38 protein-coding genes and 7 tRNA genes are annotated in these 50,832 nt (G+C 68.0%); 24 read left to right on the top strand and 21 right to left on the bottom strand.

Annotation, left to right across the window (positions count from 1 at the left end; translation table 11 throughout):
* From C1931_RS20520 to C1931_RS11565, 10 genes are all read left to right on the top strand, one after another.
* Positions 1 to 518: IS3 family transposase (locus C1931_RS20520; protein ID WP_234412812.1), on the top strand; the 518-nt coding region annotated here is incomplete at its 5' end.
* A 330-nt stretch (positions 519 to 848) separates the two neighbouring features.
* Positions 849 to 1,064 carry a hypothetical protein gene (locus C1931_RS11610; RefSeq protein ID WP_006374014.1) on the top strand — a complete coding sequence of 72 codons (216 nt, stop codon included), beginning with the start codon at positions 849 to 851 and terminating at the stop codon, positions 1,062 to 1,064.
* A 202-nt stretch (positions 1,065 to 1,266) separates the two neighbouring features.
* Positions 1,267 to 3,666 (top strand): Tex family protein, encoded by a 2,400-nt coding sequence (locus tag C1931_RS11605; RefSeq protein ID WP_108756457.1) that lies wholly within the window; start codon positions 1,267 to 1,269, stop codon positions 3,664 to 3,666.
* 207 nt (positions 3,667 to 3,873) lie between these two features.
* Entirely contained in the window at positions 3,874 to 6,057 is a 2,184-nt protein-coding gene (locus C1931_RS11600) for a PAS domain S-box protein (protein ID WP_108756456.1), read from the top strand.
* Positions 6,058 to 6,152: 95 nt separating this feature from the next.
* Positions 6,153 to 6,836 carry a response regulator transcription factor gene (locus tag C1931_RS11595; protein WP_108753371.1) on the top strand — a complete coding sequence of 228 codons (684 nt, stop codon included), beginning with the start codon at positions 6,153 to 6,155 and terminating at the stop codon, positions 6,834 to 6,836.
* Entirely contained in the window at positions 6,814 to 8,193 is a 1,380-nt protein-coding gene (locus C1931_RS11590; protein WP_108756455.1) for an ATP-binding protein, read from the top strand. Before C1931_RS11595 ends, C1931_RS11590 begins: the two co-directional genes overlap by 23 nt.
* Before the next feature lie 600 nt (positions 8,194 to 8,793).
* Positions 8,794 to 12,012 (top strand): efflux RND transporter permease subunit, encoded by a 3,219-nt coding sequence (locus C1931_RS11580; RefSeq protein ID WP_108757742.1) that lies wholly within the window; start codon positions 8,794 to 8,796, stop codon positions 12,010 to 12,012.
* On the top strand, positions 12,005 to 13,168 hold the full coding sequence (locus C1931_RS11575) for an efflux RND transporter periplasmic adaptor subunit (RefSeq protein ID WP_108756454.1): 1,164 nt from the start codon (positions 12,005 to 12,007) through the stop codon (positions 13,166 to 13,168). Before C1931_RS11580 ends, C1931_RS11575 begins: the two co-directional genes overlap by 8 nt.
* On the top strand, positions 13,155 to 14,567 hold the full coding sequence (locus C1931_RS11570; protein WP_108756453.1) for an efflux transporter outer membrane subunit: 1,413 nt from the start codon (positions 13,155 to 13,157) through the stop codon (positions 14,565 to 14,567). Before C1931_RS11575 ends, C1931_RS11570 begins: the two co-directional genes overlap by 14 nt.
* 68 nt (positions 14,568 to 14,635) lie before the next feature.
* Positions 14,636 to 14,857: a hypothetical protein gene (locus C1931_RS11565; RefSeq protein ID WP_108756452.1), complete on the top strand. Its 222-nt coding sequence runs from the start codon at positions 14,636 to 14,638 to the stop codon at positions 14,855 to 14,857.
* 98 nt (positions 14,858 to 14,955) lie between these two features.
* On the opposite strand, the gene C1931_RS11560 is transcribed toward C1931_RS11565, so the two are convergent.
* Positions 14,956 to 16,050: a DUF5694 domain-containing protein gene (locus tag C1931_RS11560; protein ID WP_108756451.1), complete on the bottom strand. Its 1,095-nt coding sequence runs from the start codon at positions 16,048 to 16,050 to the stop codon at positions 14,956 to 14,958.
* Between the two features lie 287 nt (positions 16,051 to 16,337).
* On the opposite strand from C1931_RS11560, the gene C1931_RS11555 reads away from it, so the two are divergent.
* Together C1931_RS11555 and C1931_RS11550 are read left to right on the top strand one after the other, a co-directional pair.
* Entirely contained in the window at positions 16,338 to 16,613 is a 276-nt protein-coding gene (locus C1931_RS11555) for a hypothetical protein (RefSeq protein WP_108756450.1), read from the top strand.
* 204 nt (positions 16,614 to 16,817) lie between these two features.
* The gene (locus tag C1931_RS11550; protein WP_108757741.1) at positions 16,818 to 18,656 is read left to right on the top strand and encodes a methyl-accepting chemotaxis protein; all 1,839 of its coding nucleotides are present in this window, start codon (positions 16,818 to 16,820) and stop codon (positions 18,654 to 18,656) included.
* A gap of 58 nt (positions 18,657 to 18,714) precedes the next feature.
* Here the strand turns inward: C1931_RS11550 and C1931_RS11545 are convergent.
* Positions 18,715 to 18,800 (bottom strand) — tRNA-Leu (locus tag C1931_RS11545).
* Positions 18,801 to 18,939: 139 nt separating this feature from the next.
* Here C1931_RS11545 and C1931_RS11540 point away from each other — a divergent pair.
* The gene (locus C1931_RS11540; protein WP_108756449.1) at positions 18,940 to 19,332 is read left to right on the top strand and encodes a response regulator; all 393 of its coding nucleotides are present in this window, start codon (positions 18,940 to 18,942) and stop codon (positions 19,330 to 19,332) included.
* On the opposite strand, the gene C1931_RS11535 is transcribed toward C1931_RS11540, so the two are convergent.
* Positions 19,308 to 20,264 (bottom strand): SOS response-associated peptidase family protein, encoded by a 957-nt coding sequence (locus C1931_RS11535; protein WP_108756448.1) that lies wholly within the window; start codon positions 20,262 to 20,264, stop codon positions 19,308 to 19,310. The two genes, C1931_RS11540 and C1931_RS11535, sit on opposite strands and share 25 nt — an antisense overlap.
* 77 nt (positions 20,265 to 20,341) lie before the next feature.
* Here C1931_RS11535 and C1931_RS11530 point away from each other — a divergent pair, with 77 nt between their 5' ends.
* Positions 20,342 to 20,758, top strand: a complete 417-nt coding sequence (locus C1931_RS11530; protein WP_108756447.1) for a GNAT family N-acetyltransferase — start codon at positions 20,342 to 20,344, stop codon at positions 20,756 to 20,758.
* Between the two features lie 136 nt (positions 20,759 to 20,894).
* On the opposite strand, the gene C1931_RS11525 is transcribed toward C1931_RS11530, so the two are convergent.
* The 8 genes from C1931_RS11525 to C1931_RS11490 form a co-directional block, all read right to left on the bottom strand.
* Positions 20,895 to 20,970, bottom strand: a tRNA-Glu gene (locus C1931_RS11525).
* Between the two features lie 46 nt (positions 20,971 to 21,016).
* Positions 21,017 to 21,092, bottom strand: a tRNA-Ala gene (locus C1931_RS11520).
* Positions 21,093 to 21,138: 46 nt separating this feature from the next.
* Positions 21,139 to 21,214, bottom strand: a tRNA-Glu gene (locus C1931_RS11515).
* 49 nt (positions 21,215 to 21,263) lie between these two features.
* Positions 21,264 to 21,339: transfer RNA gene (locus C1931_RS11510), tRNA-Ala, on the bottom strand.
* 183 nt (positions 21,340 to 21,522) lie between these two features.
* Positions 21,523 to 21,598 (bottom strand) — tRNA-Glu (locus C1931_RS11505).
* A gap of 53 nt (positions 21,599 to 21,651) precedes the next feature.
* Positions 21,652 to 21,727 (bottom strand) — tRNA-Ala (locus C1931_RS11500).
* 89 nt (positions 21,728 to 21,816) lie between these two features.
* The gene (locus C1931_RS11495) at positions 21,817 to 24,192 is read right to left on the bottom strand and encodes a heavy metal translocating P-type ATPase (RefSeq protein WP_108756446.1); all 2,376 of its coding nucleotides are present in this window, start codon (positions 24,190 to 24,192) and stop codon (positions 21,817 to 21,819) included.
* Positions 24,189 to 24,587, bottom strand: coding sequence for a heavy metal-responsive transcriptional regulator (locus C1931_RS11490; RefSeq protein WP_108756445.1), 399 nt, complete (start codon positions 24,585 to 24,587; stop codon positions 24,189 to 24,191). Before C1931_RS11490 ends, C1931_RS11495 begins: the two co-directional genes overlap by 4 nt.
* Positions 24,588 to 24,770: 183 nt before the next feature.
* Between C1931_RS11490 and C1931_RS11485 the strand changes: the two genes are divergently transcribed.
* The 7 genes from C1931_RS11485 to C1931_RS11455 all read left to right on the top strand — a co-directional run bounded on the left by C1931_RS11485 (position 24,771) and on the right by C1931_RS11455 (position 34,211).
* Positions 24,771 to 25,841, top strand: coding sequence for a helix-turn-helix domain-containing protein (locus C1931_RS11485; RefSeq protein WP_108756444.1), 1,071 nt, complete (start codon positions 24,771 to 24,773; stop codon positions 25,839 to 25,841).
* Between the two features lie 77 nt (positions 25,842 to 25,918).
* Positions 25,919 to 26,722 carry a TlpA disulfide reductase family protein gene (locus C1931_RS11480; RefSeq protein WP_108756443.1) on the top strand — a complete coding sequence of 268 codons (804 nt, stop codon included), beginning with the start codon at positions 25,919 to 25,921 and terminating at the stop codon, positions 26,720 to 26,722.
* A gap of 30 nt (positions 26,723 to 26,752) precedes the next feature.
* Positions 26,753 to 27,583 (top strand): thiol:disulfide interchange protein DsbG, encoded by an 831-nt coding sequence (gene dsbG / locus C1931_RS11475; RefSeq protein ID WP_108756442.1) that lies wholly within the window; start codon positions 26,753 to 26,755, stop codon positions 27,581 to 27,583.
* Between the two features lie 506 nt (positions 27,584 to 28,089).
* Complete coding sequence (locus tag C1931_RS11470; protein WP_108756441.1) at positions 28,090 to 29,541, top strand: DcaP family trimeric outer membrane transporter; 1,452 nt, start codon at positions 28,090 to 28,092, stop codon at positions 29,539 to 29,541.
* Positions 29,542 to 29,619: 78 nt separating this feature from the next.
* Positions 29,620 to 30,972 (top strand): arginine/agmatine antiporter, encoded by a 1,353-nt coding sequence (gene adiC / locus C1931_RS11465; RefSeq protein ID WP_108756440.1) that lies wholly within the window; start codon positions 29,620 to 29,622, stop codon positions 30,970 to 30,972.
* Between the two features lie 20 nt (positions 30,973 to 30,992).
* Positions 30,993 to 33,281 carry an Orn/Lys/Arg decarboxylase N-terminal domain-containing protein gene (locus tag C1931_RS11460; protein WP_108756439.1) on the top strand — a complete coding sequence of 763 codons (2,289 nt, stop codon included), beginning with the start codon at positions 30,993 to 30,995 and terminating at the stop codon, positions 33,279 to 33,281.
* Between the two features lie 27 nt (positions 33,282 to 33,308).
* On the top strand, positions 33,309 to 34,211 hold the full coding sequence (locus C1931_RS11455) for a cation diffusion facilitator family transporter (protein WP_108756438.1): 903 nt from the start codon (positions 33,309 to 33,311) through the stop codon (positions 34,209 to 34,211).
* Between the two features lie 18 nt (positions 34,212 to 34,229).
* On the opposite strand, the gene C1931_RS11450 is transcribed toward C1931_RS11455, so the two are convergent.
* The 9 genes from C1931_RS11450 to C1931_RS11410 form a co-directional block, all read right to left on the bottom strand.
* Positions 34,230 to 34,985: an energy transducer TonB gene (locus C1931_RS11450; RefSeq protein WP_108756437.1), complete on the bottom strand. Its 756-nt coding sequence runs from the start codon at positions 34,983 to 34,985 to the stop codon at positions 34,230 to 34,232.
* A 134-nt stretch (positions 34,986 to 35,119) separates the two neighbouring features.
* Complete coding sequence (locus tag C1931_RS11445) at positions 35,120 to 35,626, bottom strand: hypothetical protein (RefSeq protein ID WP_108756436.1); 507 nt, start codon at positions 35,624 to 35,626, stop codon at positions 35,120 to 35,122.
* Between the two features lie 77 nt (positions 35,627 to 35,703).
* The gene (locus C1931_RS11440; RefSeq protein WP_108756435.1) at positions 35,704 to 38,814 is read right to left on the bottom strand and encodes an error-prone DNA polymerase; all 3,111 of its coding nucleotides are present in this window, start codon (positions 38,812 to 38,814) and stop codon (positions 35,704 to 35,706) included.
* 6 nt (positions 38,815 to 38,820) lie between these two features.
* A complete protein-coding gene (locus C1931_RS11435) occupies positions 38,821 to 40,230 on the bottom strand; it encodes a DNA polymerase Y family protein (protein WP_108756434.1) in 1,410 nt (469 codons plus the stop codon).
* 9 nt (positions 40,231 to 40,239) lie between these two features.
* Entirely contained in the window at positions 40,240 to 40,854 is a 615-nt protein-coding gene (gene imuA / locus C1931_RS11430) for a translesion DNA synthesis-associated protein ImuA (RefSeq protein ID WP_108753349.1), read from the bottom strand.
* A gap of 293 nt (positions 40,855 to 41,147) precedes the next feature.
* On the bottom strand, positions 41,148 to 42,155 hold the full coding sequence (locus C1931_RS11425; protein WP_108756433.1) for a cyclase family protein: 1,008 nt from the start codon (positions 42,153 to 42,155) through the stop codon (positions 41,148 to 41,150).
* Positions 42,152 to 42,841 carry a DsbA family protein gene (locus C1931_RS11420; RefSeq protein ID WP_108756432.1) on the bottom strand — a complete coding sequence of 230 codons (690 nt, stop codon included), beginning with the start codon at positions 42,839 to 42,841 and terminating at the stop codon, positions 42,152 to 42,154. Before C1931_RS11420 ends, C1931_RS11425 begins: the two co-directional genes overlap by 4 nt.
* Before the next feature lie 92 nt (positions 42,842 to 42,933).
* A complete protein-coding gene (locus C1931_RS11415; protein ID WP_108756431.1) occupies positions 42,934 to 43,839 on the bottom strand; it encodes a LysR family transcriptional regulator in 906 nt (301 codons plus the stop codon).
* A gap of 402 nt (positions 43,840 to 44,241) precedes the next feature.
* A complete protein-coding gene (locus tag C1931_RS11410) occupies positions 44,242 to 44,676 on the bottom strand; it encodes a glyoxalase (protein WP_108753345.1) in 435 nt (144 codons plus the stop codon).
* A 334-nt stretch (positions 44,677 to 45,010) separates the two neighbouring features.
* Between C1931_RS11410 and C1931_RS11405 the strand changes: the two genes are divergently transcribed.
* Positions 45,011 to 47,806, top strand: a complete 2,796-nt coding sequence (locus C1931_RS11405; RefSeq protein WP_108756430.1) for a glycoside hydrolase family 3 C-terminal domain-containing protein — start codon at positions 45,011 to 45,013, stop codon at positions 47,804 to 47,806.
* 187 nt (positions 47,807 to 47,993) lie between these two features.
* On the opposite strand, the gene C1931_RS11400 is transcribed toward C1931_RS11405, so the two are convergent.
* Positions 47,994 to 48,899 (bottom strand): LysR family transcriptional regulator, encoded by a 906-nt coding sequence (locus tag C1931_RS11400; protein WP_108756429.1) that lies wholly within the window; start codon positions 48,897 to 48,899, stop codon positions 47,994 to 47,996.
* A 104-nt stretch (positions 48,900 to 49,003) separates the two neighbouring features.
* Between C1931_RS11400 and C1931_RS11395 the strand changes: the two genes are divergently transcribed.
* Complete coding sequence (locus tag C1931_RS11395) at positions 49,004 to 50,362, top strand: MFS transporter (RefSeq protein ID WP_108756428.1); 1,359 nt, start codon at positions 49,004 to 49,006, stop codon at positions 50,360 to 50,362.
* Positions 50,362 to 50,748: a DUF4440 domain-containing protein gene (locus C1931_RS11390; protein WP_108756427.1), complete on the top strand. Its 387-nt coding sequence runs from the start codon at positions 50,362 to 50,364 to the stop codon at positions 50,746 to 50,748. The genes C1931_RS11395 and C1931_RS11390 overlap by 1 nt, the downstream gene beginning before the upstream one ends.
* Positions 50,749 to 50,832 lie beyond the last annotated feature (84 nt).

The following is a 50,832-nucleotide window of genomic DNA, read 5'->3' as shown; positions in this document are numbered from 1 at the left end:
ACCTGGGCCGCCAGTTTGAGGCTGAGATGCCCAATCGCAAGTGGGTGACCGATGTAACCGAGTTCAAGGTGCAGGGCATGAAGCTCTATCTTTCGCCGATCATGGACCTCTACAACGGCGAAATCGTGGCATACCAGATGAAGCGCCGGCCCGTGTTTGACCTGGTGGGTGAAATGCTGGACCAAGCGATCAGGAGGCTTTCACCGGAAGATCGTCCGATGATCCACTCCGACCAAGGCTGGCACTACCAACACGAAAACTACCGCCACAAGCTCGAAAAGCACTCGCTGAAACAGAGCATGTCCCGGCGTGGCAACTGCCTGGACAACGCGGCCATGGAAAGCTTCTTCGGGACCCTGAAGTCGGAATTTTTCTACCTGAACACCTTTGACAGCATCGATAGCCTGGAAGCTGGGCTGGTGGAGTACATCCGGTACTACAACGAGAATCGTATCCGCTTGAAACTAAAGGGCTTGAGCCCCGTACAGTACCGGGAGCAGGCCGCGCTGGCCGCCTGATCCCCCACCTGTCCAACTTCAGGGGGTCACTTCAAGTACGGGTTTACGGCGTGTCCCGCGGCCCCAATCCGCCCGGCCCAATCGCATGAACCACGCTCTGCGGCCACCCTCGAGGGGCTGCGCCGTTGGCTGGAAACGCCCGTTTGTTAGTTGGAAGTTAAGGATCCGTAAGCGTTCTGCTGTGATCGGGTCGTCATCTGCATGCAACCGATCGTCATTAGCCTTCGTGACGTTCCAGTCAGCTTGGTCGCGGTAAGCTCTACCCCGATGAGCCCACAAGTACCGCTCATCGTGTGCAGTACGCAGTAGCAATTTGGAGGAAGACATCACATGGCGATTGTTCTTTATGTCGGTGGTAGCAAGGACGGCGAGAAGGGCGTGGTGCCCTACGGCTTCAGCAAATCCCGCGCCGACACCGCGCTGGGGCCGGAGTTCTACACAGAGCGGTTCATGGAACTGCAGGGTGTCGGCAAGGTCCGTTTGATGGCACTGGAAAGCATGCGTGACGAGATCGTCATGCAGCGTGCGGCCCGTCATTACCGCTGACCTTCGCAACATGCGGCAGGGTGCGCCCACGTGCGCGCACCCGCGCCGGCATCCCAGCCGGGCCAGCACGGCCCCCTCTGCCAGGATGCCGGCGTCCCCACCCGGTGCTGCCGCCTGAACCCCGCCGCTGTCAACGCTTGTATGCCCGCGCCGGGCATGGCCAGAATGGGTCTTTCCCGTAACGCGGCACAGACCGGAAGCAATGCACGACGCCAAGAACGCCCAGAGCGCGCTCGCCCAGCAGATCGCCCAGACCATCGCCGTCGAGATCGGTGCCCAGTCCGCCCAGGTGCGTGCCGCCGTCGGCCTGCTCGACGAGGGCGCCAGCGTCCCCTTCATCGCCCGCTACCGCAAGGAAGTGACCGGTGGCCTGGACGATACCCAGCTGCGCAACCTGGAAGTGCGCCTGACTTATCTGCGTGAGCTGGAAGACCGCCGTGCCGCGGTGCTGGCCAGCATCGACGAGCAGGGCAAGCTGAGCGATGCGCTGCGCAACGACATCCTGGCCGCCGATACCAAGAGCCGGCTGGAAGATCTGTACCTGCCCTACAAGCCCAAGCGCCGCACCCGCGCGCAGATTGCACGCGAAGCGGGACTGGAACCGCTGGCCGATGGCCTGCTGGGCGACCCCACCCAGGACCCGCAGGCCTTCGCCGCCACCTTCGTCGACAGCGACAAGGGCGTGGCCGATGCCAAGGCCGCGCTGGAAGGCGCGCGCGCGATCCTGATGGAGCGCTGGGGCGAGGATGCTGCGCTGGTGGGCGAACTGCGCACCTGGCTGGGCGACACCGGCGTGATCCGCGCGCGCGTGGCCGAGGGCAAGGAGACCGAGGGCGCCAAGTACCGCGACTATTTCGAACATGCCGAAGCGCTGGCGAAGATTCCGTCGCACCGGCTGCTGGCGCTGTTCCGTGCCCGCCGCGAGGAAATCCTGTTCCTGGAGCTGGACCCGGGCAGCGATGCCGAGGCCGGCCACCAGTACGCCGAAGGGCGCGTTGCGCGCAAGGCCGGCATCGCCGACCAGGGCCGCGCGGCCGACCGCTGGCTGCTGGACGCCTGCCGCCTGACCTGGCGGGCCAAGCTGCATACCCATCTGTTGCTGGACCTGTTCAACCAGGCCCGCGAAAAGGCCGAGGCCGAAGCGATCGCGGTGTTCGGTGACAACCTGAAGGATCTGCTGCTGGCTGCCCCGGCCGGGCCGAAAACGGTGCTTGGGCTGGACCCGGGCATCCGCACCGGCTGCAAGATCGCGGTGGTCGATGCCACCGGCAAGCTGCTGGCCACCGAGACCATCTACCCGCACGAGCCGCGCCGGCAGTGGGATCAGTCGCTGCAGACGCTCAAGCAGCTGTGCACCCGGCACAACGTGGAACTGATCGCGATCGGCAACGGCACTGCCAGCCGCGAAACCGACAAGCTGGCCGGTGAAGCGATCAAGGCCATCGGCAACCCGAAGCTGCAGAAGGTGGTGGTCAGCGAGGCCGGTGCATCGGTGTATTCGGCCTCGGAATTCGCCGCCAAGGAGTTCCCGGGCCTGGACGTGTCGCTGCGTGGCGCGGTGTCCATTGCCCGCCGCCTGCAGGATCCGCTGGCCGAACTGGTGAAGATCGAGCCCAAGGCGATTGGTGTGGGCCAGTACCAGCACGACGTGGACCAGTACCGCCTGGCGCGCGCGCTGGATGCCCGCGTGGAGGACTGCGTGAACGCAGTGGGCGTGTACGTGAACACCGCCTCGGCCGCGCTGCTGTCGCGGGTGTCGGGGCTGTCGTCCACGGTGGCCGAGAACATCGTGCGCCACCGCGATGACAACGGCCCGTTCAAGCGCCGCAAGGACCTGCTGAAGGTCGCGCGGCTGGGTGAAAAGACCTTCGAACAGTGCGCCGGCTTCCTGCGCATTGCCGATGGCGACCAGCCGCTGGACGCCTCGGCCGTGCACCCGGAAGCGTACCCGCTGGTCGAGCGCATCGTGGCCAGCACCGCGCGCCCGATCAAGGCGCTGATCGGTGATGGCAGCTTCCTGCGTGGGCTCAAGCCCGAACAGTTCACCGACGCCACCTTCGGCGTGCCGACCGTGCGTGACATCCTGAAAGAGCTGGAAAAGCCGGGCCGCGACCCGCGCCCCGAGTTCAAGGCCGCGCGTTTTGCCGAGGGCGTGGAAGACATCAAGGACCTGCGCGAGGGCATGGTGCTGGAAGGCGTGGTCAGCAACGTGGCCGCCTTCGGTGCGTTCGTCGATATCGGCGTGCACCAGGACGGTCTGGTGCATATCTCAGCGCTGTCGGACACCTTCGTGAAGGACCCGCGCGAGGTGGTCAAGGCCGGGGACATCGTGAAGGTGAAGGTGCTGGAGGTGGACGTGGCGCGCAAGCGCATCGCCCTGACCCGGCGCTTGGACGATGCCCCGGGCCAGGCCACCAGCCGCCCCGGTGCGCGTGATGAGCGCGGCCAGGGCGGGCCGGCGCGGCGCGATGGCGGCGCAAACCGCGGCCCCAACCGCGGCCCCAACCGTGGCCAGGGGCAGGGCGCGGCGCGTCCCGCCACCTCGGCCCCGCCGGCCAACAATGCCTTGGCCGAGGCCTTCGCCCGGGCCAAGCGCAGCTGAGCCAACCGCCCCCGGCCACGAGCACCGTGGCGGGGGGACTTGTCGGCCTTCCCCGGCGTGCGCACACTGGCGCCCATGGGGGGGCCGCGGGCCGCCCTGCAGGGTGCCGGGGAGGGCCATGACGCCAGCACGACCCGCCAACGCGACCGCAGGCTGCAGCGCCGGGCTGCGGAATGCGTGCGCCCGCCGTTCCGCGCGGGGGCGCCGATGACCGGGCACGGCCATGACGCCAATGCGCTGCTGGAGCGACGCCTGCAGGAGCTGTCCGAAGAGCGCCGCCGTCTGGCGATGATCATTGAAGGGACCGCCGCCGGCACCTGGGAATGGAACGTGCAGACCGGGCAGATGCGGGTGAACGCGCGCTGGGCCGAGATCGTCGGCTACCGCCTGGACGAGCTGGAGCCGATCTGCCAGGAAACCTTCATCGCGCTGGTGCACCCCGACGACCTGGCCCATTCCGACGCGGCGCTGGAGGCGCACTTCCAGGGCCACAGCGACCATTACCGCTGCCTGCTGCGCATGCGCCACAAGAACGGCCAGTGGATCTGGATCCACGACCGTGGCCGCGTGTACGAATGGGACGGGCAGGGGCGCCCGCTGTGGATGGCCGGCGCGCATGCCGACGTGACCGAACTGCAGATGGCGCGCCAGGACGCTGCCGACATGCGCCACCGGCTGCAGGCGGTGGTCGATGCGTCCGACGAAGTGGCGGTGATCGCCACCGATACCGAGGGGCTGATCACCCTGTTCAACACCGGCGCCGAACGCCTGCTGGGCTATGCCGCCAGTGAGGTGGTCGGCAAGCTCAACCCCGGCGTGTTCCATGAGCCGGACGAAATGCGTGCCTACCTGGCCCCGCTGGCCGACGCCGATGGCCACCCACCGTCGGTCTTCCAGGCGTTGACCGCGCAGGCGCAGGGCCAGACCTTTTCGCGGCAGTGGACCTTCCTGCGCAAGGACGGCCAGCGCCGCCAGGTGCGCCTGTCGATCAGCCGCATGGACGGCGCCGACGGCGAGCGCATCGGTTATGTCGGCATGGCCATCGACATCACCGAGATCCTGCAGGCGCGTGCCGAAGCGCGACTGGCGGCGGACAAGTTCGCCGGTGCTTTCACCTCCGCGGCGCTGGGCATGGCCCTGGTGTCGCTGGAAGGGCGCTGGCTGGATGTGAACGATGCGCTGTGCCGCATCCTGGGCTACCCGCGCGAAGAACTGCTGCAGGTCGACTTCCAGCGCCTGACCCACCCGGCCGACCTGCAGGCCGACCTGCAGCTGGTGCAGGACCTGTTGAGTGGCCGGCGCAACCACTACCACCTGGAAAAGCGCTACCTGGACCGCGATGGCAACACCATCTGGGCGCGTCTTTCCGTTTCGCTGGTGCGCAACGAACGCGGCGAGCCGCTGCATTTCGTGTCGCAGATCCAGGACATCACCGGCCAGCGCAGCAGCGAACAGCGCCTGTTCGAAAGCGAGCAGCGCAGTCGCATCACCCTGGATGCGGTGGCCGACCTGGTGCTGAGCGTGACCCTGCAGGGGCGCATCGAATACGCCAATGCCGCCGCGGTGCGCATGCTGTCCGGTGATGGCGCGTTGACCCTGGCCGGGCACAATGTGAAGGACGTGCTGGCGCTGACCACCGAATACGCGCCGAACTCGGTGCTGGACGTGGCGGTGCTGCTGGACCCGGACAGCAATGCGGTGGATCTGCATGCGGACCTGCTGCTGCGCCTGGGCACGGCCACCGTGCCGGTGGACCTGACCCGCGCCTGGCTGCGCGACGACGAAGGGCACGTGCGTGGGGCGGTGTGGGTGCTGCGCGATGACACCCAACAGCGCGCGCGCCAGCGCGAAGCCCGGCACCTGGCCGAGATGGACCCGCTGACCGAACTGAGCAACCGTCGTGGCTTCGAGGTGCACCTGCAGCAGGCGATTACCCATGTCGAGCGCACCGGCCAGGCTGCGTCGCTGATGTACATCGACCTGGACCGCTTCAAGCCGGTGAACGATACCTGGGGCCATCTGGCCGGCGATGCGGTGCTGTGGGCGGTGGCCAGCGTGCTGCGCCATGGCGTGCGCGATTCGGACGTCGTGGCCCGGCTGGGCGGCGACGAATTCGCGGTGATCCTGTCCGGCTGCGGCCCGCGGCGCGCTGCACGCATTGCCGGCGAACTGCTGAACACCCTGGCCGCGCTGGCCATTCCGTGGGACAAGGTGGTGCTGCGCATCGGTGCCAGCATCGGCATTGCGCCGCTGGCGCCGGGCATGGGCGTGGACCAGGCGGTGGCCGCCGCCGACGCGCAGTGCTACCGGGCCAAGGCCCTGGGCCGCAACAACGTGCAGGTGCAGGGCCTGACCGCCGACCTGCCGCCCGAAGACGGCGACGGCGGCTGAACCGGCCCGTACCGACGGCCCGCATGAAGGATGTTTCATTTGCCCGCCCCGGCCGATTTGGCGAGCATGGGCGGGTCTGAGCACCCCAGGGCCCCATGTCGCGCGTACTGACCATCGAGGACGATGCCATCACTGCCCAGGAAATCGTGGCGGAGCTGGGCAGCCATGGCCTGCAGGTGGACTGGGTGGCCGACGGGCGCGAAGGCCTGGTGCGCGCGGCCAGCGGCGAGTACGACGCCATCACCCTGGACCGCATGCTGCCGGGGCTGGACGGCCTGGCGATCGTGACCACCCTGCGCCGCATCGGCGTGAACACCCCGGTGCTGATGCTCAGTGCGCTGTCGGACGTGGATGAGCGCGTGCGCGGCCTGCGTGCCGGTGGCGATGACTACCTGACCAAGCCGTTTGCCTCCGATGAAATGGCCGCGCGAGTGGAGGTGCTGCTGCGCCGCCGCCAGCAACCGGCCGGCAACGATACCGCGCTGCGCGTGGGCGACCTGCAGCTGGACCTGCTGGCGCGCACCGCACAGCGCGGTGGCCGCACCCTGAGCCTGCTGCCGACCGAGTTCAAGCTGCTGGAATACCTGATGCGCAATGCCGGCCAGGTGCTGACCCGCATGATGCTGTTCGAGGAAGTGTGGGGCTACCACTTCGACCCGGGCACGAACCTGATCGACGTCCACATCGGCCGGCTGCGGCGCAAGCTCGACCTGCCCGGCGGCCCTTCCATGATCCGCACCGTGCGGGGTTCGGGTTATGTCCTCAGCGAAGCTGTCTGACGGCTGGCGCTCATCCAGCAGCCGCCTGCTGGGCCTGTACAGCCTGCTGTTCGTGGCGTGGTGCAGCGTGCTGCTGGGTGTCCTGTACTGGCGGGTGTCGCATTACCTGGATGACCTGGCGCAGTCGGCGCTGCTGCAGCGTGCGCATCTGTTCGAACACTTCACCGGCGATGCGCTGTGCGAGGCGCTGCGCGAGAACCGCCGGTACGACGTGCACGGCATCGATGCCTATGGTGTCTTCACCGCGGCGGGCACGCCCTTGGCCGGCCCGTTGAAGGCGCTGCCGGCGCAGCTGCCGCTCGATGGCCAGGTGCACCGGGTCAGCGGATTGCCCTTGTCCGATCCAACGGCGGTGGGCAAGCGCGGTTTCGGCCTGGCCATGCCCACCCGCGATGACCGCGTGCTGGTGCTGGTGCGCTACAGCGGGCCCTTGAACGAAGTGAACCACCTGATCCTGGACGCGCTGCTGTGGGGGGTATCGCTGACCCTGCTGCCGGGCCTGCTGGGCTGGCAGCTGCTGCGGCGGCGCCCGCTGCGGCGCATCCAGGCGATCGAGCAGGCCACCGCGCGCATCGTTGCCGGTGACCTGGGGCAACGCCTGCCGGTGGCCGATCGCCGTGACGAACTGGACATGCTGGCGGCCATCGTCAACGCCATGCTGGACCGCATCGAGCAGTTGATGACGGAAGTGAAAGGGGTCTGTGACAACATTGCGCATGACCTGCGCACGCCACTGACCCGCATGCGCGCGCAGTTGTATCGGCTGCGCCAGCAGCTGGGCGAGGGTGATGCGCAGGCCGTGGCGCTGGACCAGGTGCTGGATGAAACCGATACGTTGATGGCGCGCTTCCGCGCGCTGCTGCGCATTTCCGAACTGGAGGACCACCAGCGGCGCTCCGGTTTCGTGGAGCTGGCGCCGGAAGCGCTGCTGCAGGAAATCCATGCGTTCTACGCGCCATTGGCCGAGGAAAAGGGGCAGTGGCTGCGGCTGGAAGTGGCGCCGGAGCTGCCCAGTGTGGTGGGTGATCGCGGGCTGTTGTTCGAAGCCATCGGCAACCTGCTGGACAACGCGATCCGGTTTGCGCCCGAAGGCGGGCGCGTGCAGTTGTCGGCGCGTGCGGAAGCCGGGGCGACGCGCATTGTGGTGGAAGATTCCGGGCCGGGCATTGCCGAGGCCGAGCGTGAGCTGGTGTTCCAGCGTTTCCATCGTAGCGAGGCCAGCCAGGGCGGCGGCTTCGGTCTGGGGCTGTCGATCGTGGCGGCCATCGCCGGCCTGCACGGTTTCAGGCTGGGGGTAGGGCAGTCGCCACTGGGCGGCGCCAGCTTCAGCCTGCTGTGCCGGCCGCAGGTGTTGTAGGGGGGAGTGTTTATGCAGGGCTTGCAGCCCTGCACCCGCTCAACGCAACGGCAAAAGCCGGGCATCCGTGGGATGGCGGGGTGGGTCCGGTTGCGGGGGACGGCGCAAGTACGTCCATGTAGCCTCGGTCGCGCCATCCATGGCGCTCACGCCCCCGCAACCGGACCCACCCCGCCTTCGACAGTTGTCCGGTGGCCAGTAGATCCACGCCATGCGTGGATGCTTTTCGAATTCAATTCGAAATCTTCGATTCCGATTGAGATTCATCCACGCATGGCGTCGATCTACCAGATCGCTGGAATCTGTCAGAGGTGGGGCGGGGTCGGATTGCGGGGTGTCAGCCGCATGGATGCGGCTGCCAAGCCTACAAGGACGTACTTGCGGCGTCCCCGCAATCCGACACCGCCCCGCCATCCCACGGATACACAGCTTTTGCCGTCGCCGTTGCCGTTGCATTGAGCGGGTGCAGGGCGCAGCCCTGCCGAACACCCCTTTCATGAAATATGTTTCATGCGCGGCACAGCCTTGTTTTAGGCGCCAGCGCGGATACTTCACGGCCTGCGCTGCCCGCGGTGGGCAGTGGCACTGCTGGAGAGCTGCATGCTCGGCTTTGTCAGGACCGCGCTCAACAAGCCTTACACCTTCGTGGTGATGGCCATTTTCATCTGCATCGTCGGCCCGCTCAGCGCGCTGCGCACGCCCACCGATGTGTTTCCCGACATCGGCATTCCGGTCGTGGCCGTGGTCTGGCAGTACACCGGCCTGTCGCCCGATGCGATGGCCGGCCGCGTGATCTCGCCCTACGAGCGCGCGCTCAGCACCACCGTCAACGACATCGAGCACATCGAATCGCAGTCGCTGGCCGGCATGGGCGTGGTCAAGGTGTTCTTCCAGCCCGGCGTGGATATCCGCACGGCCAACGCGCAGATCACCGCCATCTCGCAGACCATCGTCAAGCAGATGCCGGCCGGCATGACTCCGCCGCTGATCCTCAACTACAGCGCCTCCACCGTGCCGGTGCTGCAGATGGCGTTCTCCAGCCCCACGCTGGGTGAATCGCAGATCCGCGACCTGGCGCAGAACAGCGTGCGCCCCCCGCTCACCTCCATTGCCGGCCTGGCCATTCCCGCGCCCTACGGCGGCAAGCAGCGGCAGATCACCCTGGACCTGGACCCGCAGGCGCTGGCTGCCAAGGGCCTGTCGGCGCAGGACGTGGGCAACGCGCTGGCAGCGCAGAACCAGATCACCCCGGTGGGTACGGCCAAGCTGGGCAGCAATGAGTTCACCGTGCTGCTCAACAACAGCCCCAGTGACATCCAGGCGCTGAATGATCTGCCGATCCGCACGGTGAACGGTGCAGTGGTGACCATCGGCCAGGTGGCGCACGTGCGCGACGGCTCACCGCCGCAGACCAACATCGTGCGGGTGAACGGCGGCCATTCGGTGTTGATGGCCGCCCTGAAGAACGGCGATGCATCCACGCTCACCCTGGTCAGCCGCATCCGCGACATGCTGCCGCAGATCAGCGAGACCCTGCCGCCGTCCCTGAAGATCTCGCTGCTGGGCGATGCGTCCACCTTCGTGCGCGAATCGATCGGCAGCGTGGCCCGCGAGGGCATCATTGCCGCGTTGCTGACCAGCGTGATGATCCTTGTGTTCCTGGGCAGCTGGCGCTCGACGGTGATCATTGCGGCGTCCATTCCGCTGGCGGTGCTGTCGGCCATCGCGCTGCTGTCGGCGGCGGGGCAGACACTGAACGTGATGACCCTGGGTGGCCTGGCGCTGGCGGTGGGCATCCTTGTGGACGATGCGACGGTCACCATCGAGAACGTCAACTGGCACCTGGAGCAGGGCAAGGGCGTGCGCGAGGCGATCCTGGACGGCGCTGCACAGATCGTCGGCCCGGCGTTCGTGTCGCTGCTGTGCATCTGCATCGTGTTCATGCCGATGTTCCTGCTGGACGGCATTGCCGGCTATCTGTTCCGACCGATGGCGCTGGCGGTGATCTTCGCCATGGCCAGTTCGTTCGTGCTGTCGCGCACCCTGGTGCCGACCATGGCGCTGTACCTGCTGAAGCCGCACCGGGTGGAAGGGGGCGTGGGTCACCACCCCGAAGATGCCTTCCTGAACCACCATGAGGGCGACCACCCGCAGCATCGCCGCGCACGTCTGGCCGCGATGCTGGTGCGCTGGCAGCAGCGCTTCGAGTCTGGATTCTCTGCGGTGCGCGACCGCTATCACGCGCTGCTGGGGCTGGCCTTGGCCAACCGCCGACGCTTCCTGGTCGGCTTCATGGCCTGCGTGCTGGTGTCCTTCGCGCTGCTGCCCACCCTGGGCCAGGACTTCTTCCCGGCCACCGAAGCCGGCGCATTGTCGCTGCACGTGCGGCTGCCGCTGGGCACGCGCATCGAGGAAACCGCAGCGGCCTTCGACCGCATCGAAGCGCGCATCCGGCAGGTGGTGCGGCCGCACGAGATCGACGCCATCGTCGACAACCTGGGCCTGCCGATGACCGGTATCAACATGGCCTACAGCGCCAGCGGCACCATCGGGCCGCAGGACGGTGACATCCAGGTCTCGCTGAAGCCGGGCCACGGCGATGCCGTCGCGTATGAAAAGCGCCTGCGCGAAGTACTGCCGTCGGCCTTCCCCGGCACCAGCTTCGCCTTCCTGCCGGCCGACACCAGCAGCCAGATCCTGAACTTCGGTTCGCCCGCGCCGCTGGATGTACGCATTGCCGGGCCCGATGCCGCCGGCAACCGCGCCTATGCGCAGGAACTGCAGCGCCGCCTGCGGCATGTGCCGGGGCTGGTGGACCTGCGCCTGCAGCAGCCCGATGGCTACCCGACCCTGCAGGTGGACGTGGATCGTCTGCGTGCCAACGGGTTGGGCATCACCGAACGCGATGTGACCAACAGCATGGTGGCCTCGCTGGCCGGTAGCGGGCAGGTGGCGCCCACGTTCTGGCTCAGCCCGAAGAACGGCATCTCCTACAGCGTGGTGGCCGCCACCCCGCAGTACCGCATGGACAGCCTGGCGGCGCTGCAGGCACTGCCGGTGACCGGCAGCAGTGGCACGCCGCAGGTACTGGGCGGCCTGGCGCAGATCCAGCGCGGTTCCAGCTCGGCGGTGGTCAGCCACTACAACGTGCAGCCCACGCTGGATCTGTACGCCAGCGTGCAGGGCCGCGATCTGGGTGCCGTGGCGGCCGACGTGCAGCACGTGATCGATGGCATGGCCGGCCAGCGCCCGCGCGGTACCCAGGTCGGCCTGCATGGCCAGATCGATGCGCTGCATGTGGCCTTCACTGGCCTGGGCTACGGCCTGCTGGCCGCGATCGTGCTGATCTACCTGCTGATCGTCATCAACTTCCAGTCCTGGACCGATCCGTTCGTGATCATCACCGCTTTGCCCGCTGGCCTGGCCGGGGTGGTGTGGATGCTGTTCCTGACCCACACCACGCTGTCGGTGCCGGCATTGACCGGAGCCATCCTGTGCATGGGCGTGGCCACGGCCAACTCCATCCTGGTGGTCAGCTTCTGCCGCGAGCGCCTGGCCGAGCATGGCGATGCTGCCAAGGCCGCGCTGGAAGCCGGCTTCACCCGTTTCCGCCCGGTCTGCATGACCGCGCTGGCGATGATCCTGGGCATGTTGCCGACCGCACTGTCCACCGAACAGAACGCGCCGCTGGGCCGCGCGGTGATCGGCGGCCTGCTGCTGGCGACCTGCGCCACCCTGTTGTTCGTGCCGGTGGTGTTCGCCCTGGCCCATTCCCGCAAGTCCGAAACCGCCCCCGCCGGAGAGCCCCTGCATGTCTGATGCTTCCTTGCCGCAGGCGCCGCTGCGCCGCCGTCTGATCCTGGGGGCTGCCATTGCCGTGGCGGTCGTGGCCGCTGGCCTGGCGCTGCGCGCGCAGCAGGCCCATGCGGTGGGCGAATGGACCGAGCAGCAGGCCGTGCCGGCCGTGCAGGTGGTCACCGCCGGTGCGCAGGGCGAAGCGGGCACGCTGACCTTGCCGGCGCACCTGGGGGCCTGGACCGAGGCGCCGATCCATGCGCGCGTGGGCGGCTACCTGAAATCCTGGAACGCCGATATCGGCCAGTCGGTGAAGGCCGGCCAGGTGCTGGCGGTGATCGACAGCCCGGAACTGGACCAGCAGATTGCCCAGGCGCATGCGCACCTGCTGCAGGCGCAGGCGGATGCAGCGTTGGCCAAGGTCAGTGCCGAGCGCTGGCAGGGCATGCTGGGCAGCCACTCGGTATCGCGCCAGGAAGCCGATGAGAAGCAGGCCAATGCCGTGGCCGCGCAGGCCAGCGTGGAAGCGGCGCAGGCCGACTATGCGCGGCTGCAGGAACTGGGGCGCTACCGCACGCTGCGCGCGCCCTTCGACGGCACCGTTACCGCACGCCTGACCGACGTGGGCCAGCTGATCCGCGCCGATGACAGTGGCCGCGAACTGTTCAACATTGCCGATACCCGCCGCCTGCGGCTGATGGTGCCGGTGCCGCAGAACAGTGCGGCCAGCATCCAGCCGGGACTGCAGGCCACGCTGCAGGTACCGGGTCTGGCCGGCCGCCATTTCACCGCCACGTTGCAGGGTGATTCCAGCGCGATCGACCGCAGCTCGGGCACGCTGCTGGCGCAGTTCGTAGTGGACAACGCCGACGGTGCCCTGCTGCCCGGCAGCTACGCCGAGGTGACCCTGCCACTGCAGGGCGGCGCCGACGGCGTAAGCGTACCGGCCGACGTGCTGATCTTCCGCGCCAAGGGCACCCAGGTAGCGGTGCTGGATGCGCACGACGTGGTGCATCTGCGTGACATCCATATCGCCAGCGACCTGGGCAGCACGCTGCGCATCGACCACGGCCTGAAGGCCGGCGAGCGGCTGATTCCGAACCCACCCGATGCGTTGCGCGAGGGCGATCACGTGCGCGTGGTGGCCGCGGCAAAGGAGCCTGCCCATGCGCGCGGTTGAGACCGGCGTCGCCGCATCGCTGGCGCTGCTGCTGGCCGGGTGTTCGCTGGCGCCAACCTACCAGGTGCCTGCGGTCCAGGTGCCGGTGGCGTATGAGCAGCCGACCGGCGGGTCGCCGCAGCCGACACTGGCGCAGGACTGGTGGCGGGCATTCAACGACCCCGTGCTGGACCAGCTGCAGGTGCAGTTGCGCCAGGCCAACCCGAACCTGGCGCTGGCCGTGGCGCACTACGACGCCGCGCGTGCTGCCGCAGGCGAGACCGCCTCGGCACGCGCGCCCCAGGTCGGCTTCAGTACCGGCCCGATGCGCGAGCGGCAGTCGGACGACAAGCCGCTGCGCAGTGCCACCCAGCCAGCGGTGTATGACAGCAATGCGGCCACGTTCTCGCTGTCCTTCGATCTGGATCTGTGGGGCCGGCTGCGCAACGCGGCGGCGGCCGGGCATGCGCGGGCTCAGGCCAGTGCCGATGACCTGGCCGCGGCACGGCTCAGCCTGTCCCAGCAGTTGACCGCCACCTACCTGCAGCTGCGCAACACCGAGGCGCAGCAGGCCATCCTGCGCGACAGCATCGACGACTACCAGCAGGCGCTGCGCCTGACCCAGGACCGCTTCCAGGGCGAGATCGCCTCGGAGCTGGATGTGGCACGCGCCCGCCATCAGCTGGCCAGCGCGCAGGCCGATCTGGATGCGCTGCAGGTGCACCAGGCCATGCTGCGGCACGCGCTGGCCGCGCTGGTGGGGGCGCCGGCAAGTGGCTTCAGCGTGGGGGTGATGGCACAGGCGCCGACCCTGCCGCAGGTGCCCACCGATCTGCCCAGCGCCCTGCTGCAGCAGCGCCCAGACATTGCCGCTGCCGAGCGCCGGGTGTTCGCCGCGAACGCCGGCATCGGCGTGGCACGCGCCGCATGGTTCCCGCAGTTGAGCCTGACCGGCCTGTTCGGTGGCCAGACCTCGGGCAGCAGCGCGCTGCTGGATGCCGGCAACCGCTACTGGGCGCTGGGACCGCTGGCGGCATTGCCGGTGTTCGACGGCGGCCGGCGCAAGGCCGCCAAGGCCGAAGCCTATGCCGAATTCGATGTGGCCTCGGCGCAGTACCGGGCCACGGTGCTGGCGGCAATCCGTGAGGTGGAGGACCAGCTGGTGCAGTTGCACGGCCTGGCCGACCAGCGCGGCCATGAGGAAGAAGCCGTGCAGGCCGCGCGCCGTACCGAGCAGATCGCCCGTGACCGCTACGCCGGTGGCGCGGTGAGCTATCTGGACGTGGTGACCGCGCAGACCGACGCGCGGCAGGCGCAACTGGGGCTGCGGGACATCCAGAGTCGCCAGCTGCAGGCAAGCGCCGCCCTGATGGCCGCCCTGGGCGGGGGCTGGTCGGTGGCGGCAGACGCGCGCGACTGAGGGTGTCTCAGCCTGTGAGAGGGCGGGGCGGAACAATGCCGCCATCGCAGTTCTCACGGGAGTACGGCATGAATGCTTGGATCGGTAACACCATTGGCGCCTACGCGCCGGCTTTCATTGGCTGGGTGCTGGCGCTGGCCGGTTGGCTGCGGCTGGAACAGCTGCGCATCGATCCGCAGGCACAGGCGCTGGTGCCGGTGCTGCAGTGGGGCGTGGTGAGCGCGCTGCTGGTCACGTTGGGGTGCATCGTGGCGGTCAGTGCGATGCTGGCCCGGCGCAGGGGTCCGTAGAGTCGAGCTTGCTCGACTGTTTCGGGAAAAGCAGTCGAGCAAGCTCGACTCTACGGAGCGCGACGTCGAGCACGCTCGACGCCACGGTTACGCGGCCCTCAGCGCAGCAGCGGCGCGGTATCAACCAGCTGCACGTCGTGCATCTGGTCCAGGTAGGCCTCGTAGTACCACTTGTGTGACGCACCGACGATGGCCAGCATGCGCGTGCCGGGGTACTGGCCCAGTACGTCGCGGATGTTGGCAACCATGCGCAGGTTGCGGGTTTCCCAGTAGCCCAGGTAATTGCGGCCGAAACCCTGCGGCGACGGTTCGACCAGCGTGGCGCCGAAGTCGCTGTCATATACCAGCTTGGCGGTGGCCGGATCATTGTCGTTGCGGTAGATCGCCATCAGCCCGTCAGGCGCTGCGACATCGGCGTACAGGCGGTCGTAGGTCGCCCGCCGTGTTGCCCCGGCGGAGGTGTTCCATGCCGCGCGGATCGCCTTGGCGTAGTCCTTCTGCAGTGCCTGCGGGGTAGGGGCATCGGCGGTATGGTCGTCCACCGACCACAGTCGCTCCAGGCCCAGGCGTGCGGCCAGTTCGGCGGCGACCAGACTGACTTCGTCCTTGCGCGCCGCACGGGTGTCGAGGAATTCGACCAGTTCCGCGCTCAGGCTGTCGCCCGCGCGTCGCTCGGCGGTGGGCAGGCGCAGCCACTGCACGATGGCCGAACCGCGCTCGCCTGCGGCCAGGAACACGGCCGCCAGGTAGCGCCGCTGTGCTGGCGTCGGCGCCTTCGGCCAGGTCGCCAGCAGGCGTTCCATCTCGGCATTGGCGGTGGGCACATCCATGCCGGTGGCGGCTTGCGCCGGGGCCGTGTCAACGCAGTAGCTCTTGACGCTGTCGGCGTAGCGGGTGGGATTGCGGCGCATGAAATCGCACTGCAGGCCGGACACGTTCTCAACCGCGATGGCAGTGGGCTGCCAGGCCTGCAGGCGCCCCAGCAGCGGCTCCAGCTGCGCAGGCTTGAACGCCTCCGGCAGGCCGGACAGATGCGGGCTGCCCAGCACCAGCACTTCGTTTACCCGGCCGGCGGGCGGACCCTTCAATTGATCGGGCTGGAACGAGGGGCGATAGCGCCCGTCGTCGGCAGCGGCCAGGGCACTGGCACCGCACAGTGACAACAGGGCAAGACAACGCAGTGGTCGCAGCATGTAGTTTCCTTGCATGAGGTGGCTTCCGTGGAAGTGCACAGCCTGCCAGTGCATGCCGGCACGCATATCTCCCGAAGGTCATGTAAACCTTCTGGCGCTGGCATGCATCGCAGGTTCAAGCGGTGTGCGCGACACTGCCGTTGTAGAGTCGAGCTTGCTCGACTGCTTTTTCCAGGACAGTCGAGCAAGCTCGACTCTACGAAGCGGGCAGTCGAGCAAGCTCGACTCTACCGGGCAGGTTGTCGGGCACGCTCGACGTGGGTGACGCACGTAAAGGAAGCATCTGAATGGAAGCAGCCATTCCCATCGCAATGGTCGGTGCCCTGCTGGGTACCCTGGTCGGTTTCATCGGCCCGGTTCGCTGGCCCTGGCAGTTGCTGCGGTTGGCGCCGCTGCTGGTGCTGCCGGGCGCGTTGTACATCCTCAAGCACACCAGCTGGATCCTGGGCGGCGGCGGGCCGTGGGTGAACGCTGCCCTGATGGCGCTGGTGGGCGCGGTGGGCTACCTGCCGTCGGTGCTGGCCGTGGCCGTGCTGCGCTGGGCGATCTGGCGCCGGGGCTGAACCGACGCTGCAAAAATAGTCCTCAAGGCCCCGCCATGGCGGCCGATATCCAGACTGCCTCCCTTGCCGGAGGCGCTTGCTGCCGCTCCGCGCCATCGCTCGAGTGACGCCGCCCCCCAGGTGTCTGCAGGTTCCAGGCAATCGATGTTCCCGTGGGCATTCCGCCCATGGGTCGCACCGCTCACGGAAACCAAGGAACAGACCATGCTCATGCCAGGCTTCACCGCGGGCGCGCAGGCGCCGGCTGAAACACCGTCCCGTTGGTCTTTCTGGCGCGCCCTGCAGGGGCGTCTGGCCGGGCAGGGCGGCACCGCCGCGTCCGAGACCGCAGCCGAACGCGAGCGCGCCGAGATGGCCGCGCAGGTGGCGGCGCTGCACCGGGTGCAGGCGGTCATCGAATTCGCGCTGGACGGCACCATCCTGCAGGCCAACGACAACTTCCTGCAGGCGGTGGGTTACACCGAAGATGAGATCCGCGGCAAGCACCATTCCCTGTTCGTAGACCCCGAGCACGCCCGCAGCGCCGAGTACCGGGCGTTCTGGGCACGCCTGGGGCAGGGCGAATTCGACGCGGGCCAGTACCGCCGTTTCGGCAAGGGGGGGCGCGAGATCTGGATCCAGGCCTCGTACAACCCGGTGCTGGACCGCTTCGGGCGACCGGTGAAAGTGGTGAAGTTCGCCACTGACATCACCGCGCAGAAGCAGCAGGCCGCCGAGCTGGCCGGGCAGCTGGCGGCGATCGACAAATCACAGGCCGTGATCGAGTTCAGCATGGACGGGCGGATCCTGACCGCCAACGCGAACTTCCTGGCCGCCACCGGCTACACGCTGGACGAGGTGAAGGGGCAGCACCACTCGCTGTTCGTCGAACCGGAGTACCGCGCCAGCCCGGCCTACAAGCAGTTCTGGGAAAAGCTGGGGCGCGGCGAATACGACGCGGGCCAGTACCGGCGGCTGGGCAAGAACGGCCGCGAGGTCTGGATCCAGGCCAGCTACAACCCGATCCTGGACGTGAACGACCGACCGCTGAAGGTCGTGAAATACGCCACCGACATCACCGCGCAGATGCACGAAAGCCAGGCCATGCAGCAGGCCGTGGCGCAGACCCGGGAAGTGGTGGCGGCGGCCAAGCTGGGCGATCTGACCGGGCGCATTCCGCTGGACGGCAAGCGCGGCCCGGTGGCCGAGCTGTGCGAGGGCGTGAACGCGCTGGTGGAGACCATGGCCGGCATCATTGGCCAGATCAAGTTCGCCGCCGACACCATCGCCGTGGGTGCCAGCGAGATTGCGCTGGGCAACAGCGATCTGTCCCAGCGCACCGAACAGCAGGCCGCATCGCTGGAAGAAACGGCGGTGTCGATGAAGGGGCTGGCCGATACCGTGCAGCGCACCGCCGGCAATGCCCGCCAGGCCAGCACGTTGGCCGGCGGCGCGGCCGAAGTGGCTGCACGCGGTGGCAGCGTGGTGCACGAGGTGGTGTCCACGATGGCCGTCATCAACGCGTCGTCGCGGCGCATCGTCGACATCATCGGGGTGATCGACGGCATTGCCTTCCAGACCAACATCCTGGCGCTGAATGCCGCGGTGGAAGCCGCGCGCGCCGGCGAGCATGGGCGCGGTTTTGCCGTGGTGGCCACCGAAATCCGTGAGCTGTCGCAACGCTCGGCCAGTGCGGCAAAGGAGATCAAGCGGTTGATCGACGAATCGGTGGCCAATGTCGGCGCCGGTACCGCCCAGGTGGAAAGCGCCGGGCGCACCATGGACGAGATCGTGCGCGACGTGCGCCGGGTGAGCGATCTGATGGCCGACATCAGCAGCGCCGCGCAGCAGCAGAGTGACGACATCCAGCAGATGAACCAGGCCGTGGACCTGATCGACCAGGGCACGCAGCAGAATGCTGCGCTGGTGGAAGAGGCATCGGCGGCGGCGCGCAGCATGGAAGAGCAATCCGCGCAGCTGCTGCAGACCGTGGCCGGGTTCCGGGTGGAGGCCGGGGTAGGGCACGGTCCTGCCGGGCATGCGCCGGTGCTGCGGGTGGTGTGAGCGCGCGGCGGGACCAGAAACGCCAAAGGCCAGGTCGATGACCTGGCCTTTGATGCGTTGGTGCCGGTGAAAGGACTCGAACCTTCATGGGGTTACCCCCGGCTGATTTTGAGTCAGCTGCGTATACCATTCCGCCACACCGGCAGCAGCGCGCTAGTGTAACCGAGCCCGACGGCTGTTCATAGAGGGCGCCGGAAACTGAGACGATCCCCCCGTAATTTGTCGGTAACGGCACTGTGATGGCTATACTGCACCGGCTTAACACGTGCCGGAGCAAGAGCCCATGTCAGCGTTGCAGGACCTTCGGGTGCTGGTGGTCGAGAACGACGAAATGAGCGCCTCGCTGCTGCAGATGCAGTTGGAACAGTTTGGCGCCGAAGTGGTCGGTGTGGCCGCCTCTGTGGCCGATGCCCTGCGTCTGCTGACCGCCCAACGCCCGGACGTGGTGCTGCTGGATTACCGCCTGGCCCGCAACGAAACCAGCGAACTGGTGGCGGCGGCCTTGGTCGAGGCGGGCGTACCGTTCGTGCTGGCCACCGGCATGAGTGCGGCGCAGTTGCCGGCCGCGATGGGCGCCGGCGTGCTGCTGGTAAAGCCGTACCTGTCCATCGATCTGTGCACCGCGCTGCAGCGTGCGGTGGGGCGATCCAGTCAGGCGGCCTCTTCGTACACGTAGTGGATGTCCTCGCGGTCGTCCAGGATCGCGTACTGCAGCCCCAGCTGGTCCGGATCAGGATTCAGCCAACCATCCAGATGTTCCGGCCGGATCGGCACCACGCCGCGGTCGTGGCCGGCGGCTGCCACGTCGGTTGGCGGCGCGTCGGTAATGGTGGCAAACGACAGCAGTCGGCCTTCGGGCCCTTCCCATTCGGCCCACAGGCAGGCCAGCAGCAGGTCGCGCGGCGGGTCGGGGCGGAATTCCAGGATCACGTCCTGTTCCTTCTCGTCGCTGCCCAGCTGTCGCCCGGCAATGGCATGGCGCGGCACATGCTCGTAGAACGCGCGCACCATCACCACGCCGTGGCGAAGGCCGAAGGCGCCGCGCCAGTAGCCCTCCAGGCTGTCGCGCCGCGCGTTGTAGGTGCCCGGATAGAGCACGTCGTTGCGCGCCGGTTTGTCCGGAAGGCGGCATTGATAGCGCATCGGCTTGATCACCCGCTGGCCGTTCTCGCTGACCATGACCGGCGCGTAGGTGCCGGGGAAGATGCGGCTGTCGCGCGGCAGCAGCTGCACGCGGTGCAGATCGTCCAGGCGCGCCTGCGCACGCTCGATGCGGTTGCCGGCCACGCGCAGGTCGTTGCGGGCCTTCTGCGTGGGGCGGGTGGCCAGCGTGGCAGCGGCAATGTCGCGGCGCTCGCTCTGTTTCACCAGCTCGGCCTGCAGCGCCTGCTGTTCTTCGGCGTGCCATTGCTGGATCTTCGCCACGATGTCGCGGCCCTGCTCAGTGCGCGCGCCAGCAAAGCCATCGTCCATGGCCTTGGGGGTCTTGGGCCGCTTCTTGCCGGGATCGTGCGCGTACAGTTCGGCAAACTCCTCCAGCGACAGCACGGCGCCGTATTCACGGACAAGCTTGGCGTAGTCGGCGCGGATCAGGGCGGAATAGCACATGCGGGCGTGGCCGGTGGAGGTCGCAGCGGCTGCGACGGGAGTGCGGCAGGATAGCCGGACAATCCGGGAGAACGTGTATGAATGCTGCAAGCAACTGCCAGTTCCGCGACGCGGTGCCCACGGTGGAAGACTACTGCCAACTGCGGGCCTTGGCTGGGCTGAGTGCCAAGACCCATGAGGCCGCCGAGCGTGCGCTGCCCAATACGGTGTTCGGGGTGTGCGCCTACCAGGGCAGTGAACTGGTGGCGATGGGCCGGATCATTGGTGATGGCGGCTGCCATCTGCAGGTGTGCGACATCGCGGTTCTGCCGCGGCTGCAGGGGCAGGGGCTGGGCAAGCAGGTGATGGCGCGGCTGGATGACTGGATGCGGGCCAATCTGCCGCCATCGGCATACGTGAGCCTGCTTGCCGATGGCGAGGCGCACCGCCTGTACGCGCAGTTCGGGTTCGCACCCACCGCGCCGGCATCGATCGGCATGTACCGGCGGTTTTGAGTTCCGTGCGTTGAGGCATTGATCCACGCATGGCGTGGATCTACCGGGATGTGCAGTAGATCCACGCCATGCGTGGATGCACCCGCCAGGATCGCAGACAAAAAAAACCCGGCCGAAGCCGGGTTTTTCAAAGAATTGGCGTCCCCACGGGGATTCGAACCCCGGTCGCCACCGTGAAAGGGTGATGTCCTAGGCCTCTAGACGATGGGGACGCACGAAAACTTCAAGTTGTAGAACTTCGACGGCCTAATGTCGAAGTGGTGGAGCCAAGCGGGATCGAACCGCTGACCTCCTGCATGCCATGCAGGCGCTCTCCCAGCTGAGCTATGGCCCCAATGAAACCGCGGATGATCTGCCGGGAGCAGAGTCCGTTTTGAAACTGGCGTCCCCACGGGGATTCGAACCCCGGTCGCCACCGTGAAAGGGTGATGTCCTAGGCCTCTAGACGATGGGGACGCACGAAAAACTTCAAGTTGTAGAACCTTCGACGGCCTAATGTCGAAAGTGGTGGAGCCAAGCGGGATCGAACCGCTGACCTCCTGCATGCCATGCAGGCGCTCTCCCAGCTGAGCTATGGCCCCGTGTTACCGAGCCGCCTATCTTACCAGCGTATTCACCTTTGTGGAAGCTTTTTTTCGCTTTCTTCGTTGGAGTTCCGCCAGGCCACGAGGGCAGGGGATCCACAACGCCACAACCTGAACGCCGGTGGGCGGTGAACAAAAAAGACCCGGTTATCGGCCGGGTCCTCGTTGTTCATGATGAGTTGGCGTCCCCACGGGGATTCGAACCCCGGTCGCCACCGTGAAAGGGTGATGTCCTAGGCCTCTAGACGATGGGGACGCAGATCTCATCAATGTTCTTTGCGACCTTTCGACGGCCTAATGCCGAAAGTTTGGTGGAGCCAAGCGGGATCGAACCGCTGACCTCCTGCATGCCATGCAGGCGCTCTCCCAGCTGAGCTATGGCCCCACGTCGCTGAGGAGCGAAATAATAGCTGTGCCCCCGGGGGTTGGCAAGCATTTGTTGCACTTTTCTTCACGTCGTTTGCGACGCCCGTGTCAGCCACCCGGCAGACGCTGTGCGCGCAGGCGCAGCGCGTTGCTGATCACCGAAACCGAGCTCAGGCTCATCGCCACCGCAGCCAGCATTGGCGACAGCGAAATGCCCCAGGGCACCAGCACACCGGCGGCCACCGGAATGCCCAGGCCGTTGTAGAGGAAGGCGAAGCCCAGGTTCTGCCGCATGTTGCGCACGGTTGCACGCGACAACTGGCGCGCACGCAGGATGCCGCGCAGATCGCCTTTCACCAGCGTGACCTGTGCACTGGACATGGCCACATCGGTGCCGGTGCCCATGGCAACGCCGACGGCGGCGCTGGCCAGGGCAGGCGCGTCGTTGATGCCATCGCCGGCCATCGCCACCGTGCGGCCCTGCGCCTGCAGCTGCTCCACCAGTGCGGCCTTGTCAGCCGGGCGCGTTTCGCCGTGTACCTCGTCCAGGCCCAGCGTGCTGGCCACGGCCTGTGCGGTCAGCAGGCCATCGCCGGTGGCCATGATGATGCGCAGGCCATCCTGGCGCAGCGCCGCGATCGCTTCGGCCGTGGTGGGCTTGATCGGATCGGCCACCGACAGCAGGCCGGCCAGCTGCCCGTCCGCCGCCAGATACATCACGCTGGCACCGCGCCGGCGCAGGGCGTCGGCGGTGTCCTGCAGCGGCGTCACGTCGATGCCGTGTTCGTCCATCAGGGCGGTGTTGCCCAGCCACAGCTGGCGCCCCTCAATGCGGCCGACCACACCGAGCCCGGTGATCGAATCAAAGTCCTGCACGGGCAGCAGTTCCATCGTGCGCAGGCGTGCTTCGGCCACGATGGCGGCGGCCAGCGGATGTTCGCTGCCCTGCTCCAGGCTGGCGGCCCAGTGCAGCACCTGGTCGGGCGCATGGCCGTCGGTGGCATGCACCGTGTCGAACGCCGGGCGACCTTCGGTAAGCGTGCCGGTCTTGTCCACCACCAGCGTATCGACCTTCACCAGGGCCTCGATGGCCTCGGCGTCGCGGAACAGCACGCCGTGCTGCGCAGCGCGACCGGTGGCCACCATGATCGACATCGGTGTGGCCAGGCCCAGCGCACAGGGGCAGGCAATGATCAGCACCGCTACCGCACTCAGTACGCCATGGGTCCACGACGGTTCCGGTCCGAACAGACCCCAGCCGAACAGCGTCAATACGGCCACCGCCAGCACCGCCAGCACGAACCAATAGGCAACCTTGTCCGCCATGCGCTGCATCGGCGCGCGCGAGCGTTGCGCCTGCGCCACCAACTGCACGATCTGCGCCAGCATGCTGGCATCGCCCACACGCTCGGCCTCGATCACCAGCGCGCCCGAACCGTTCAACGTGGCGCCGATCACACTGTCGCCCGCCTGCTTGCTGACAGGCACCGGTTCGCCGGTCAGCATCGATTCGTCCAGCGTGGAGCGACCTTCCAGCACGCGGCCATCCACCGGCACCTTCTCGCCGGGGCGAACGCGCAGGCGGTCGCCGGCCTTCACGGCACTCAATTCCACGTCGTGTTCGCTGCCGTCGGCGTCGATGCGTCGTGCCGTCTTCGGCGCCAGGCCCAGCAGCGCCTTGATCGCGGCCGAGGTGCGGGCACGGGCACGCAGTTCCATCAACTGGCCCAGCAGGGTGAGCGAAATGATCACCGCCGCGGCTTCGAAGTACACGCCCACGTGCCCATGCTGCTGGAACGAGGGCGGGAACAGGCCCGGGGCCACGGTGGCGACCACGCTGTAGCCGTAAGCGGCGATCACGCCGGTGCCGATCAGGGTCCACATGTTCGGGCTGCGGTTGCGGATCGACTGCGCCCAGCGCTGCAGGAACGGCCAGCCGGCCCACAGCACCACCGGCGTGGCCAGCGCGCCTTCGATCAATACCCGCACGGTGGGCGACAGCGCGTGCAGCAGGGGCGTCATCGCCAGCATCGCCAGCGCCATCGTGGCCATGCTCAGCGGCAGCGACACCCAGAAGCGGCGGCGGAAGTCGGTAAGCTCCGGGTTCTCGCCGTCGTCCAGGCTGGGCATCATCGGTTCCAGCGCCATGCCGCAGATCGGGCAGGTGCCGGGGCCTTCCTGCACGATTTCTGGATCCATCGGGCAGGTGTACAGCGTGCCCGCCGGCACGGGGGGCGCCACATGCGAAGCCGGGTCCAGATAGCGCTGCGGATCGGCCAGGAACTTCTGCCGGCAGCCGCCGCTGCAGAAGTGGTAGGCCGTGCCCTGGTGCTGGGCGTGGTGTGGGGTGGTGGCGGGGTCGACGTCCATGCCGCAGACCAGGTCCTTCACCGTGTTGGCGGTCTTCTTCGAGCCGCCGCAGCAACTGGCCTTGGCCGCGGGCGCGTTGTGGTCGTGCGCGGGGCCGGTATGCGTGCTGTTCATGCGTTGTCCTCGGTCAGCGCGGCCAGGATCGGGCACTGTTCAAGCGCGCCGTGGCCCGGGCAGGCATCCACCAGCTGTGACAGCGCCGCCTGCATGCGTTGCAGTTCGACCATGCGCTGTTCGATATCGGCCAGCCGCGCCCGTGCGGTATCGCGCACGCTGCCCATGTCCTGCGCATGGCGGTCGCTCAGGGCCAGCAGCTCGGCGATTTCTTCCAGGCTGAACCCCAGCGCCTTGGCGCGCCGGATGAAGCGCAGCCGGCGCAGGTCCTGCTGGCCGAAGATGCGATAGCCGCCGGCCGACCGCGCTGCGGTGGGCAGCAGGTGCTGCCGCTCGTAATAGCGGACGGTGTCGATCGGCACGCCTGCTTCGCGTGCCAGCTGCCCGATGTTCATGGCGCACTCCCGTGGAATCTGCGGCCATTGTGAACCCTTGAGTCTGGTCCAGAGTCAAGGGTTGTGAACGGAAGCCGCTCATCAGGGATATTTGCAACTTTCTTCATAGCCCCCGCTCCGGGGCGGTTCCTACCCTTCGTCTGCACCGGCCGCTGGATGGCCTGAACGAACGGAGGAAGGGCTGTGGACGCACTCAATAGCGAAGGATTCGTGGAGGTTGCAGTGGTGGAGTACCCGGGCGGTGACCCCTCGGCGGCGTCGGTCCTTGCCGAGATGGCGCATGTTGCCAATCGCCTGGCCCAGCAGAAGAAGCGCCCCTTCCCGCGGGTGCTGATCACGCGCTGGATCGTTCCGGCCAGCAACAGCGGTGTGCATCGGCTGGCGGGTGCGGACATGCTGGATGCGGCCATTCCTGCGGTCATCGCCTTGCCGACCCTGGTCAGCCCCGGGGCCGCGCTGCGTACCGAAGATGTGCTGCTGGACTGGCTGCGGGCACATTACGACGGTGGCAGCCTGCTGGCGGCCGCCGGCGATGGCGTGGGTGTGCTGGCCCGTGCCGGGCTGCTGGCCGGGCGCACCGTGTCCGGTCCGGACCTGAGCCGCTATCCCGGGCTGCAGGGCCAACCGTCCAGCTGGGCCCCCAGTGAGCGCGCGCTGGTGGACGATGGCGATGTGTTGACGGTGGGCGGCAGCCAGGCCTGGCGTTTCATGGGGCTGCGCCTGCTGTACCGGCTGCATGGGCAGGGCGTGGCCAGCGAGGTGGCCGCACAGCTGGGCATCAGCGTGCCGGTGGCGATCCAGCAGGATCTGGAACGCTTCAGTGCGAACTTCGCCCATGGCGACCGCGATGTGCTGAAGGCGCAACGCTGGCTGCACACCACCGCAGCGCGCGGCGCCACCCTCACCAGCATCTGTGAAATGTCCGGGCTGGAGCCGCGCACCCTGCAGCGGCGCTTCCTGAAGGCCACCGGCCTGCGTCCCATCGAATATTGCCAGCGGCTGCGCATTGCCAAGGCGCAGGCCATGCTGCAACAGGGCGCCAGCATCGATGAGGTCGCCTGGGGCGTGGGCTATGCCGACCAGAGCGCGTTCCGCCGCCTGTTCCTGCGCATCATCGGGATGACACCGGCCAACTATCGGCGCCACGTGAGCTGCAACAAGCAGCGCGAGCGTGCCGCGGTGGCTGCGGCCACGGCCACCGTGCGCGGGCTGCGGCCATCGCCGGAACTGCAGATGCGGCGCGATGCCGCCTGACCCGCAGCCCGGCCGCCCCTTGCCTTTGCAGCGGGCGGCTTTGAACATGCAGTGTGCTGTAACGGATTGAGTGGCGTATGTCGAGTGTAGGGCCGGTGCCGATGCCGGTGATTCTGATCATGCTGGCCTTGTTGGCAGCGATGGGCCTGGCCCGGTTGTGGCCGCGCGCCACGGCCGGCGATGCGGCGCCGGCGCCGGCCAGCGTGGTGCTGGACATGCTGCTGTTGGGCCTGCTCTGCGGGCGCTTGGCGTTCGTCGCGTTGAACTTCGAACTGTATCGGCCGTCACCGTGGTCGGTGCTGCAGATTGCCGATGGCGGCTACTCGGTCCCCGTGGCACTGCTGTCAGGCGCTGGCTGGGGGCTGTGGGCGCTGCGCCGGCATCCGCGCCTGCGCCTGCCGGTGTTCAGCAGTGCGGCCCTGGGTGTGTTGTTGTGGGCGGGCGGCGGCATCGCGGTGTCGCAGTGGCAGGCCGCACACATGCCGCTGCCAGCGGTGCAGACGGTGGATCTGCACGGGCAGCCACAGGCGCTGCAGCAGTTCCAGGGGCGCCCGCTGGTGCTGAACCTGTGGGCGACCTGGTGCGGCCCATGCCGGCGCGAGATGCCGGTCCTGGCCCAGGCGCAGCAGGCGCATCCACAGATCCAGTTCGCCTTCGTCAACCAGGGTGAAACCACCGGGGACGTGCAGGCATTCCTGTCCGCCAATGGTCTGGCGCTGGACAACGTGCTGCTGGATGAAGCGTCCGAGGCGTCCACGGTGCTGGGGGTGAAGGCGTACCCGTCCACGCTGTTCTTCGATGCGCAGGGGCGCCTGCAGGAGCTGCACCTGGGTGAACTGACCGCCGCCGGCCTTGAACACAAACTGCGCCGGCTGCGGTAGCCTGCCCCGGCATTTCATTCCGGAGTTCCCATGCTGTCCATTTCCCCGCGCGTTGCGCACAAGGCCCTGATCCTGCCGGCACTGCTGGCGCTGGCTGCCTGCAGCCAGGCGCAGACCCCGCAGGGCAAGGCGGAAGCCCAGCCGACAGCCGCCGCAGCCAAGGGCGATCGCCCGGCGGTGCTGCAGGGCATCGAGAAGCACGGCTTCCAGGTCGTGGCCGAGTTCGATGCGCCCGGTGGCCTGCGTGGCTTTGCCGGCGTGGTCAATGGCCAGCAGCCGGCGGCCGCTTACGTGACGGCTGATGGCAAGAACGTGCTGGTCGGCAGCCTGTTCGACGCGCAGGGCAACGAAGTGGCCGCCGACAAGGTGGAAAAGCTGGTGGCCGGCCCGATGTCCGAACGCATCTGGAAGGATCTGGAAGGCAGCGCCTGGGTGCGCGATGGCAAGGCCGACGCGCCGCGTGTGGTCTACACCTTCAGTGATGCCAACTGCCCGTACTGCCACAAGTTCTGGGAAGCGGCACGGCCGTGGGTGGATACCGGCAAGGTGCAGCTGCGCCACGTGCTGGTGGGCGTGATCCGTGAGGACAGCCCGGCCAAGGCCGCCGCCATTCTGTCCGCGCGTGACCCCAGCGCCGCACTGCTGCAGAACGAACACCAGTTCGAGCAGGGCGGCATCAAGCCGGTGGCCACGATCAGCCCCGAACTGGCCGGCAAGCTCAATGCCAACCAGGAACTGATGATCAAACTGGGCTTCCAGGGCACGCCGGGCATCCTCTTCCAGGATGCGCAGGGCCAGGTGCAGCGTCGCTCGGGCATGCCGCAGGGTACCGATCTGCAGACGGTGCTGGGCCCGCGCTGACGGCGCCGGGACGTGTGCCGACGCGGTTCGGCACACGTCGGTAGTGCTGTCGCATTCTGCGACACGGCGGCTGTGCGGACGGCGCAGTCGCCTTGCCGGTGTCACCGATGAAGCGTGACCTGGTTCAAGAGTTCTGCCTTGATTGCGATCAAGGCCAAAAGCGACACGCTGGCTACGCTGGTGTGCATGAAACCCCGCACGGCAGCGCATTTCGCACCTCCTGGCACGTGGCTGAATCCGCAGCGCCACGGCGTGCCGTTCACGACACTCTCACTCCGCGCTTGTTACCCAGACCGCTGCGACCGCCACCTCTCCGGCAGCGTGGCCGCAGCGGCGAAGACGTCGACAGCCGCAGGGCAGTGTCATCGTCCTGTTGCCTGCGATGGGCAGGCTGTCAGCGCTCGCCAACGCAGTACCTGCATTTCCAGTAGCGGTGGGGTGTCCACCTGGCTGCGCCCATGCGCACGCCGGCAGCGCCCTGCGATCGTTCGTTTGGGGAGAATGCAATGCGCGTTGCGGTACTGAGTGTGGCGTGTGCGGCGGTGCTGGCAGCAGCACCTGCCCAGGCACAGGAAGGTGCACCCGATGATGCACAGGCGCTGCGGCGCGAAATTGAAGGCATGCGGCAGACGCTGGAGCGCCTGCAGCAGCGTCTGGACCGGCTGGAGCAGCGCGATGGCAGTGCGCCGGTTGCGGCAACGCCGTCGGCACCGTTGCCCAGGCCGGAGCCGGCCACGCCAGCGCTGGCACGCACCGCGGCAGGACTGCACGCCACCCAGGTGCCAGGGGTCGCGCAACCCGTGCTGCCCCAGCGTGATTCGGTATCCGACCCCTCCACCGCGGCTTCGCGCCCGGACAGTGCGGCCGGCCCGACCGATCCTGACCTGAAGGGCTTCTTCGCCATCCCCGGTACCGACACGGTGATCCGCATCGGCGGCTACGCCAAACTGGATGCGATTGCCGATTCGCGGGCAGCCGGCGACGAAGACCAGTTCATTCCCTCGTCGATGCCCGTCGGCGGCAGCCACCGCGATGTGTCCAACTTCAACCTGCATGCCAAGCAGACCCGCTTCAGTTTCGAGGCACGCCGGCCGACCACCCACGGCAACCTGCGCTTCTACCTGGAAAACGACTTCTTCGGCAGCAGCGACGGCTATCAGTTCCGGTTGCGCCATGCCTACGGGCAGTTGGGCAACACCTATGCCGGCTACGGCTATTCCAGCTTCATGGATGCCGACAGCCTGCCCGACACCCTGGACTTCGCCGGCCCGGGTGGCGCGGGCTACCTGCTGGTGGCCGGCATCCACCACAGTTTTGCGCTGGGCAAGGGCACCACGCTGACGCTGGCCGCCGAAGACCCGGATACCGAGCTGGCCGGGGCCAGCGACAGCGTGATTGCTGCCAACCGGCTGCCGGACGTGACCGTGGCCGCGCGCGTGGAGCGCGACTGGGGCCACCTGCAGTTGGGCGCGGTGGCGCGCAGCCTGGCCTACGACGGTGAGGGCGAGCGCGACCGGCGCATGGCCGGTGGTCTGCAGCTGAGTGGTTCGGCGTCGGTGGGCGAGCGTGACCTGCTGCTGTTCGGTGCACTGGGCGGGCGCGGCCTGAGCCGCTACACCGCCGACCTGACCGGTTCCGGCCTGGACGCGGTGGTGGATGCCGACGGGCGCCTGCGCGCGCTGGACGTGCGCGGCGGCTTCGTCGGCTACACCCACTACTGGTCCGAACTGTGGCGTTCGAACCTGATCTACGGACAGCTGACGCTGGAGCGCAACGCGGCGCTGCCGGCCGACGCGTTCCGCGAGAGCCGCTACGGCGTGTTCAACCTGATCTGGAGCCCAGCCCCGTCGTGGACGATGGGCATGGAGCTGCTGTACGGCCGCCTGGAACAACAGAGCGGCGCGCGCGGCGACACGGTCCGGGTGCAGGGCAGCCTGCAATACAACTTCATCAAGTAGACGCCAGCGGCAGTACGCCCGCGTTTTCCGTCCCCATGCCCGGTGCTGCCGGGCCCATGCCAGGTGCAGGAGAGTGTCATGGCAGAAACCAAGAAGATCGGGGTGGTCGGTGCCACCTTCCTCGTGGCCGGCAACATGATGGGTTCAGGGGTGTTCCTGTTGCCATCGAGCCTGGCCAAGATCGGTACCGCCTCGATCTGGGGCTGGTTGATCACCACCGCCGGGGCGCTGCTGCTGGCGTTCGTGTTCGCCAAGCTTGGCAAGCTGGCGCCCAAGGCCGGCGGCCCATATGCCTACGCGCGTGACTGGTTCGGGCCTTACATGGGCTTCCAGACCAACACCATCTACTGGTTCGCCAACTGGATCGGCAACGTGGCCATTCCGATTGCGGCGGTGGGTTACTTCAGCTACTTCTTCCCGATCCTGTCCGAGCCGCTGGTGCGCTGCATCGCCGTGCTGGTACTGGTGTGGGCACTGAGTTTCGCCAACGTGATCGGTCCGGCCTTCGTGACCAAGGTGCAGACGGTCACCACCAGCTTCGCGCTGGTGCCGATCCTGGGCATCGCCATCTTTGGCTGGTTCTTCTTCGATGCGGACATCTTCAAGGGTGCCTACAACGTTTCGGGTGAATCGAACTTCGGCGCCATTTCCAGCGCTGCCGCACTGACCCTGTGGGCGTTCATCGGCGTGGAATCAGCGTCGGTGACCGCCGGCGTGGTGGAGAACCCGGAAAAGAACGTGGCCCGCGCCACCCTGGCCGGCGTGTTCCTGGCGGCGGTGGCCTATATCGCCAGTTCGTCGGTGATCATGGGCATGGTGCCCAATGGCGAACTGCAGACCTCCGATGCGCCGTTCGCGCTGGCCGCCGCCAAGGCGGTGGGCGGCTGGGGCGGTGGCCTGGTCAGCCTGTGCGCCTTCATCGGCGCGGCCGGTTCGCTGGGTGGCTGGATCCTGCTGACCGCGCAGAGCGCCAAGGCGGCGTCCGACGATGGCCTGTTCCCCAGCATCTTCAGCAAGACCAACAAGGACGACGTGCCGGTGAAGGGCGTGCTGATCGTGGCGGTGCTGATGACCCTGGCCGTGCTGGTCACCTCCACCTCGGAAACCGCGTCGGCACAGTTCGATGTGATCACTTCGGCGGCGGTGGTGCTGACCCTGCTGCCGTACATCTATTCCTGCGTGGCCTGCTATTTCGTGGTGGAACGCTCGCACACCATCGTGCACACCGGTGCGTTCTGGGCGCTGACCAGCCTGACGGTGGTGTACTGCCTGTGGGCGATCTACGGCTCGTCGGGAACCATCGTGCAGTACGCCTTCCTGTTCGTGCTGTTCATCACCGTGTTCTATCCCTTCTTCAGCGAGGAGCGCCGCCAGCAGCGGCAGCGCACCCGTGAGGCGGCCGCGTTGTCCGGCGGCGCCCAGCGTTCCTGAGTTCGACAAGGAGAATCAACGTGTACTTCAAGTCCCTGGATTACCCGGTCATCGTCATCGATGGCGATTACGATTCGCCGCGCATCGGCGGCATCCTGATCCGCGCGCTGGTGGAAGAGCTGCGTGGCAACGGCCAGCGCGTGCTGTGCGGCCTGAACCTGGACGATGCGCGCGCCGGCGCCCGCACCTACGTGGCGGCGTCGGCGGTGCTGATCTCGATCGATGGCAGCGAGGAGGGCGAGGGCGAGTTCCAGCGCCTGGCCGCCTTCCTGCGCGAACAGAGCGCGCGCCGGGCCAACCTGCCGGTCTTCCTGTACGGCGAGCGGCGCACCATCGAGAAGGTGCCCAGCAAGCTGCTCAAGTACATCCACGGCTTCATCTTCCTGTTCGAAGACACCAAGAACTTCGTCGCACGGCAGGTGATGCGTGCGGCCGAAGACTACATGCACAACCTGCTGCCGCCGTTCTTCAAGGCGTTGATCCACCACGCGGCCGAATCGAACTATTCCTGGCATACCCCGGGCCATGCCGGTGGCGTGGCGTTCACCAAATCGCCGGTGGGGCGTGCGTTCCACCAGTTCTACGGCGAGAACACCCTGCGCAGCGATCTGTCGATCTCGGTGCCGGAACTGGGTTCGCTGCTGGACCACACCGGCCCGATCAAGGATGCCGAGGACGAGGCCGCGCGCAATTTCGGCGCCGACCACACCTTCTTCGTCACCAACGGCACCTCCACCGCCAACAAGATCGTCTGGCACGGCACGGTGGCGCGCGGTGACGTGGTGTTCGTGGACCGCAACTGCCACAAATCGCTGCTGCATGCGTTGATCATGACCGGCGGCGTTCCGGTGTACTTCACTCCCAGCCGCAACGCGCACGGCATCATCGGGCCGATCAGTCTGGACCAGTTCACCCCCGAGGCGCTGCAGCAGCGCATTGCCGACAACCCGCTGGCCAGCCAGGCCTACCACGCCGGGTCGAAGCCGCGCATCGCGGTGGTCACCAATTCCACCTACGACGGCCTGTGCTACAACGCCGAAAAGATTGCCGAAGAGATCGGCAGCGCGGTGGACTTCCTGCACTTCGATGAAGCCTGGTACGCCTACGCGGCGTTCCATCCGTTCTACGAAAACCACTACGGCATGGCCAAAGGCAAGCCGCGTGAGCAGGACGCGATCATCTTCACCACCCATTCCACCCACAAGCTGCTGGCCGCGTTCTCGCAGGCGTCGATGATCCACGTGCGCAACTCGGCCAGCCGCGACCTGGATGCCGAGCGCTTCAACGAATCGTTCATGATGCATACCTCCACCAGCCCGCATTACGGGGTGATCGCAGCCTGCGACGTGGCCTCGAAGATGATGGAGGGCGAGGCCGGGCGTTCGCTGGTGCAGGAAATGCACGATGAAGCGATTGCCTTCCGCCGCGCCATGCTGCATGTGCGCGACGACCTGGGCCGTGACGACTGGTGGTTCAGCGTGTGGCAGCCCACGAAGGTGGAGCGCAGCCTGGACAAGGGCGATACGCCGGCACCGCTGGTGGCCAAGCGTGAGGAATGGTACCTGCAGCCCGATGCGCACTGGCACGGCTTCGATGGGCTGGTGGACGACTATGTGCTGATCGACCCGATCAAGGTGACCCTGCTGACCCCGGGCCTGTCGATGGACGGCAGCATGGGCAAGCTGGGCATTCCGGCGGCGGTGCTGAGCAAGTTCCTGTGGGGCCGCGGCATCACCGTGGAAAAGACCAACCTGTACTCGGTGCTGTTCCTGTTCTCGATGGGCATCACCAAGGGCAAGTGGAGCACCCTGGTGACCGAGCTGATGGCGTTCAAGGAGCTGTACGATCGCAACGCGCCGCTGAACCAGGCACTGCCGACGCTGGCCGCCGATTATCCGGTGGCCTATGCCGGCTGGGGCCTGCGTGACCTGTGTGAGGCGCTGCATGCCTTCAACCAGGAATTCGCCGTGGCCAAGGTGATGCGCGAGATGTACGTGGACCTGCCGACCCCGGTGATGACCCCGGCCGATGCCTACAACCATCTGGTGAAGGGCGAGATCGAGCGGGTGGACATCGAACAGCTCAGCGGCCGCATTGCCGCCACCATGCTGGTGCCGTACCCGCCGGGTATTCCCACCATCATGCCGGGCGAACGCTTCGGCGCCAGCGACGAGCCGATCATCCAGTCACTGCGCATTGCCCGCGAACAGAACGCGCGCTTCCCCGGTTTCGAATCGGATGTGCACGGGCTGATCATCGAGCACGACGAAGAAGGCACCACCTACCGGGTGGAGGTGCTGAAGGCCTGACCGTGACGGTCGGACCTTTGGCGCTGCATGGATACCGCCCGCGAACAACGCATCCTGATGCTGTCGATCGGGATGACCGTGGCGGTCAGTGCGGCCGGCTTCCTGGGCGGCCTGCTGGTGGGATCGCAGGCCATCCTGTTCGACGGCATCTACAGCCTGGTGGACGTGGCCCTGACCCTGGTGTCGCTGTCGGTGCTGCGGCTGGTGGCGCGGGAGCAGAGCCCGCGCTTCCAGTACGGCTATTGGCATCTGGAACCGATGGTGGAAGCACTGGGCGGGGTGATCCTGTCGCTGGCCTGCGTCTACGCGCTGGCCAACGCGGTGATCGGGCTGACCACCGGCGGCCACGTGGTGAAGTTCGGGCCGGCGCTGTGGTGGGCCGGACTGATCAGTGCAACCAACCTTGGCATGGCCGCGTTCGTGGCAGGGCAGGCACGGCGCCTGCACTCGCCCTTGCTGTGGCTGGACGTGCGTGCCTGGCTGCTGGGCGGGCTGATGGCATTGGCGGTGGTGCTGGCCTTCCTGCTGGCGCTGGCCCTGCAGGACGGGCCGTGGCAGTACTGGGTACCGTACCTGGATTCGATCGTGCTGATGCTGATCAGCCTGGCCGTGCTGCCGGTGCCCACGCGCGCTGCATTCAAGGCGCTGCGCGAGGTACTGCAGGTCGCGCCCGATGACCTGGACCAGCGCGTGCAGCAGGTGATGCAGGCGTTCGTGCGCGAGCGGGGCTATGCCGGCTTCACCAGCCACGTGGCGAAGATGGGGCGCATGCGCTTCATCGAGATCCACGTGCTGACCGACCCGGCCACGCCGCTGGGCACGGTGGGCGAGGTGGATGCCATGCGCGATGAGATTGCCGTGCGCCTGGATGCACGCGGCGGCATGTTCTGGTTGACGATCGATTTCACCGCCGACCCGGCCTGGACCTGAGCGGCGGCGCGGCGCGCTTCAGCGCAGGTAGTACTCCACCGGCACCACGCGTTCCTGCGGCGCTGGCAGGTCGTCGGGAATGCGCGGCAGCGGCTGCGCGCGGCGGAAGGTCTGCAGGGCGGCCTGGTCGAGCATGGGCTCGCCACTGCTGCGTTCCAGCAGCAGAGTGCGCAGGCGGCCGCTGCGGTCGATGCTGGCGCGCACCCACGCCGTACCCTGCTGGCGGCGCGCGCGGGCGGCACTGGGGAAATAGCGGTGGCGTTCCAGACGCGCCATCAAGCGTGCTTCCCAGGTATCGCTGTGGGTGCCGGCCAACTGCGGTGCCGGTGCGGCGTCGGGGGTGGGCGGTGCTGCACTGATCGACGCCGGTGCCGGGGGCGCGTCGTGGGCCGGCAGGACCAGGGCCGGTAGGGGCTGTGCCTGTGCATCGGGGGTACGACCGTCAGCGGCGGCCAGGGTGCCTTCCTTCGCGCGGCTGGGCGGGGGCGGCGACAGGGGGCGTGGCTGCGCTGGACGCGGCTGCTGGGCCTGGCTGGGACGCTTGGCCTTCAGCTCTTCCAGCGGCTGTGGCGGCGCGGTGGGGGGCAACATGCGCAGACTGATGCGCACCTCTTCGACCGGCGGCGTGGGCCGGGGTGTGGACGTCGTCCAGTGCAGCAGCCCCAGCACCGGCAGCAGATGCAGGCTGGCGGTGATCGCCACCGCCATCCAGTGCGTGCGGCGCTCGCGTGCGCCGCGCCGCGCCGGGCGGGCAGGCGTCAACGGCAATGGCATTGGACGGAGCGCTTGGACGGGCACGGACGGCTGCGGAGAGCGGGACAGGAACGGCCCGCGGCGGCAAGGGCAGCGCGCGCACCTTACCGCAAAAGAGAATCGTTTGCATTAATGCCGGGCCGTCAGGGCCCGCTTCACGGCGCGGCGTTGACTCCGGGGCGCACGTAGTAGGTCTGCCCACTGTCGTCCAGGAACAGCAGTTCCGGTTTGCCCTGCCACGAGGTGAGCATGGCGCCGGTATTGTTCTGGTGGCGGACCATCAGGGTGGCGCCGCGATCGGGATTGGCGACCACCTTGAACACTTCGGTGGTGCCGCTGGCATCGTCAAGGGTGAGCAGGGCTTCGCCGCCACGGTCGCTGGTGCCATAGCCGCCGCGTTCGGAACCGTCCGGGCCGAGCAGGATCACACCGGACAGTGCCGCGGCACGCGGGCCCTGGCTGCGCCCTTTGCTGGTCGGATCGGGTACCGGCGCACCGACGATGACGCGGGCCTGGCCCTTGGCATCGTGGACGACCAGGCCGCGTGCATGGATCACGCGTTCGGGCGACTGGCTGTGGTGCAGATTCCAGGCCGTCCAGCCGGACACCAGCAGGGCGAGGGTGGACACCCCCAGGGTAGTAAGCAGCAACGCACGGGCCATCGTGTAGTCCTTCCTTGGATGTGGCGACGATAGCGGATGCAAAAGCGGATGGGTAGGGCCGACACATCAATGACCCATCAATGGAAATCGCGGCTGTGGCTGCGCAGGCCCTGCAATAGATCGTCCAGCCCCAGCATGCGCTGCACGATGACATGCTGCACGCCGTCCACGCGTTCCAGCCGGCCGTCGATCTGCATCAACTGGGTATCGACCAGGATGCGGTGCTGGCGGTCGGCCACGTGCCGCCAGACCACGGCGTTGACCATGCCGGTTTCATCTTCAAGGGTCAGGAAGGTGACCCCGCTGGCGGTCTGCGGCCGCTGCCGCATGCGCACCAGCCCGGCAATGCGCACGCGGCGGCCATGCCCGTGGGCAGCCAGCTGCGCGGCACCCAGGCAGCCGCGGCTGCGCAGCTGTGCGCGCAGGAACGACAGCGGGTGGCGGCCCAGCGTGGTGCCGGTGCTGCGGTAATCGGCCTGCATGTCGTCCCAGGCGCTGGGCAGCGGCAGCGGCACGCGTGCTTCGCCGGTGGCGCGGGCCGGGTCGAACAGCGGCAGGCGGTTTTCCACGCCGGAAACATCCCAGCGTGCACGGTGGCGATGGCCACTGAGGCCGCGCAGGGCGCCGGCATCGGCCAGCAGGCCCTGCTGGCGGCGATCCAGTGCGACGCGCTGGCACAGATCGCCCACATCGTCGAACGGGCGCCGTGCGCGCTCGCGCAGCAGGGCCTGCACTGCCTGTTCGCTGCAGCCATCGACCAGGCGCAGGCCCAGGCGGATGGCGGCCGCGCCCTTGCTGAAATCGAGGGTGCAGTCCCAATGGCTGTGGCGTACATCCACCGGCAGCACGGCAATGCCATGGCGGCGCGCATCCTGCAGCAACTGGTCGGGGCTGTAGAAGCCCAGCGGCTGGCTGTTGATCAGGCTGGCGGTGAACGCGGCCGGGTGGTGGCACTTCAGCCAGCAGCTGACATAGGTGAGCAGGGCGAAACTGGCGGCATGGCTTTCCGGAAAACCGTAATTGCCGAAGCCCTTGATCTGCTCGAACAGGTGTTCGCCGTACTCGCGGCTGAAGCCGTTGCGCAGCATGCCGGCCAGCAGTTTTTCCCGATGCGGTTCCAGCCCGCCGCGGCGCTTCCAGGCGGCCATCGAACGGCGCAGGGCGTCGGCCTCGCCCGGGGTGTAGCCGGCCGCTTCCACGGCCAGCTGCATCACCTGTTCCTGGAACAGGGGAACGCCCAGGGTGCGCGCGAACACGCGTTCCAGCTGCGGTGGGTAGAGCGGGTTGGCCGGGTCGTTCAAGGCATCGGGGCCCTGTTCGCGCAGGATCCGGCGGCGTTCCAGATAGGGGTGCACCATGTCGCCCTGGATCGGCCCGGGGCGCACGATGGCCACTTCGATCACCAGGTCGTAGAAGGTGCGCGGCTGCATGCGCGGCAGCATGGCCATCTGCGCGCGCGATTCGATCTGGAACACGCCGATGGTATCGGCGGCGCAGATCATGTCGTAGGTCGCGCTGTCCTTGGCGGGCACCGCATCCATGCGGCCGCTGTGCAGCCCGTGCTGCTGCAGCAGGGCCAGGCATTTGCGGATGGCGGTGAGCATGCCCAGCGCCAGGCAGTCGACCTTCATCAGACCGGTGGCGTCCAGATCGTCCTTGTCCCACTGGATGACGGTGCGGTCGGCCATGGCCGCGTTTTCCACCGGCACCAGGGTGGACAGTGGATGTTCGGAAATCACGAAACCGCCCGGGTGCTGCGACAGGTGGCGTGGGAAATCGATCAGCTCGGCGGTGAGTGACAGCAGCCGCCGCATCAGCGCTGTGTCCGGGTCGAAGCCGCGCTCGCGCAGGGTGTCCGGCAGCGGTATGTGCCCTCCCCAGTGGTCCATGGCGGCGCCCAGCTCGTTCACCTGGTCCATCGGCAGGCCGAGTGCGCGGGCTACATCGCGGATGGCGCTGCGGCCCCGGTAGCTGATCGCCACGGCGGTCAACGCGGCGCGTTCGCGGCCATAGCGCTTGAACACGTACTGCAGCACTTCCTCGCGGCGCTCGTGCTCGAAATCGATGTCGATGTCCGGCGGTTCGTCGCGTTCTTCGGAAATGAAGCGCTCGAACAGCAGGTTGCTGCGCGCCGGGTCGATTTCGGTGACGCCCAGCACGAAGCACACCGCCGAATTGGCCGCCGAACCGCGGCCCTGGCACAGGATCTGCTGGCTGCGGGCGAAGCGCACGATGTCCTGCACGGTGAGGAAGTACGAGGCGTAGTTCTTCTTGGCGATCAGCTCCAGTTCGTGTTCGATCTGCTGGCGCTGGGCCGGCTGGATGCCGTCCTTCCAGCGCTCGGGAATGCCTTGTTCCACCAACGCGCGCAGCCAGCTGTCCGGGGTGTGGCCTGCCGGCACCAGTTCGCGCGGGTAGGTGTATTTCAGCTGGTCCAGGCTGAAGTGGCAGCGCGCGGCGATCTGCAGGGTTTCGGCCAGCAGTTGCGGCGGGTACAGCTGGGCCAGCGACGTGCGCGGGCGCAGGTGGCGTTCGCCATTGGGAAACAGGCGCCAGCCGGCTTCGGCCACGCTGCAGCGGTGGCGGATGGCGGTAAGGGTGTCCTGCAGGGCGCGGCGACGGCGCACGTGCATATGCACATCGCCGCTGGCCACCAGCGGCAGTGCATGGCGTTCACCGAAGGCCTGCAGCTGCTGCAGGCGGCGCGCGTCGTCGTGTTCGTGGTGCAGTTCCACCGCCAGCCACAGGCGGTCGCCGAAGCCGGTGCGCAGCCCCTGCAGGTGGCTGGCATCGGGCTGCCGATCCAGCCACAGGCACAGCAGGCCGTCGGGCAGGCCCTGCAGATCGTCGGCCAGGCAACGGTACTCCCCCTTGCCGGCGCGCCGGCGGCAGGTGGTGATCAGCTGGCACAGCCCGGCATAGGCATCCTGGTCGGTACACAGCAGGGCGATCTTCGGCCCGTCTTCGATCTGCAGTTCGGCGCCGACGATCAGCGCCACGCCATGCGTCCTGGCCGCCTGCCAGGCGCGGACGATGCCGGCCAGCGAACATTCGTCGGTGATCGCCAGGGCGCGGTAGCCCTGGCTGGCGGCGCGCGCGAACAGTTCGTCGGCGGTGGAGGCGCCGCGCTGGAAACTGAAGGCCGACAGGCAATGCAGTTCGGCATAGGCGGGCAGTTCTGCGTGCATGCCGGTTCAGCCGAACCAGCCGTGCAGCATCCACGGCGCATGCGGGTCGTTGCGCGGGCGGAACGCCCAGCCGCGTTGCCCGTGCGCGGTTTCCACCACGTAGTAGTCGCGCCGCGCATCGGCCTGGTCCCACCAGCCCGATTCGATCCGCTCCGGGCCAGCAACGATACGCAGGCGCGGGTCGCGCAGCGGCTGTGGTGCCTCCAGCAGCCAACCGGGGCGCAGCGGCCAGTGCGCGGGGGGCTTGGCTGGCGGCTGGGTGCCGCTGGCACGCTCGGGGCGATGGTCGGCCTGCACCGCCAGCGGTTGCACGGCATCATCGCCCAGCCGCGCGCGCAGGCGTTCGCGCAGCTGGTTCCAGGGCATGGCCTGGGCCGGGCGGGTGTCGAACAGATCGCGCGCCACCGGCACGAACGGCGGCAGTTGTTCGGCCTGCAGGCGCAGTGCGCGGCTGCCGGCGGGCAGGGCGAAGGCTTCCATGCGGTTGCGGGCGATTTCGAACAGCAGCGCGGCATCGCGTTCGGGTGCCAGCAGGCCGATGGTCAGCACGCTGGCCGGCAGCAGGTCGTGTTCGAAGTGCAGGTCGAAGCGCTGCACGCCGCCATCGCGCGAGCAGAGGAAGGCGCCCAGGTCCAGCAGCAGGCGCCGCAGCGGGAACAGCAGGGCCTGGCTGGATTCGATTTCGTATTCGAATTCGATGCGGGCATCGAAACGGTCCGGGGGCTGGTAGTAGCGCAGTGGCGTGTTGTCCAGGCCGCGCACGGCATCGAGCTGCTGCAGCACCTGCGGGGCGAAGCGGCGGGCCAGGCTGTCGCGCGGCAGGTCGAACACCGCGCCCAGCGTACGCAGGCCGGAACGACCGAGCACGGTGACCGCATCGGCGGGCAGGCCGCTACGTGCCAGCGGCAGCGGCGCCAGCGCGGCCGCCAACTGCGTGGCATCGATGCCCAGGCCGTCGTGCACGTTGGCCAGCACGCGCGCGGCATGCGGGTTGGGCGCGGCCACCAGGCGGTGGCGGAAACCGAGTTCATGCAGGCCGTGGCGCAGGCGCTGTTCAATCTGTGGCCAATCGCCGAACAGGGCGCGGCTGGCGTGGATTTCCAGCACCAGCGCATGCGGGAAATCGAGGCTGACCTGCGAACTGTAGGCGTACAGCCAACTGGCCAGCAGTTGCCGGGTCTGCTGTTCGGCGGCGGGGTCGTAGTCGTGCAGTTGCATGTCCTGCACCAGCACCTGCGCGGCCGACAGCAGCATGCCTGGGCGCAGGCCGGCGGCCCGCGCGGCCGGGCTGACTGCGCGCAGCACCCGGCGCTGGGCCGGGCCCTGCAGCAGCACCAGCGGCCGCTGCGGGTCCGGCTGCTGGCGCAGTACGCTGTCCAGCGCCAGTTGCGGCAACAACAGGCAGGCCCAATGCATGGCGCGGCCTCAGTGGGCGATGGCCAGCGGCAGCGGCTGCGCAGGCGGCAGCCCGCCGCGGCACTTCAGCACGCGCACCTGGCCGGGGTCGAGCTGCAGGCGCAGGCTGGCCGGCGACGGATTGCGTGCGGCGCGCGCTTCGCGGAACACGAAGCCCAGGCACTGGCCACTGTCGGCGGCCACCTGCAGCCGGCGCAGGGAACGATCATCGGCCTGCTGCGGCCAGCACAGCACCGCCGCACAGGCGGCCGAGCGCAGGCACTGTTCGGCCGCCCACAGCGCCTGCTTCGGCGCGGCGTGGATGATCTGCAGCTGGGCCAGGTCCAGCCCGGCCGCGGCCCAGGCCGGGGCATGCGGCCGATGCGGCGGGGCGACCAGCACGATCGGCCGATCGCGCTGGCTCAGCTTGGCCAGCGCCGGCCAGACCAGGGCCAGTTCGCCCACGCCGGGGCAGGCCAGCAGCACTTCGCACAGCCCGCTGGCGGGCCAGCCGCCGCCGGGCAGGCGGGCGTCCAGGGCCGGGTGCCCGCTGGCCAGATGGTCGCTGGCCGGGCCATGGCGGGCCGGGCCGCGCCACAGTTGGCGGCCATCCAGCAAGCGGTCCAGGGCGACGACGGCACCCATCAGCCGGTCCTCCAGGGGAGGCGCCGGGCAGGCAGGAAGCGGCGGCATTGGACGGAAGCGGCAGGCATGGAACGAGTATCGACAGGCCGGTATCAGGGGCTGAGACCGGACATGCTACTCGCCTTGTGAGTAGAATTACTAATGAAATCGAGGGGTGGGTTTCAGGTTGCTGAAGGGGCAGGGAGTGCCGACCAAGGTCGGCACCTACCGGTATGGGACGCCATGCGTGGATGGGAGAACGGTGCCGACCAAGGTCGGCACCCACCCGGCATGGCCCGGCGTTACCCGGCGCGTTACCGGCGTACCGGCAGGGCTACCGGGCGCAGTGGGGCGGCGTCGCCGCCGCGGATCTTCAGCGGGCCGCCGATGAAGGCGAACTCGTAGACCTGGTCACGGGCCAGTTCGTCCAGCGCCACCAGTTCGATGATCGGTGCGCCCTGCTGGGCCAGCAGGTAGGTGTGCAGCGGCACATAATCATCGGACACCTCCGAGGGGAAGGTCTCGAAGCTGAGGTTGTCGGCGCCGACGATCATCGCGCCACTGTCTTCCACCAGGAAACGGGCCGCGTCCAGGCCCATGCCCGGCGGGTTGACCATGTAGGCGCGGGGCTGTTCGAACAGGCGCATGCGACCGGTGCGGATCAGCACCACGTCGCCCTGCTGCAGGGTGACGTGCTGGCGTGCCAGCGCATCCTTCAGGTCCTGGCGGGTAACGCGGTAGCTGTCCGGCAGCATGTCCACGCCCTTGGCGCCGGCCACGTCGATCAGCACGCCACGGGCGATCAGCGGCGGGAATTTCTCGATGCCGGTGACCTTCCAGCCACGGTCACCAAGGTGCTCATCGGCCTCGAAGCCATTCCAGATCTTTCCGTGGATGCCGAAGTGGTTCAGCGCATCGATATGGGTGCCGGTGTGGCTGTACATCGAAAACGCGGTGCCGGTGTAGCTGCGGGTGAGGTTCATGGCCTGGCCCACACCCATCGGGTCGTCCACCACGGTGCCGCGCGGGGTATGGGTCATCCAGAACTGGTAGTGCGGGTCGCCGGCGTCCTGCCAGCTGGGCATGCCCACGTAGTATTCGGTGGCCAGGTCGTAGGCCTTGCCGCCGCTGACCCGCGACAGGATGGCGGCACGCGAGGCATCGGTGATCAGGTTGAGGCGACCGATCTCGTCCTTCGGTCCCCAGGGGCTGGTGCCGACCTGCTGACCGGACGGAACGCGTTCGTGTGCGGGCGCGGCAGTGGATGCAGCAGTGCTGGCCAGCAGCAGGGCCAGTGCGCTGGCCAGGGTACGTGGGGTCATGGGGTTTCTCCTTGCAGGGTGGGGAAGGGCGCGGCGGTGGCCACGACCAGGGGCGCCAGGGCTTGGCGCAGCTGTGGCAGCGGCAGGGTCTGCAGGCGCAGGCCGTGCCCGCCGATGACGGTGGGAATGGAACGGATGCCGAGGGCGGCGGCTTCGGCGCGGTCGGCCTGTACGCGCTGGCGCACGGCGTCGCTGCGCATGTGGCCAGCGAAGACGCCGCGCCGGTGGCCCAGCGATTCGGCGATGTCCAGCAGGACGTCGGCATTACCGATGTTGCGGTGCTGGTGCAGGTGCGCCCACTGCACCGCATCGAACATCGCGCCATGGGCATCGTTGCCGCCGAGCACGCCGGCCGCCTGGCAGGCCAGTGCGCCCAGCCAGCCGGAGGGATATTCGAACGTCTGCGCGCGCATGCCGTCGATGTCGATGCGCGCGGTGTCTTCATGCGCCGCGCAGTCGACCCAGTGGCGCAGGATCGTGTCCTTGGCGCGCGGCATGGAACCGAAGACGTCGATCATCCGGGCGCGCGAGTCCTGCAGCACGAAGCTGCGGTGGCGCACCTGGATGCCCAGTTCGGCCGAAACCTGCTGCAGGCGCGGGGCCAGCACGAAGCACCAGCCGCAGACCACATCGTGGAAGAAGTCGACCACCGGCGTGGCGGTGGTGGGGGAGGGAGCGGAAGACATCTGCCTGCCATCGGTGAGAAGGGAGGCGGCAGCGTAGGCAGCGCAGCGTGGCCGAAACAGCGGGTTTCGGGCAGCTCAGTTTTCGCTGGCGGTTACGAATCCAGTCCCGCGCAGCCGGGCAGTTCGGCGTGCAGGAAATCGATGAAGGCCCGCACCTTGGGCTGCAGGTGGCGGGCGGTGGGGTAGACCGCATGGACAAAGCGCGGGGGATAGCGGTGGTCGGCCAGCACCTGCTGCAGGTCGCCGCATGCCAGCGCAGGCGCGGCCAGGAACGAGGGCAGCGCGCCGATGCCCAGGCCCGCCAGCAGCAGGTCGCGCAGCAGCAGGCTGTTGTTGGCGGTCACCCGTGCCGGCAGGGTGATCGTGACCTGGCCATCGGGGCCCAGCAGCGGCCAGCTGCCCGGTGAATCGGACAGGCTGTAGGCCAGCACGCTATGCGCATGCAGATCCTGCACGGTGTGCGGCGCGGGGTGCTGCTGCAGGTAGGACGGTGCCGCGCACAACACCTGCTGCAGCGAGGCCAGCCGCCGCGCCACCAGGCGTGAATCGTCCAGCTCGGCGCGCAGCCGCAGCGACACATCGAAGCCTTCGCCCACCGCATCGAGCAGGCGGTCTTCCATCACCAGGTCCAGCGACAGCTGTGGATGCTGCTGCAGGAAGCGCGGCAGCAGCGGCGACAGCGTGCTCAGCGCGAACGACTGCGGTGCGTTCACCCGCAGGCGCCCGGCAACCTCGCCACGCTGCTCGGCGATGCCGCGTTCCAGCGCGTCCAGTTCGTCCAGCAGGCGGCAGCACTCGCGGTAATAGGCGTGGCCGGTTTCGGTCAGGCTCATGCGCCGCGTGGTCCGCTGCAGCAGCACCACGCCCAGGTGCGCTTCCAGCGTGCGCAGCTGTTTGCTCAAGCCGGCCGCTGACAGCCCCAGGTCTTCGGCCGCGCGGGCCAGGCCGCCGCGTTCGACGATGCGACGGAAGGTGCGCATCAGGTTGAAGGAATCCATGCCAGCCCCGGCGCGAAGAGGGCGCCATTGTAGATCCACGCCATGCGTGGATGGATTTCCATTGGAATTGAATCCATGGAGATCCGACCCCTGTGCCGACCAACGGTCGACACCCACCACCATCAGCAGCAGGTTCCATCAGCAGCAGGTTCCATCAGCAGCAGGTTCCAACAGCAGCAGGTTCCAACAGCAGCAGGTTCCAACAGCTCGCAGGAAACCGTCGAAGGCGGGGTGGGTCCAGTGGCAGGGGCGTGAGCCGCATGGATGCGGCGACCGAGCTTACATGGACGTACTTGCAGCGTCCCCTGCCACCGGACCCACACCGCCATCCCACGGAATGCGGGCTTTTGACGTCGACGTTGACGTTTCCTCTGCGGGTGCCGGGCGCCGCCCGGCCGCCCGTCAGCGCCCGTGTGGGTCCGGCCGGTGGTGCACGTACTCGACCACGGTGCCATCGGGGTGCACCGCGTTGAACGCCGCGCCGGTGGGTACCACCTGCAGCGGGAAGATGATCTGCGCGCCGGCTGCGACCAATCTGTCGTGATAGGGCCGCACGTCATCGACCAGCAGGGTGCCGGTGGTGGAGGTGAACGGCGCCAGTGCGGTGTCATTGCCTTCGATCAGCAGGAAGGCACCGACCATGGCCAGGCGCAGGCCGGCATCGGGGAAGGGGAAGCCCGCGTCGGCCACCACGCCCTGCAGTTGTTCGTAGAAGGCCACCCGTGCTTCCAGCTCCCCGGGGGCGACGAACACGCGGATCAGCACGCGTGGGCTGCGCTGGCTGGAGGTATCACAGCGGTCGCGCCAGAGATGGTCGAAGTCGCGGTGCAGGGTCATGGGCAGCGCTCGGGGCCGGGAATTCCATTATCGGCAGCACCACACGCTGCACTGATGACCAGCGGTGATGGTCTGATAACCAGCTTGCGCGCGGGCGCCTGTGACTTAGGTCCTGTTGACAGCGATCAACGCCCTCGCACAATCTTCACATGATGGGTCGCCGTGTGCGGCCCGGGCAGGCAGGTTGTCACGCCGGGAGGAGGGTCCCGCGCGCAGACCGGCCCGTCCTTTGGCCTGCAGGTGTTGCCTGGCAACGCTTGCGCGGCATGACGCTGCACCCTTCGGCGGCACTTTCCCTGGACCGATTGCCTTGGCAACGGAATTACGCCTGCCGATGAAAACGTTTACAAAGCCGCTTGCCCTGTCCCTCGCCCTGTCTGCCGCATTGGCCGCCCCGGCCTGGGCCGACCCGGCCGCCTTCACCGTGCTGACCTTGGACCAGGCGCCTGCGCCGGACGCGATGCCGGCCCTGGCGGCGCAGCTGAAGACCCTGCAGGTGGACGCGGTGAGCGTGCGCCAGGTGCAGCGCGGTGTCGGCCAGGTCGATCCGTTGCAGCTGCTGGCCGATGGCCTGGGCTACGACTACCGCTTCATTGCCGCCGGCCAGGATGATGGCCAGACCCAGCGCGGCCAGGCCGTGCTGACCCGCTTGCCGATTGCCACGGAAAGCGGCCCGGACCAGCCGGGCCTGAACTACCTGCGCCTGGATGACGGCCGCCACACCGTGGCCGTCTACACCGACGCCGGTGCCGGTGCCGCGCAGTTGCCGGCGCTGGTGTCGCGTTCGCGGTTGGGCGCACCGGCGGTGCTGCTGGGCGCGGTGGCCAGTGAATCGGCCAAGGCAGCGGGTTTCGATCCCTCGCGCGTGGCCCTGGAAGCCGATGCCAGCTATTTCAGCGATGGCTTCCAGGCGGCCAGCAGCGCACCGTTCAAGATCGATGGCAATGGCCTGCAGGCAACCCTGCTGACCCTGGCCTACGCGGCCGACAAGGGCGGTGAGCGCCCGTGGATGGATGCCAGCCTGAACGCCGATGCGCGCGCTGCGTTGCTGCTGAAGGCGATGACCGAGGACGAGAAGTTCCAGATGCTGCACAGCTACTTCGGGCTGGGCAAGGATGGCGGTCCGCTGCCGGAAGGCGCTGTGGGTTCGGCCGGTTTCGTGCCGGCGGTGCCGCGCCTGGGCATTCCGGCGCAGCAGTCGGCCGATGCCGGCGTGGGCGTGACCAATCCGGGTGGCATCCGTCCGGGTGATTTCGCCACGGCCATGCCCTCGGGCCCGTCCACCGCCTCCAGCTGGAACCGCGAAGTCGCCTTCGCCGGTGGCGCAACCATGGGCCGTGAAGCCTGGCAGCAGCGCTTCAACATCCTGCTTTCGGGCAGCGTGAACCTGCAGCGTGACCCGCGCAACGGCCGCAATTTCGAATACGCCGGTGAAGATCCGCTGCTGGCCGGTTCGATGGTGGGCGCGCTGATCCAGGGCGTGCAGAGCCAGCACGTGATTTCGTCGATGAAGCACTTCGCGCTGAACGACATGGAAACCCGCCGCAACTTCCACGACGTGCGCATCGGCGAACAGGCCATGCACGAATCGGACCTGCTGGCCTTCGAGATCGCGCTGGAAGCCGGCCGCCCGGGCGTGGCGATGTGCTCGTACAACAAGATCAACGGCACCTACGGCTGCGAGAACGGCTACCTGATGAACCAGGTGCTGAAGCAGGAGTGGAAGTTCCCCGGTTTCGTGATGTCCGACTGGGGCGGCGTGCACAGCGGTTCGAAGGCGGCGCTGGCCGGCCTGGACCAGCAGTCGGCCGGTGAAGTGTTCGACGCGGCGGTGTTCTTCGACGAGCCGCTGCGCTTGGCCGTGCACGGCGGCGTGGTGCCGCAGGCGCGCCTGAATGACATGGTGGCGCGCATCCTGCGCACGATGTTCCTGCACGGCAACTTCGACAACCCGCCGCAGCACCAGAAGATCGATGCCGAAGCCGGTTTTGCCGTGGCCCAGCGCACGGTGGAAGAAGGCAGTGTGCTGCTGCGCAACGAGGGCAACCTGCTGCCGCTGGCCGACAGCGTGAAGCGCATCGTGATCATTGGCGGCCATGCCGACAAGGGTGTGATCGGTGGCGGTGGTTCGTCGATGGTGGGCGTGACCGCCAAGGGCACCAATGCGGTGCCGGGCGTGCTGCCCACCACCTGGCCGGGCCCGGTGATGTTCCACCCGTCCTCGCCGCTGGAATCGCTGCGTGCAGCGCGTCCGGATGCGACCATCGAATATGTGGACGGCAGCAACGCTGCTGCGGCGGCCAAGGCTGCCGCGCAGGCGGACGTGGCCATCGTGTTCGCCACCCAGTGGGCGGCCGAATCGGTGGACCTGCCGGACATGAAGCTGCCTGACAACCAGGATGCACTGATTTCGGCGGTGGCCAAGGCCAACCCGAAGACCGTGCTGGTGCTGGAAACCAACGGCCCGGTGCGCACGCCGTGGCTGGCGCAGGTGCCGGCCATGCTGCAGGCCTGGTACCCGGGCATCCGTGGTGGCGAAGGCATTGCCGCGCTGCTGACCGGCCAGGTGAACCCGTCCGGCCGCCTGCCGGTGACCTGGGTGGTGGACGAATCGCAGCTGCCGCGCCCGCACGTGGATGGCCTGGGCTTCAAGCCGGCCAAGCCGTTCGGCGATGTGTTCGATTTCGATATCGAAGGCGCCAACGTGGGCTACAAGTGGATGGCCGCCAAGGGCCTGACCCCGACCTTTGCCTTCGGTCACGGCCTGTCCTACACCTCGTTCGCCTATGACAACCTGAAGGTGAGCGTGGAAGGTTCGCGCCTGGTCGCCAGCGTGGACATCCGCAACACCGGCAAGCGCGCCGGTGCCGACGTGGCCCAGCTGTACCTGAAGCTGCCGGCCGGCAGCACCACGCCGATCCGCCTGATCGGCTACGACAAGGTGAGCCTGCAGCCGGGCGAACAGCGCCGTATCCGCATCGAAGCCGAGCCGAAGACGCTGGCGCACTACGATGCGCAGGCACGCCAGTGGAAGATCGACGGCGGCACCTACCAGGTGCAGCTGTCGCGCAACGCAGCCGAACCGCTGCAGAGCGTGGACGTGCAGCTGGTGGAGCAGGTGCTGCGTTGATACCGCAGGTGATGGATGCTTGAAGACACGGCCCCGCAAGGGGCCGTGTTTGTTTGTGGGGGTGTTGGGTTCGCCGGGCATGGCCCGGCGCTACCGTTCGGGGTGCCCGGTGAACCAGCTGCGCAGCGAGATTCGCCGGGCATGGCCATGCCGGGGTAGCGCCGGGCCATGCCCGGCGGGCGCGAATTCACCCGGCCGGGCCGGCGAACCAGCTGCGCAGGAAATCGACCAACTGCCGCACCTTCGGCGACGGTTGCGTGCTGTGCGGGTACACCGCGTAGACGCTCTGCTGCGGGAAGCGGTGCTGGCGCAGCACCGGCCGCAGGCGATCGTGGGCCAGGTCGTCTTCGATCAACCAGCGCGGCAGCACGGTGACCCCGGCGCCAGCCAGGGCGAAGGCGCGCAGGCTGCTGGCACCGTCCACGCGCACCACCGCATTGCCGGGGTTGGTAGCGAACAGGGCGTCGCTGCCATCCGGTGCGACCACCGGCACGTCGGCCAGGCGCGGATAGCCCAGGCGGGGCAGGGTGCCCAGCTGCACCGGGTCGTCAGCTGCTTCGGTCGACGGCAGGCGTGCCAGCAGCGCAGGGGCCGCCACGGCGCACAGCGGGTGCCGTTCCAGTTCGCTGGCATGCAGCTGTGAATCGGGCAGGCGGCCAAGCCGGATCGCCAGGTCGAAGCGCTCGGGAATCAGGTCGGCCGGTGCCGGTGACGTGGACAGGTGCAACTGCAGGGCCGGGTGCTGCGCCCGGAACGCCTGCAGCGCGGGGATCAGCCGCAGCTGCGCATACTCCGGTGTGGTGGTCAGGCGCAGCAGACCCTGCAGTTGCTGCTGGTCGCGGCGCGCGGCATCGATGGCCGCCTGTGCCGCATCCAGCGCCTGCACGCAGTGCTGCAGGAACTGCTCGCCGGCCTCGGTCAGGGCCAGGTGCCGGGTACTGCGCAGCAGCAGGGTTACGCCCAGATCCTGTTCCAGCCGCTTCAGGTTGAAGCTGACCACCGCGCGGCTGAGACCAAGGCGGTCGGCGGCAGCGGTCAGGCTGCCGGCTTCGACCACGGCGCGGAAGATATCGAAGCGATCAAGGCTGACCATGACGCTGCATTGTCAAAATTGGTTTGACAGTGTTGCAGCTGGCGTCGTGTTTTTCCAATAACGCCGGTTCGCCATGCTGGCACCTTCGTTGCTGGAGCCTGCTGATGCCTTCCCCGCGCCTGCGCCATGAGGCGATTTTCCTGCTGGTGTTCGCCCTGGACCTGGTGAACATGTTCATCGCCACCGTGGCCTATCCCGCACTGGCGTCCGAGCTGCAGGCCGATGTGGGCTTGTTGGCCTGGGTGGGCACTGCCTACATGCTCGGCCTGAGCGTGGTGATTCCGCTGGCGCCGTGGCTGGCCGCGCGCTGCGGCGAACGACGCCTGTTGCTGGTCGCGCTGCTGCTGTTCGCCGCCGCTGCGGTGCTGGCGGGGGCTGCACCGTCCATCGGCTGGCTGCTGGTCTGGCGCCTGCTGCAGGGCCTGGCCGGTGGCCTGTTGATCCCGGTGGCGCAGGCCGCGGCATATCGGCAGTGCACGCCCGACCAACGTGGCGCGCTGACCCGGCGCATCCTGCTGGTGGCGCTGCTGGTCCCGGCACTGGCCCCCGCGCTGGGCGGGCTGCTGGTGCAGTGGCTGTCCTGGCGCGGCGTGCTGTGGGCCAGCCTGCCGTTGGTGGTGGTGGCCATCGCCCTGGTGCTGGCCTGGATGCCGTCCGATGGTGAACGCACTGCGCCCCGGCTGCAGGCCTATGCGCTGGCCACGGCGATGAGTGCGCTGGGCGTGCTGCTGCTGGCGCTGACCTGGCTGGGTGAACCCGGCCACCGGATTGCCGGCGCGGTGCTGTTGTTGCTGGCGCTGGTGCTGGCGACGGCCCACCTGCGCCACGCACGCCGGCAGGCGCAGCCGCTGCTGCGCTGGTCGTTGCTGTCCCATCGCGGCCTTCGACTGGCAATGCTGGTCTACCTGGCCGTACCCGGCGTGTTCATCGGCAGTCAGTTGGCCAGCACGCTGCAGCTGCACCAGGCCGGGTTCAGTGCTGCACGCATCGGTGCGCTGATGCTGCCTTGGGCGCTGGCGTCGGCCGTGGCGATCACCGGCAGCCGGCGGCTGCTGGCGCGTTTCGGGCCGGGCGCAGTACTGCGTGTCGGCATGCTGTTGCAGGCCAGTGGCCTGCTGCTGATGGCCCTGCTGCCGCAGCCTTCATTCGCGCTGGCGGCGCTGCTGTTTGCGCTGATGGGCGCGGGCGGCAGCCTGTGCAGCAGCACCGCACAGACGCTGGCCTTCCACGGTGTGGAGGCCGAGGTGCTGGGTGATGCCAGCGCGCTGTGGAATCTCAACCGACAGCTCAGCTTCTGTCTTGGCACCGCCGCCATTGCGCTGCTGCTGGCCTTGGCCATGCAGTGGCTGCCGGCGCGGGCCACCGGTGTGGCGCTGGGCCTGGCCGCTTTCCTTTCCCTGCTGCCGATGGCGCTGTTGCGCCGCGGGCAGCCCTTGGTCCTTCCGCAACCGGAGAATGCCTGATGCACCGCACCGCCGAACATGAAATCCACGAACTGCACGACAAACTGCAGGTCTGGTTCCGCGCCGAGGTGGGCGCCGAAGCGCTGGGCGACCTGATGGCGCACTTCTGCGCAGACTTCAGCATGGTCGGCATCGCCGGGCGGCGGCTGGACCGGGATGCGGTGCAGGCGCTGTTCGTGGGTGGGCACGGCGCGCGCCCCGGCCTGGAGATCGCCATCGAAGACGTGCAGCGGATCCAGGCGCCCGCACCACTGGCGGTGCTGCGTTATCGCGAAGGGCATGCGGTGGCTGGTGGAGCGCTGGCCTGGCGGGAATCGTTGGCGGTGCTGCGGCAGGACACGGGGCGCTGGCGCTGGTTGGCACTGCACGAGGTCCCCGCGGGCTGATGGATCCGCCGGGCATGGCCCGGCGCTACCGAAGACCGCGGGAACGGGTAGCGCCGGGCCATGCCCGGCGAGCGCAGCGGCCGC

The sequence above is a fragment of the Stenotrophomonas sp. YAU14A_MKIMI4_1 genome, from assembly GCF_003086855.1.
In the GTDB taxonomy this organism is placed as follows: domain Bacteria; phylum Pseudomonadota; class Gammaproteobacteria; order Xanthomonadales; family Xanthomonadaceae; genus Stenotrophomonas.
The sequence above is the reverse complement of the archived record's forward strand: the minus strand, read 5'-3'. Positions and strand labels throughout refer to the sequence as shown.

Excerpts from the sequence above, each read along its gene's own strand:
- C1931_RS11390 (WP_108756427.1), top strand. The coding sequence starts at position 50,362 with ATGCACCGCACCGCCGAACATGAAATCCACGAACTGCACGACAAACTG.
- imuA (WP_108753349.1), bottom strand. The coding sequence starts at position 40,854 with ATGGGTGCCGTCGTCGCCCTGGACCGCTTGCTGGATGGCCGCCAACTG.
- C1931_RS11575 (WP_108756454.1), top strand. The coding sequence starts at position 12,005 with ATGTCTGATGCTTCCTTGCCGCAGGCGCCGCTGCGCCGCCGTCTGATC.
- C1931_RS11530 (WP_108756447.1), top strand. The coding sequence starts at position 20,342 with ATGAATGCTGCAAGCAACTGCCAGTTCCGCGACGCGGTGCCCACGGTG.
- C1931_RS11400 (WP_108756429.1), bottom strand. The coding sequence starts at position 48,899 with ATGGTCAGCCTTGATCGCTTCGATATCTTCCGCGCCGTGGTCGAAGCC.
- C1931_RS11610 (WP_006374014.1), top strand. The coding sequence starts at position 849 with ATGGCGATTGTTCTTTATGTCGGTGGTAGCAAGGACGGCGAGAAGGGC.
- C1931_RS11395 (WP_108756428.1), top strand. The coding sequence starts at position 49,004 with ATGCCTTCCCCGCGCCTGCGCCATGAGGCGATTTTCCTGCTGGTGTTC.
- C1931_RS11445 (WP_108756436.1), bottom strand. The coding sequence starts at position 35,626 with ATGGCCCGTGCGTTGCTGCTTACTACCCTGGGGGTGTCCACCCTCGCC.
- C1931_RS11470 (WP_108756441.1), top strand. The coding sequence starts at position 28,090 with ATGCGCGTTGCGGTACTGAGTGTGGCGTGTGCGGCGGTGCTGGCAGCA.
- C1931_RS11590 (WP_108756455.1), top strand. The coding sequence starts at position 6,814 with ATGTCCTCAGCGAAGCTGTCTGACGGCTGGCGCTCATCCAGCAGCCGC.
- C1931_RS11580 (WP_108757742.1), top strand. The coding sequence starts at position 8,794 with ATGCTCGGCTTTGTCAGGACCGCGCTCAACAAGCCTTACACCTTCGTG.
- C1931_RS11425 (WP_108756433.1), bottom strand. The coding sequence starts at position 42,155 with ATGACCCCACGTACCCTGGCCAGCGCACTGGCCCTGCTGCTGGCCAGC.
- C1931_RS11410 (WP_108753345.1), bottom strand. The coding sequence starts at position 44,676 with ATGACCCTGCACCGCGACTTCGACCATCTCTGGCGCGACCGCTGTGAT.
- C1931_RS11440 (WP_108756435.1), bottom strand. The coding sequence starts at position 38,814 with ATGCACGCAGAACTGCCCGCCTATGCCGAACTGCATTGCCTGTCGGCC.
- C1931_RS11605 (WP_108756457.1), top strand. The coding sequence starts at position 1,267 with ATGCACGACGCCAAGAACGCCCAGAGCGCGCTCGCCCAGCAGATCGCC.
- C1931_RS11560 (WP_108756451.1), bottom strand. The coding sequence starts at position 16,050 with ATGCTGCGACCACTGCGTTGTCTTGCCCTGTTGTCACTGTGCGGTGCC.
- C1931_RS11435 (WP_108756434.1), bottom strand. The coding sequence starts at position 40,230 with ATGCATTGGGCCTGCCTGTTGTTGCCGCAACTGGCGCTGGACAGCGTA.
- C1931_RS11550 (WP_108757741.1), top strand. The coding sequence starts at position 16,818 with ATGCTCATGCCAGGCTTCACCGCGGGCGCGCAGGCGCCGGCTGAAACA.
- C1931_RS11540 (WP_108756449.1), top strand. The coding sequence starts at position 18,940 with ATGTCAGCGTTGCAGGACCTTCGGGTGCTGGTGGTCGAGAACGACGAA.
- C1931_RS11570 (WP_108756453.1), top strand. The coding sequence starts at position 13,155 with ATGCGCGCGGTTGAGACCGGCGTCGCCGCATCGCTGGCGCTGCTGCTG.
- C1931_RS11415 (WP_108756431.1), bottom strand. The coding sequence starts at position 43,839 with ATGGATTCCTTCAACCTGATGCGCACCTTCCGTCGCATCGTCGAACGC.
- C1931_RS11420 (WP_108756432.1), bottom strand. The coding sequence starts at position 42,841 with ATGTCTTCCGCTCCCTCCCCCACCACCGCCACGCCGGTGGTCGACTTC.
- C1931_RS11450 (WP_108756437.1), bottom strand. The coding sequence starts at position 34,985 with ATGCCATTGCCGTTGACGCCTGCCCGCCCGGCGCGGCGCGGCGCACGC.
- C1931_RS11555 (WP_108756450.1), top strand. The coding sequence starts at position 16,338 with ATGGAAGCAGCCATTCCCATCGCAATGGTCGGTGCCCTGCTGGGTACC.
- C1931_RS11565 (WP_108756452.1), top strand. The coding sequence starts at position 14,636 with ATGAATGCTTGGATCGGTAACACCATTGGCGCCTACGCGCCGGCTTTC.
- dsbG (WP_108756442.1), top strand. The coding sequence starts at position 26,753 with ATGCTGTCCATTTCCCCGCGCGTTGCGCACAAGGCCCTGATCCTGCCG.
- C1931_RS11535 (WP_108756448.1), bottom strand. The coding sequence starts at position 20,264 with ATGTGCTATTCCGCCCTGATCCGCGCCGACTACGCCAAGCTTGTCCGT.
- C1931_RS11405 (WP_108756430.1), top strand. The coding sequence starts at position 45,011 with ATGAAAACGTTTACAAAGCCGCTTGCCCTGTCCCTCGCCCTGTCTGCC.
- C1931_RS11600 (WP_108756456.1), top strand. The coding sequence starts at position 3,874 with ATGACCGGGCACGGCCATGACGCCAATGCGCTGCTGGAGCGACGCCTG.
- C1931_RS11490 (WP_108756445.1), bottom strand. The coding sequence starts at position 24,587 with ATGAACATCGGGCAGCTGGCACGCGAAGCAGGCGTGCCGATCGACACC.
- C1931_RS11495 (WP_108756446.1), bottom strand. The coding sequence starts at position 24,192 with ATGAACAGCACGCATACCGGCCCCGCGCACGACCACAACGCGCCCGCG.
- adiC (WP_108756440.1), top strand. The coding sequence starts at position 29,620 with ATGGCAGAAACCAAGAAGATCGGGGTGGTCGGTGCCACCTTCCTCGTG.
- C1931_RS11455 (WP_108756438.1), top strand. The coding sequence starts at position 33,309 with ATGGATACCGCCCGCGAACAACGCATCCTGATGCTGTCGATCGGGATG.
- C1931_RS11595 (WP_108753371.1), top strand. The coding sequence starts at position 6,153 with ATGTCGCGCGTACTGACCATCGAGGACGATGCCATCACTGCCCAGGAA.
- C1931_RS11480 (WP_108756443.1), top strand. The coding sequence starts at position 25,919 with ATGTCGAGTGTAGGGCCGGTGCCGATGCCGGTGATTCTGATCATGCTG.